Source organism: Nocardia sp. NPDC059691 (assembly GCF_042733915.1).
Lineage (GTDB): Bacteria > Actinomycetota > Actinomycetes > Mycobacteriales > Mycobacteriaceae > Nocardia > Nocardia sichangensis.
Genome location: NZ_JBHWFB010000004.1, coordinates 57,672 through 114,586 on the forward strand (window position 1 = coordinate 57,672; position 56,915 = coordinate 114,586).

Annotated in this window: 53 protein-coding genes and 2 pseudogenes (2 of these 55 cut by a window edge); 23 read left to right on the plus strand and 32 right to left on the minus strand. The window is 68.6% G+C overall.

The features are described 5' to 3' along the window. The 3 genes in view from ACFV2O_RS10560 to ACFV2O_RS10570 are tightly spaced (at most 42 nt apart) and all read left to right on the plus strand, a layout consistent with a single transcriptional unit that may run on beyond the window. A protein-coding gene (locus ACFV2O_RS10560; RefSeq protein ID WP_379251620.1) for a hydantoinase B/oxoprolinase family protein crosses the window boundary here: on the plus strand, window positions 1-1,009 show its 3' portion. It extends 911 nt beyond the left edge of the window; only the last 1,009 of its 1,920 coding nucleotides appear in the window; its start codon lies beyond the left edge, outside the window; it ends in the stop codon at window positions 1,007-1,009. 17 nt (window positions 1,010-1,026) lie between these two features. Beyond that, window positions 1,027-1,287, plus strand: a complete 261-nt coding sequence (locus tag ACFV2O_RS10565) for a hypothetical protein (protein WP_379251621.1) — start codon at window positions 1,027-1,029, stop codon at window positions 1,285-1,287. A gap of 42 nt (window positions 1,288-1,329) precedes the next feature. Further along, window positions 1,330-2,793 (plus strand): aldehyde dehydrogenase family protein, encoded by a 1,464-nt coding sequence (locus ACFV2O_RS10570; protein ID WP_379251622.1) that lies wholly within the window; start codon window positions 1,330-1,332, stop codon window positions 2,791-2,793. Window positions 2,794-2,957: 164 nt separating this feature from the next. Here the strand turns inward: ACFV2O_RS10570 and ACFV2O_RS10575 are convergent, their stop codons facing one another. From ACFV2O_RS10575 to ACFV2O_RS10630, 12 genes are all read right to left on the minus strand, one after another. Next, the gene (locus ACFV2O_RS10575; protein WP_379251623.1) at window positions 2,958-4,109 is read right to left on the minus strand and encodes a lactonase family protein; all 1,152 of its coding nucleotides are present in this window, start codon (window positions 4,107-4,109) and stop codon (window positions 2,958-2,960) included. A 135-nt stretch (window positions 4,110-4,244) separates the two neighbouring features. Further along, the gene (locus ACFV2O_RS10580) at window positions 4,245-4,673 is read right to left on the minus strand and encodes a nuclear transport factor 2 family protein (RefSeq protein WP_364436983.1); all 429 of its coding nucleotides are present in this window, start codon (window positions 4,671-4,673) and stop codon (window positions 4,245-4,247) included. Window positions 4,674-4,741: 68 nt separating this feature from the next. Beyond that, window positions 4,742-5,113: a hypothetical protein gene (locus ACFV2O_RS10585; RefSeq protein WP_364436980.1), complete on the minus strand. Its 372-nt coding sequence runs from the start codon at window positions 5,111-5,113 to the stop codon at window positions 4,742-4,744. A 111-nt stretch (window positions 5,114-5,224) separates the two neighbouring features. Then, on the minus strand, window positions 5,225-6,118 hold the full coding sequence (locus ACFV2O_RS10590) for an HpcH/HpaI aldolase/citrate lyase family protein (protein ID WP_379251624.1): 894 nt from the start codon (window positions 6,116-6,118) through the stop codon (window positions 5,225-5,227). A gap of 57 nt (window positions 6,119-6,175) precedes the next feature. Beyond that, complete coding sequence (locus ACFV2O_RS10595) at window positions 6,176-7,312, minus strand: lactonase family protein (RefSeq protein WP_379251625.1); 1,137 nt, start codon at window positions 7,310-7,312, stop codon at window positions 6,176-6,178. Window positions 7,313-7,565: 253 nt separating this feature from the next. Beyond that, on the minus strand, window positions 7,566-8,324 hold the full coding sequence (locus tag ACFV2O_RS10600) for an SDR family NAD(P)-dependent oxidoreductase (protein ID WP_379251626.1): 759 nt from the start codon (window positions 8,322-8,324) through the stop codon (window positions 7,566-7,568). Between the two features lie 51 nt (window positions 8,325-8,375). Continuing rightward, window positions 8,376-9,875, minus strand: coding sequence for an aldehyde dehydrogenase (locus tag ACFV2O_RS10605; RefSeq protein ID WP_379251627.1), 1,500 nt, complete (start codon window positions 9,873-9,875; stop codon window positions 8,376-8,378). A gap of 129 nt (window positions 9,876-10,004) precedes the next feature. After that, window positions 10,005-10,613, minus strand: a complete 609-nt coding sequence (locus ACFV2O_RS10610) for an ATP/GTP-binding protein (RefSeq protein ID WP_379251628.1) — start codon at window positions 10,611-10,613, stop codon at window positions 10,005-10,007. Continuing rightward, window positions 10,594-10,974 (minus strand): DUF742 domain-containing protein, encoded by a 381-nt coding sequence (locus ACFV2O_RS10615; protein WP_067809767.1) that lies wholly within the window; start codon window positions 10,972-10,974, stop codon window positions 10,594-10,596. Before ACFV2O_RS10615 ends, ACFV2O_RS10610 begins: the two co-directional genes overlap by 20 nt. Continuing rightward, window positions 10,971-11,399, minus strand: coding sequence for a roadblock/LC7 domain-containing protein (locus tag ACFV2O_RS10620; RefSeq protein WP_364436961.1), 429 nt, complete (start codon window positions 11,397-11,399; stop codon window positions 10,971-10,973). Before ACFV2O_RS10620 ends, ACFV2O_RS10615 begins: the two co-directional genes overlap by 4 nt. Window positions 11,400-11,413: 14 nt before the next feature. Beyond that, window positions 11,414-13,702, minus strand: a complete 2,289-nt coding sequence (locus ACFV2O_RS10625) for a nitrate- and nitrite sensing domain-containing protein (RefSeq protein WP_379251629.1) — start codon at window positions 13,700-13,702, stop codon at window positions 11,414-11,416. Window positions 13,703-13,870: 168 nt separating this feature from the next. After that, window positions 13,871-15,004: a lactonase family protein gene (locus ACFV2O_RS10630; RefSeq protein WP_379251630.1), complete on the minus strand. Its 1,134-nt coding sequence runs from the start codon at window positions 15,002-15,004 to the stop codon at window positions 13,871-13,873. Window positions 15,005-15,256: 252 nt separating this feature from the next. Between ACFV2O_RS10630 and ACFV2O_RS10635 the strand changes: the two genes are divergently transcribed. Beyond that, a complete protein-coding gene (locus tag ACFV2O_RS10635; RefSeq protein ID WP_379251631.1) occupies window positions 15,257-16,387 on the plus strand; it encodes a lactonase family protein in 1,131 nt (376 codons plus the stop codon). 69 nt (window positions 16,388-16,456) lie between these two features. Here the strand turns inward: ACFV2O_RS10635 and ACFV2O_RS10640 are convergent, their stop codons facing one another. Further along, the gene (locus ACFV2O_RS10640; protein ID WP_379251632.1) at window positions 16,457-17,170 is read right to left on the minus strand and encodes a GntR family transcriptional regulator; all 714 of its coding nucleotides are present in this window, start codon (window positions 17,168-17,170) and stop codon (window positions 16,457-16,459) included. Window positions 17,171-17,418: 248 nt separating this feature from the next. On the opposite strand from ACFV2O_RS10640, the gene ACFV2O_RS10645 reads away from it, so the two are divergent. Both ACFV2O_RS10645 and ACFV2O_RS10650 read left to right on the plus strand, forming a co-directional pair. Continuing rightward, window positions 17,419-17,619: a hypothetical protein gene (locus ACFV2O_RS10645; RefSeq protein WP_379251633.1), complete on the plus strand. Its 201-nt coding sequence runs from the start codon at window positions 17,419-17,421 to the stop codon at window positions 17,617-17,619. 29 nt (window positions 17,620-17,648) lie between these two features. Continuing rightward, window positions 17,649-17,960 carry a WhiB family transcriptional regulator gene (locus ACFV2O_RS10650; protein ID WP_244892134.1) on the plus strand — a complete coding sequence of 104 codons (312 nt, stop codon included), beginning with the start codon at window positions 17,649-17,651 and terminating at the stop codon, window positions 17,958-17,960. 547 nt (window positions 17,961-18,507) lie between these two features. Here ACFV2O_RS10650 and ACFV2O_RS10655 read toward each other — a convergent pair. From ACFV2O_RS10655 to ACFV2O_RS10670, 4 genes are all read right to left on the minus strand, one after another. After that, entirely contained in the window at window positions 18,508-19,884 is a 1,377-nt protein-coding gene (locus ACFV2O_RS10655) for an MFS transporter (protein ID WP_379251634.1), read from the minus strand. Window positions 19,885-20,457: 573 nt separating this feature from the next. Beyond that, window positions 20,458-21,117 (minus strand): aldehyde dehydrogenase family protein, encoded by a 660-nt coding sequence (locus ACFV2O_RS10660; RefSeq protein WP_379251635.1) that lies wholly within the window; start codon window positions 21,115-21,117, stop codon window positions 20,458-20,460. 31 nt (window positions 21,118-21,148) lie between these two features. Continuing rightward, a complete protein-coding gene (locus ACFV2O_RS10665) occupies window positions 21,149-21,301 on the minus strand; it encodes a hypothetical protein (protein WP_379251636.1) in 153 nt (50 codons plus the stop codon). Further along, window positions 21,298-22,140, minus strand: coding sequence for an N-acyl homoserine lactonase family protein (locus tag ACFV2O_RS10670; RefSeq protein WP_379251637.1), 843 nt, complete (start codon window positions 22,138-22,140; stop codon window positions 21,298-21,300). The genes ACFV2O_RS10665 and ACFV2O_RS10670 overlap by 4 nt, the downstream gene beginning before the upstream one ends. 464 nt (window positions 22,141-22,604) lie before the next feature. Between ACFV2O_RS10670 and ACFV2O_RS10675 the strand changes: the two genes are divergently transcribed. Further along, window positions 22,605-23,891: an MFS transporter gene (locus ACFV2O_RS10675; RefSeq protein ID WP_379251638.1), complete on the plus strand. Its 1,287-nt coding sequence runs from the start codon at window positions 22,605-22,607 to the stop codon at window positions 23,889-23,891. Between the two features lie 25 nt (window positions 23,892-23,916). Here the strand turns inward: ACFV2O_RS10675 and ACFV2O_RS10680 are convergent, their stop codons facing one another. Beyond that, on the minus strand, window positions 23,917-24,561 hold the full coding sequence (locus ACFV2O_RS10680) for a TetR/AcrR family transcriptional regulator (RefSeq protein WP_364436919.1): 645 nt from the start codon (window positions 24,559-24,561) through the stop codon (window positions 23,917-23,919). 202 nt (window positions 24,562-24,763) lie between these two features. Between ACFV2O_RS10680 and ACFV2O_RS10685 the strand changes: the two genes are divergently transcribed. The 5 genes and pseudogenes from ACFV2O_RS10685 to ACFV2O_RS10705 all read left to right on the plus strand — a co-directional run bounded on the left by ACFV2O_RS10685 (window position 24,764) and on the right by ACFV2O_RS10705 (window position 30,742). Beyond that, the gene (locus tag ACFV2O_RS10685) at window positions 24,764-26,212 is read left to right on the plus strand and encodes an aldehyde dehydrogenase family protein (RefSeq protein WP_379251639.1); all 1,449 of its coding nucleotides are present in this window, start codon (window positions 24,764-24,766) and stop codon (window positions 26,210-26,212) included. A 19-nt stretch (window positions 26,213-26,231) separates the two neighbouring features. Beyond that, window positions 26,232-27,419: pseudogene (locus ACFV2O_RS10690) on the plus strand (CaiB/BaiF CoA transferase family protein). Then, window positions 27,388-29,046, plus strand: a complete 1,659-nt coding sequence (locus ACFV2O_RS10695; RefSeq protein WP_379251640.1) for a class I adenylate-forming enzyme family protein — start codon at window positions 27,388-27,390, stop codon at window positions 29,044-29,046. Before ACFV2O_RS10690 ends, ACFV2O_RS10695 begins: the two are co-directional and overlap by 32 nt. Beyond that, window positions 29,043-30,137 carry a Zn-dependent alcohol dehydrogenase gene (locus ACFV2O_RS10700; protein WP_379251641.1) on the plus strand — a complete coding sequence of 365 codons (1,095 nt, stop codon included), beginning with the start codon at window positions 29,043-29,045 and terminating at the stop codon, window positions 30,135-30,137. The genes ACFV2O_RS10695 and ACFV2O_RS10700 overlap by 4 nt, the downstream gene beginning before the upstream one ends. Window positions 30,138-30,367: 230 nt before the next feature. Beyond that, the gene (locus tag ACFV2O_RS10705; protein ID WP_379251642.1) at window positions 30,368-30,742 is read left to right on the plus strand and encodes a helix-turn-helix domain-containing protein; all 375 of its coding nucleotides are present in this window, start codon (window positions 30,368-30,370) and stop codon (window positions 30,740-30,742) included. A gap of 46 nt (window positions 30,743-30,788) precedes the next feature. Here ACFV2O_RS10705 and ACFV2O_RS10710 read toward each other — a convergent pair whose 3' ends face one another. The 9 genes from ACFV2O_RS10710 to ACFV2O_RS10750 form a co-directional block, all read right to left on the minus strand. After that, complete coding sequence (locus ACFV2O_RS10710; RefSeq protein ID WP_379251643.1) at window positions 30,789-31,712, minus strand: alpha/beta hydrolase; 924 nt, start codon at window positions 31,710-31,712, stop codon at window positions 30,789-30,791. A gap of 451 nt (window positions 31,713-32,163) precedes the next feature. After that, window positions 32,164-32,298, minus strand: coding sequence for a hypothetical protein (locus ACFV2O_RS10715; protein WP_379251644.1), 135 nt, complete (start codon window positions 32,296-32,298; stop codon window positions 32,164-32,166). Between the two features lie 147 nt (window positions 32,299-32,445). Further along, window positions 32,446-33,351 carry an alpha/beta hydrolase gene (locus ACFV2O_RS10720; RefSeq protein ID WP_379251645.1) on the minus strand — a complete coding sequence of 302 codons (906 nt, stop codon included), beginning with the start codon at window positions 33,349-33,351 and terminating at the stop codon, window positions 32,446-32,448. A gap of 143 nt (window positions 33,352-33,494) precedes the next feature. Next, entirely contained in the window at window positions 33,495-34,997 is a 1,503-nt protein-coding gene (locus tag ACFV2O_RS10725) for a sugar ABC transporter ATP-binding protein (protein WP_379251646.1), read from the minus strand. Then, on the minus strand, window positions 34,994-36,091 hold the full coding sequence (locus ACFV2O_RS10730) for a hypothetical protein (protein ID WP_379251647.1): 1,098 nt from the start codon (window positions 36,089-36,091) through the stop codon (window positions 34,994-34,996). The genes ACFV2O_RS10725 and ACFV2O_RS10730 overlap by 4 nt, the downstream gene beginning before the upstream one ends. Further along, window positions 36,088-38,241: an SMP-30/gluconolactonase/LRE family protein gene (locus tag ACFV2O_RS10735; RefSeq protein WP_067810310.1), complete on the minus strand. Its 2,154-nt coding sequence runs from the start codon at window positions 38,239-38,241 to the stop codon at window positions 36,088-36,090. Before ACFV2O_RS10735 ends, ACFV2O_RS10730 begins: the two co-directional genes overlap by 4 nt. Next, on the minus strand, window positions 38,241-39,314 hold the full coding sequence (locus ACFV2O_RS10740; protein ID WP_379251648.1) for a sugar ABC transporter substrate-binding protein: 1,074 nt from the start codon (window positions 39,312-39,314) through the stop codon (window positions 38,241-38,243). The genes ACFV2O_RS10735 and ACFV2O_RS10740 overlap by 1 nt, the downstream gene beginning before the upstream one ends. Before the next feature lie 38 nt (window positions 39,315-39,352). After that, window positions 39,353-40,375: an ABC transporter permease gene (locus tag ACFV2O_RS10745; protein ID WP_379251649.1), complete on the minus strand. Its 1,023-nt coding sequence runs from the start codon at window positions 40,373-40,375 to the stop codon at window positions 39,353-39,355. A gap of 11 nt (window positions 40,376-40,386) precedes the next feature. Then, window positions 40,387-41,436 (minus strand): zinc-binding dehydrogenase, encoded by a 1,050-nt coding sequence (locus tag ACFV2O_RS10750; RefSeq protein WP_379251650.1) that lies wholly within the window; start codon window positions 41,434-41,436, stop codon window positions 40,387-40,389. Window positions 41,437-41,696: 260 nt separating this feature from the next. Between ACFV2O_RS10750 and ACFV2O_RS10755 the strand changes: the two genes are divergently transcribed. The 3 genes from ACFV2O_RS10755 (at window position 41,697) to ACFV2O_RS10765 (ending at window position 44,565) form a co-directional block, all read left to right on the plus strand. Next, on the plus strand, window positions 41,697-42,755 hold the full coding sequence (locus ACFV2O_RS10755; RefSeq protein WP_379251651.1) for a LuxR C-terminal-related transcriptional regulator: 1,059 nt from the start codon (window positions 41,697-41,699) through the stop codon (window positions 42,753-42,755). A gap of 104 nt (window positions 42,756-42,859) precedes the next feature. Beyond that, window positions 42,860-44,290: an MmgE/PrpD family protein gene (locus ACFV2O_RS10760; RefSeq protein WP_379251652.1), complete on the plus strand. Its 1,431-nt coding sequence runs from the start codon at window positions 42,860-42,862 to the stop codon at window positions 44,288-44,290. Window positions 44,291-44,421: 131 nt separating this feature from the next. Continuing rightward, window positions 44,422-44,565, plus strand: coding sequence for an aldehyde dehydrogenase family protein (locus ACFV2O_RS10765; RefSeq protein WP_379251653.1), 144 nt, complete (start codon window positions 44,422-44,424; stop codon window positions 44,563-44,565). A gap of 28 nt (window positions 44,566-44,593) precedes the next feature. On the opposite strand, the gene ACFV2O_RS10770 is transcribed toward ACFV2O_RS10765, so the two are convergent. Next, a complete protein-coding gene (locus ACFV2O_RS10770; RefSeq protein WP_379251654.1) occupies window positions 44,594-45,841 on the minus strand; it encodes a cytochrome P450 in 1,248 nt (415 codons plus the stop codon). A 233-nt stretch (window positions 45,842-46,074) separates the two neighbouring features. After that, window positions 46,075-46,215: a hypothetical protein gene (locus ACFV2O_RS10775; protein ID WP_379251655.1), complete on the minus strand. Its 141-nt coding sequence runs from the start codon at window positions 46,213-46,215 to the stop codon at window positions 46,075-46,077. Between the two features lie 15 nt (window positions 46,216-46,230). Between ACFV2O_RS10775 and ACFV2O_RS10780 the strand changes: the two genes are divergently transcribed. After that, the gene (locus ACFV2O_RS10780; protein ID WP_379251909.1) at window positions 46,231-46,911 is read left to right on the plus strand and encodes an IclR family transcriptional regulator C-terminal domain-containing protein; all 681 of its coding nucleotides are present in this window, start codon (window positions 46,231-46,233) and stop codon (window positions 46,909-46,911) included. A gap of 82 nt (window positions 46,912-46,993) precedes the next feature. Next, entirely contained in the window at window positions 46,994-49,672 is a 2,679-nt protein-coding gene (locus ACFV2O_RS10785) for an excinuclease ABC subunit A (RefSeq protein ID WP_379251656.1), read from the plus strand. Between the two features lie 424 nt (window positions 49,673-50,096). On the opposite strand, the gene ACFV2O_RS10790 is transcribed toward ACFV2O_RS10785, so the two are convergent. Continuing rightward, complete coding sequence (locus ACFV2O_RS10790; RefSeq protein WP_379251657.1) at window positions 50,097-51,698, minus strand: sigma-54-dependent Fis family transcriptional regulator; 1,602 nt, start codon at window positions 51,696-51,698, stop codon at window positions 50,097-50,099. A 180-nt stretch (window positions 51,699-51,878) separates the two neighbouring features. Between ACFV2O_RS10790 and ACFV2O_RS10795 the strand changes: the two genes are divergently transcribed. From ACFV2O_RS10795 to ACFV2O_RS10820, 6 genes and pseudogenes are all read left to right on the plus strand, one after another. Next, entirely contained in the window at window positions 51,879-52,763 is an 885-nt protein-coding gene (locus ACFV2O_RS10795) for a helix-turn-helix domain-containing protein (RefSeq protein ID WP_379251658.1), read from the plus strand. 61 nt (window positions 52,764-52,824) lie between these two features. Beyond that, complete coding sequence (locus ACFV2O_RS10800) at window positions 52,825-53,031, plus strand: hypothetical protein (RefSeq protein ID WP_379251659.1); 207 nt, start codon at window positions 52,825-52,827, stop codon at window positions 53,029-53,031. 101 nt (window positions 53,032-53,132) lie between these two features. Beyond that, window positions 53,133-54,341, plus strand: a complete 1,209-nt coding sequence (locus ACFV2O_RS10805; RefSeq protein WP_379251660.1) for a CoA transferase — start codon at window positions 53,133-53,135, stop codon at window positions 54,339-54,341. Between the two features lie 201 nt (window positions 54,342-54,542). Beyond that, window positions 54,543-55,024 (plus strand): annotated as a pseudogene (locus ACFV2O_RS10810) (Tn3 family transposase); the annotation flags it as partial. Further along, window positions 55,007-55,144 (plus strand): helix-turn-helix domain-containing protein, encoded by a 138-nt coding sequence (locus ACFV2O_RS10815; RefSeq protein WP_379251910.1) that lies wholly within the window; start codon window positions 55,007-55,009, stop codon window positions 55,142-55,144. The pseudogene ACFV2O_RS10810 and the gene ACFV2O_RS10815, both read left to right, overlap by 18 nt. 241 nt (window positions 55,145-55,385) lie before the next feature. Beyond that, window positions 55,386-55,871 (plus strand): hypothetical protein, encoded by a 486-nt coding sequence (locus ACFV2O_RS10820; RefSeq protein WP_379251661.1) that lies wholly within the window; start codon window positions 55,386-55,388, stop codon window positions 55,869-55,871. A gap of 115 nt (window positions 55,872-55,986) precedes the next feature. Here ACFV2O_RS10820 and ACFV2O_RS10825 read toward each other — a convergent pair whose 3' ends face one another. Continuing rightward, window positions 55,987-56,241, minus strand: a complete 255-nt coding sequence (locus ACFV2O_RS10825; protein WP_379251662.1) for a hypothetical protein — start codon at window positions 56,239-56,241, stop codon at window positions 55,987-55,989. Between the two features lie 333 nt (window positions 56,242-56,574). Further along, on the minus strand, window positions 56,575-56,915 hold the 3' portion of the coding sequence (locus ACFV2O_RS10830; RefSeq protein WP_067810327.1) for a CaiB/BaiF CoA-transferase family protein. Its footprint extends 832 nt past the window's final position; 341 of the gene's 1,173 nt are visible here — the last part of the coding sequence; its start codon lies beyond the right edge, outside the window — the gene reads right to left on this strand; it ends in the stop codon at window positions 56,575-56,577.

Genomic DNA, 56,915 nt, shown 5'->3' on the forward strand with positions numbered 1-56,915 from the left:
GGTCAAGCTGATGGTCGACCCGTCCACGCCGGTCAACAGCGGCACCTTGCGTCCGATCGAGACGATCCTGCCGTCCGGCAGCGTGGTGCAGGTCCTGCCACCGTCGAGTTGCTCCAACCACGCCGATATCGGCGCACGCGGCATCAATGTGGTGACCCAGGCGCTCAGCCGGGCCACCGACGAGGCCTTCGCCTGCGACACCGGCACCGCGGTGGTCGTCAGCCTCGGCGGCATCGACACCCGGGCCGGGCGCGAGGGAACACCGTGGGGCGCGTTCGCGCTCGCCGGCGGCGGCTGGGGCGGCACCTGGAAGGAAGACGGTGTCTCGTTCTGCGTGATCCCGATCGGCAACTGCCGCACCTCCGTGCAGGAGCATCTCGAGATCGAGAGCCCGCTGGTCGTCGTCCAGCACGAAATGGTGGTCGATACGGCAGGCGCCGGTCGGTATCGCGGTGGCGCGGGCTCGGTGTATTCGATCTACGCCGAGTCCGACACGATGGTCACCGTCACCGCCGACCGGATCCGCGTCGGGGCGCCGGGCTCGAACGGAGGCGGCGCGGGCGCTCCCGCATTCGGTTGGTACATCGAGGATTTCGATCTCGCTCGGCACGCCGATCCGCTGGATCTGCGCGGCATCGAGCCGTTGTTCGGCATGTTCGACGCCGACGGCAGGCCCGACCCGAACCACGGCGAATTCGGGCGGGGCGCGCGCTATCGGACGGGTAAGTTCTCCGGTCTGCTCCTGCGAGCCGGCGACGCCCTGCGGTTCGTCATCGGTGGTGGCGGCGGCTGGGGCGATCCGCTCGAGCGTGAGGCCGACCGGGTCGCGGCCGACGTGCGCGCGGGACTGGTGAGCACCGAATTCGCCGCCGCCGGTTACGGCGTCGTGCTCAACGACGGCGAAGTGGACGAAGCGGCCACGACGGCACTGCGCGCGCGCCTGGCGAGCGAGCGCGCCGAAGAGCGCTGGCAGGTGCCGGTCGCCACTCCCCGCACCTGGACACTCTGAAGACGAGGACCGAACCCATGTCAGTCGATCGACTCCTGTTCCCCCGCCCCGATACCGAGCGTGTCTACGTCGAACGGGTGCCCGTGGACGGCGCGTGCCCGGCCTGCGGTGTGGCGAAGCTGGCCCGCTATCCCGTCGCCAACTTCCTCTGCCCGCGCATGGTCGTGAAATGCCAGCAGTGCTTCCACCACGTGTCGGTGACCCGCCCGGAGCCCGAGGACCATTGGCCCGCCTGGCGCTCTCCCGCCAGGGACTGGCCCGCTTCCCGCGTCGGCTGAGCGCTCTCCCCCATCCGATCTCTACCCGCGAAGGATTCGCGCATGACTACTCCGATCCGTGCGGCGTCCAGCTACATCGACGGTCGCTGGACCGGCGGCGACGGCGACCCGATCGCCACGATCAACCCCGCGACCGGTCTCCAGGTGGCGCTCACTCCCGCCACCGGTCCCGTCCAGGTGGCCGCGGCGCTGTCGGCGGCTCGACGCGCGTTCGACGACGGGGCATGGAGCCGGCTCCGCCCCGCCGAACGCGGTGCTCTGCTGCACCGCCTCGCCGACCTCCTCCAGGCGAACCGGGAAGCACTGGTCCGGCTCGCCGCCACCGAGATCGGCACCCCGGTCGGCAGCGGCGCCACCCTCCACGTCGACCTGCCCGCCAAATTCTTCCGCTGGTTCGCCGACGCCGCCGTTCGCGGACCACGCGACGGCTACGAACAGCCGATGCCGCTCGACCACGATCCGATCACCACCAGCAGCCTGCTGCTGCGCCAACCCGCGGGCGTGGTCGCGGCGATCGTCGCCTACAACGTGCCGATCATGATGAGCGCCTACAAACTCGGCGCGGCACTCGCCGCAGGCTGTTCGGCAATACTGGTCACCTCGCCCAAGGCCGTGCTGCTCACCACCGCGTTCGTCGAGCTGATCGAGGAAGCCGGATTCCCGGCGGGCGCGGTCAATTTCGTGTTCGGCCCGCCCGCGGTCACCGAACAGGTCGTCACCGCAGGTGAAGTCGACATGGTCACCTTCACCGGCTCCCCCGCCGTCGGCAGCAGAATCCTCACTCTGGCCGCGCCGTCGTTGAAGAAGGTGGTCCTCGAACTCGGCGGCAAGTCACCCAACATCGTGCTGCCCGGTACCGATCTGGAACGCGCCGTTCCCGCCTCGGCGTTGCGATTCACTCGCAACAGCGGCCAGGCGTGCGGCGCGACGACGCGAAGCTTGGTGCCGCAGAGAGACTTCGACGAATATGTCGAACGTTCGGGCGCGTTCCTGCGCAGCCTCACCGTCGGTGACCCGCTCGCGCCGGACACCGTCCTGGGGCCGCTCATCACCGGCGAACACCGCGCCGACGTCGAGGGCTTCCTCGCCCGAGCCCGCGACGCGGGCGCCGACATACCGGTCGGTGGTGGCCGGCCTGCGGGCCTCGACAACGGATTCTTCCTCGAGGCGACCCTGGTGACCGGTGTGCCCAACGAAGCCGAGATCGCCCAGGAGGAACTGTTCGCACCGGTGGGTGTGATCATGCCCTACACGGACCTCGATGATGCCGTCCGCATCGCCAACGACGTCAAATACGCACTCAACGCCAATGTCTGGGGGCCGACCCCCGAGGCCATCGAGTTCGCCCGGCGACTGCGGTCGGGCACCGTCACCATCAACGGTGGCGGCGGCATGCGGGCCGACGCCCCCTGGGGCGGTCCCGGCCACAGCGGCATCGGCAGAGAAGGCGGCGAAGAAGGCTTCCGCGAGTTCTTCGAAGTCAAGCACCTGCAGTGGCCGCTGTGAACCTGCCGACCGGCGAAGTCGCCGACCTTCACCGAGCATGGGGCGGACGTGTCATCGGCAGGCAGCCAGGACGAACGTGGAAAGGCCGCCGCGCGTCTCGTCGATGACCGGACGACCACCGGCCCGCCGGGATCGATCGATCCCGGCGGGCCGGTGCGCGTCGGTCAGCGAGTAGCGGCCAGCGACAGCGTGCGGCCGTCGGCGACATAGGTGCCGGTGTAGCTGTCCACCGACTCGTCCAGGTCGAGGACGCCGTCGGGACCGATCCGGAAGCGGTGCAGGATCTCCTCACCACCGCGCAGAGGGTCGGTGCCGAGCGCCCACAACGTCGTGCCACTGGGCGAGAGCACCGTGGCCTCGGCGCACGTCCCCGGCTTGCCGGGCGCGAAATCGGCATCGGGCAGGGGAATCAGGACCCCGTCGGGCTGTACCGCGAACGAACTGATGTGTCCCGAACCCATATTCGGCACGTACAGGAACCGGCCGTCGGGGGTCATGCTGGTGACATGCGGCAGCAGACCCGTGGGGAACGGCGACCCGGCGATCTCGGTGAGGGTACCGTCCTCGGCGCGGGCGTAGCCGGAGACCGAACCACTGATCTCGTTGACCACGTAGACGTGCCTGCCGTCCGGGGACACCCGCGGGAAGATCGGGTTCAGGCCGGTGCCGACCCGCTGCCGCACCGGCGACACGGAACCGTCGGCGCCGATGTCGAACACCAGCACCTGGCGCAACAGCAGGCTGGCGACGTAGAGCTGGCGGCCGTCCGGAGAGACGGCGCCCGAGGCGACGCCGTCGGCGGCGTCACCGAACGGGACGGGCGCACCGTTCGCGACCGGCGTGCCGTCGGCGCCGATTCGCACGGCGACGACCCGCGCGTTGTGCAGCCCGACCAATACGTAACCGTCCCTGCCGTTCGGGGCCAAGGCGATGTCGACAGGCACGTCCGGCAGCGGCAGCGCCGTCCCCGGTGTGAGCTCACCGTCGGCGCCGATCGCGTACGGGATCAGACGCGGATCGCTGCCCGGAGCGGCGAACAGGAAGCGACCGTCTGGGGTGGCCGCCTGCGGCCAGTTCAGTGCGCCGGGTATCGGGCGGCCCGCAATGGGAGTCGGCTGCCCGGAGTCGGCCGCGTTGTAGCCGGCGAGCCCCGCGCTGAGGAAACCGTGAGCGTAGAGGTGATAGCCGGCGGTGTCAGCTGCGGCGGGCGGCGCTGTCGCTGTGAAGCCGGGCAGCACGATCGCGGCGAGTGCGGGAATCAGAACCCGCCTGCGCCACACTCCCCGACCACCTGTCGACGTCGAATCAAAGGTCATGTCTGGGAGGCTATGGTTTCCCGCTCTGCGCGGATGTCCAGCAATTTGCACACCGGGCAGCCCCTCCGGCAACTCGGCAGACAGCACGAACCCCTCCGGCCACGGGCCGGAGGGGTTCGGGTCTCGGCGCGGCGCTCAGGCGTCGGCTTGGGCGGGCATCAGGCCCAGCTGGGTCAGAAAGCTGACGTTGTCCCAGTACACCCGGTGCTCGGCGACCTTGCCGTCGCGCACGGTGAAGGTGTCGATGAGCGGGAAGGTGACCGTGCGGCCCGATGGCGGGACCTCGCCCTCGGCGGTCGCGAGCGGCCCGGTCTGGACACCGGTGAACACGAGTTCGGCGATGGCGGTGTCGCCGTCGGTCCAGATGTTGCGGCGCTCGATCTTCATCCCGGGGAATGCTGTGATGAAGGCGCCGATGAGGCCGCGCAGCGCTTCGATGCCGGACATGGGGCCGGACGGGAACTCGGCCGCGACATCGTCGGTGAACGGGCTCGCGGCGCGCTCGAGATCGCCGGCCTCCAGTCCCTCGTAGTGCGTCTCGACGAGGGCGAGCAGGTCGCTCATGGTGAACCTTTCGGATGGTTGTGTGCCCGGCTCCCGGGCGGTACAGCGATGGACCGGCAGAGCCGGGATCAGGGCTGGACGCCCATCTCCGGACCGATGTACTCCCGCACCCGGGCGGCCTTGCCGTCGCGGACGTCGACGATCTGCAGCAGGTGCAGCTTCATCTCCTGACCGCCGATGGTGACCTCCGTCGTGCACTCGTTGAAGAAGCCGTGCTCGGTGAAGGTGATACCGCCGGGCACGAAGGTCGGCACCGCACCGTCACCGGAGCGCTCGTACACCGCGGCGACGGCTTCGCGGACGGTGACCCACTTGTCGTCGGCGCTGTGCCAGACGAGGCAGTCGTCGTGGCTGATCTCGATGAAGAGATCGATGTCGGTGAGGGCCTTGACCCAGTTCTCGGCGAGATCCCTGGTGGCCTGGTCCGGTGTGCTGCTCATCGGTGAACGTTGCCTTTCTGTCCTGACGTATGCAGGCGTCCTGCGCCACCCATGCTGCGCGGATATCCGCCGGGCGGATGTCCAGATTTCTGGACACCCACCCGAGCCCGCTCAGCGATGGGCGGCCAGCGCATCGGCCAGGGCGATGACGCCCTCCGCCGTCTTGACGTGCGCGAGATCGATGTGCTGGCCCTCGAAGTCGACGGCCGCGCTACCGGCCGCTTCGGCCGTCCGGAAAGCCTCGATCATGCGCCGGTAGAAGTCGACGGTGTCGGGCGACGGGGAGAACACCTCGTTGGCGATCGCCACGTGGGACGGATGGATGGCGACCAGCCCGCGGTAGCCCAGCTGCCGGTTGTCGAGGCAGAACCGGCGGGCGCCGTCGAGATCCTTGATGTCCTGCCACACGCCCGCCAACGGGTGGTGCAACCCGTTGGACCGCGCGGCCAGGACGATCCGGCTGCGCAGATACAGGGTCTCGAGCCCGGCCGGGGTGAACTCGAAGCCGAGTTCACGACCCACGTCGGCATTCGGCCCGGTGGCGCCCAGCAGCGACGCAACCCGCGGACTTGCCGCGGCGATCTCCTCGCAGTGCGCCATCGAGACCGCCGTCTCGTAGGACACGATCAGCCGGACGGTGCCGACCTCGATGCCCTCGCGTTGCTCGATGTGCCCGAGCACCGCGTCCAGGCGCACGATCTCGGCGGCGGTGAACACCTTGGCCAGGAACAAGCCGGTCAGGCCCGGACGCACGATCGCTTCAAGATCGGCGCCGAGCAGCCCGCTGACCTCCGGGTTGGCTCGGACCCACAGATCCGGGCGCACCCCTTCGGCCGTGAGGCGATCGATGGTGGCGGCGACGATGCCGCGGGCCTCGGCCTTGTCGGCGGCGGGCACCGAGTCCTCGAGATCGAGGATCAGCGCGTCGGCGCCGGAGGCGACCCCCTTGTCGGCCCAGGCGGCCTTGTGGCCGGGAACGAAGAGCATCGAACGGTACGGTTTCATCGTGGTTCTCCCTTGGCAGCAGCCCTGTCGGTACGACAAAATATAATATATGAAGTATCACCCCTGCGTAGCGATGCCTGCGGACGGACCGTCCGAGAAGATAAGGCCCGTGTCCACGGACTCTCCAGCGGAGGTCAACCGTCCGTCGGCGGCCATCGCATAGGTGTGCACGCGAGACGTTCCCGCGACCGTGAGCGCGTCGACGAGGAAGACCCGCTGCGACACCGAGTCCACCAGGACACGGCCGGGCATGGCCCCCATCGGCGCCGGGTAGGGCGAGCCGGGCAGCGGTGTCAGCGCGCCGTCGCCGGCGACCGAGAAGCCCGCGATGCCACCTGCCATGGATTCGGCCAGGTACATCCGCCTGCCGTCCGAGGTGAACATCGCGCCGTGCGGCAACGGCATCAGGCCTGTGCGGAACGGTGACCCGGGAACCGGATTCAGGTGGCCGTCGGCCCCGATCGCGAAGGCCGAGATGTCGCCCTGGGCCTCGTTGCTGGTGTAGAGGAAACGGCCGTCCGGGGTGACGCCGGGAATGGTCGACATGAGACCCGCGGCTGCCGAATCCACCAGCGTCAACGCACCGTCCGGGCCGACCGCGAAACTGAACACCGTCGCCGAGAGCCAGCCGACCGCGAACAGGAACCGCCCGTCGGGGGTGATGGCGGGCATACTGAGTCCGCTCACTCCCGGAATCCGCGCCGGAGCGGCGCCGGTCGGTTCCAGGGCGCCCGATGCGGCGATGCGATAGGAGCGGATCTCGTTGGTCACGGTGCCGGTGGTGACGAACAGCGTCCGGCCGTCGGGCGACGGCAGCACTCCGACGCCCGGCCCGCCGAGGTCGAGGTGCGCGCCGGGAACCGGGCTGAGCGTGCCGTTCGCGGCGAGCGCGTATCCCTCGACGGTGCCCGAAACCGTGTTGGTCGCATACACTTTCCGCCCGTCGGAGGTGACCGACAGCGACAAGCCGCCGGTCCCGGCGGGGAACGGGGACCCGGCCACCCGCGACAGGGCGCCCGCCCGATCGAGACCGAGCACACTGATGTTCGACGAGCCCGCGCCGCCGATCACCAAGAACCTGGCACCCGCGTCGGCGCCCGAGACGGGCGTATTCAGCCAGCCCGCCGAGGCGAGGAGAAACGCGGCTGCGAGCCCGGCGGCGGCCCGGCGTGAACGACGTGTGGTCCGGAACATCTGTACTACCTCCAACCGACCGGCGAGCACCGCTGCCCCCAGCCGAATAGAACGCGCGCGGTATGCGCAGGAAAGGAAATGGGCGTGAATGCCTGGACGCCATTTCCAGATGTGACGGTAGGCAGCTCGCAGTACTTTCCCTGTCCAGAATTCTGGACAGTCGAGAAATTTCGGCTGCACCCTGTTCGCGAGCCGATCCGGACAGCAGAAAGGCCCTCCCGACCGGAATCGGGAAGGCCTTTTCGGAATTCGCTCAGTACAGCGTGTACCCGCCGTCGATCGGAATGGTCGTGCCGGTGACGAACGACGCCGCGTCCGACAGCAGCCACATGGCCGCCTCGGCGTGCTCGACCGGCTCGCTGGCACGGCGCAGGGCGTGTGTGGCCGCGACGGTGTCGGCGTAGGAAGGATTCTTCTCCAGGTACTCGAGGTACATCGGGGTCTTGGCTGTCGAGGGGCCGATGCCGTTTACCCGGATGCCCACCTCGCCGTATTCCGCGGCCGCGGCCTTGGTCAGGCCGGCCAGCGCGTGCTTGGAGGCGCTGTATTCGGCGGCCATCGGAATGTAGATGAACGAACCGACCGAAGCGGTGTTGACGATCGAACCGCCACCGGCCTCGATCATGGCCGGGATCTCGTGCTTCATGCACAGGAACGCACCGGTGACATTGATCCGGAACACCCGCTCGAATTCCTCGCGGCTGATGTCGACCAGTTTCTTGCCGTTGTTGGGCACACCGGCGTTGTTGAAGGCGCCGTCGAGCCGGCCGTACGCCGACACCGCGGCATCGACCATCGCCTTCACCTGGTCCTCGTCGGTGATGTCGACGGTCACGAACTGCGCGGCGTAGCCTTCGGCCGTCAGCTTCTCCGCCAGCGCCTCCCCCGCTTCGGTGGCGACGTCGGCGATGGTGACCTTCGCACCGTTCTCGGCGAAGAGGCGCGCGGCCGCCTCACCGATACCGCTCGCGCCGCCCGTCACAATGATCGAGCGTCCGTCGATTCCAGCCATGGATATATCTCCTGTTGTCTTGCTCGGCGATGGAAAAGTTCTGTGCGGGAATCAGTTACCGAATCCCGCGGTGTCGCTGGGCGCGCTGTCGAGCACCAGCGTCTTGGTCTCCAGGAACGACCGCAGGCCCTCGGAGCCGCCCTCCCTGCCGATACCCGACATCTTGAAACCGCCGAAGGCGATGGAGAAGTCGGTGCGCGGGCCGTTGTGCCCCACCGTGCCGGTGCGCAGGGACCGGGCCACGCGGTAGGCGCGATCGGCCTCTGTGGTGAAGACCGCGGCGTTGAGCCCGTAGGGGCTGTCGTCGGCCAGGGCCACCGCGTGGTCCTCGTTCTCGGCCGGGACGACGACCAGCACCGGGCCGAAGATCTCCTCGGTCGCGATCACCGAGGAGTTGTCGACGTTCGCGAAGACGGTGGGCTCGACGAAGAAGCCGCGGTCCAGCCCGGCGGGGCGGCCACCGCCGGTGACGAGCCGGGCGCCGCCCGCGGTTCCGGCGGCGATGTAGTCCTCCACGCGTTCGCGCTGACGGGCCGAGGCGAGTGGGCCCATCTGCACGGTTTCGTCGAACGGGTCGCCGACCTTCACCGCGGACATGGCAGCGCCGAGCGCCTCGGCGAGTTCGTCGTGCCGATGCTCGCTGACGATGACGCGGGTCAGGCTGTGACAGACCTGCCCGGCGAGATAGCTGATCCCGCCCGCGAGGACCTTGGCCGCGGTGCCGATGTCGTAGTCGTCGAGCACCAGCGCGGGCGACTTGCCACCCAGTTCGAGAGTGCAGCGGGCCATCCGGTCGGCGCAGATCGCGCCGATGGTCCGTCCGGCTGCCGTCGAACCGGTGAAGGTCACCTTGTCCACGCCCGGGTTGCGCACCAGCGACTCCGACACCCGGCGATCGGCGGTCACCACATTGAGCACCCCCGGTGGCAACCCGACCGCGTCGCAGATCTCGGCGAACAAGTAGGCCGAGGTGGGTGCCTCCTGCGGGGGCTTGAGCACTACCGTGCACCCGGCGAGCAGGGCGGGCGCGCACTTGTAGGCCATGAGCCCGGCGGGACCGTTCCACGGCACGATCGCCGCGACGACACCCACCGGTTCGCGGATCAGCAGACCCGCCCCGCCGGACATGGGGGTGTGCTCCTCACGGAAGGCGAAGGTCTCGGCCAGATCGGCGTAGGCGTTGAACGCCCCGGACAGGAACAGCGGGAGCCGGGTCTTGGCCAGCGAGTAGACGATGCCCGACTCGATCGACCACAACCGGGCGAAGTCGTCGCCACGACGGGTCAGCTCGGCGGCGATCGCACGCAGGTAGCCCGCGCGTTCGGCGGGCGAGAGCCGCGGCCACGGCCCGTTGTCGAAAGCCCGGCGGGCCGCCGCGACCGCAGCGTCGACGTCGTCGGTGCTCGCGGCGCCGACGGTGGTCACGATCTCTTCGGTACCGCAGTTGAGCACGTCGAAGGTCTGCGGTGACGACACCGGCACCCAGCGGCCGCCGATGTAGGACGCCTCCGGGTGCGCGGGCAGTACCCCGATCTCGACCGACTTCGTCATGGAAAGTTCCTCTCACACTGTGACGCAAGCTACGCCACGACAATGTGTACTATATAAAATATTCTCACGCCAGCTTCGCGAGGCCGCCCGACCCGATGAGTGGGCTGCGACGGCCCGGTTTCTCTCGCCTCAGCCGACCGGGCTCGGCCTGCCACGCCGGGCGGCGACGATGTACTCGAACAGGCACACCAGCACGTCCTTGCACGACTGCCGGTCGCGGGCGTCGCAGAACAGCACCGGCACGTGCGGCGGCAACGACAACGCAGCGCCGATCTCCGCAGGCGCGTACCGGTCGGCCCCGTCGAAGCAGTTCACCGCCACCACGAACGGGACGCGGCGGGACTCGAAATAGTCCACGGCGGCGAAACAGTCGGCCAGCCGCCGCGTGTCGACGAGGACCACCGCGCCCAGCGCACCGCGGGAGAGTTCGGGCCACAGGAACCAGAACCGGTCCTGGCCGGGCGTGCCGAACAGGTACAGGATCACCCGGGGATCGATGGTGATGCGGCCGAAGTCCAGCGCGACCGTGGTGGTGCGCTTGCCCTCGATCCCGCGCAGGTCGTCGACCGAGGTGCTCAGCTCGGTGAGCTGTTCCTCGGTGCGCAGCGGCGTGATCTCGCTGATTGCGCCGACCAGCGTGGTCTTGCCCACCCCGAAACCGCCTGCGACGAGTACCTTCACCGCCAGTTCTTGAGTATGGGCGACGGCGCCGTTGCCGTCAGAGTCTACGAATGCCATCCAGTACCGCCTGCAGAAGTTCGGGATCGGGGCCGACGTCGGCCTTCGGTGGCGACCGGAAGATCACATATCCGGCCGAGATGAGATCGCCGACGAGCACCTTCACCGTGATCAGCAACAGATTCATATGGGCCGCGATCTCGGCGATCGACAACGGCCGGTTGCGGCACAACCGGAAGATCTCGGCGTACTCGCGGTCGAGGCTGTTCACCTCGCCTTCGTAGCCCACCGAGATGACGAGCGTGAGGATGTCGAGATCGGCCACGTCTCGGCCGGCCCGGCCGCGGGTGAGCGCGAAGGGACGGACCAAGGGGCCGGGATCGTCCTCGTAGCCCCATTCCTCCTCGGGTTCGCCGTTCACAGCAGCGGCGTTCTCGACGTTCGCGGGGCGGCGGACAGCTGGTCGCGGACCTGGCCGACGATCACGTTCATCTCGTAGGCGATCAGTCCCAGATCGGCGTCGATATCGGCCAGCAACGCCAGACAGGCGCCGTGACCGGCCTCGGTGACGAGCAGGTAGCCGAGTTCGAGTTCGATGACCGTCTGATGCAGGCCGCCCTTGGCGAAACGTGTGCCCACCCCGCGCGCCAGGCTGTGCAACGCCGACGCCATTGCGGCCAAGTGCTCGACGTCCTCGCGATCGATCCCGTCCGAGCCGGCCAGTGCCAGCCCGTCCGCGGACAGCACCACCGCGCATTCCGCGCCGGAGGTGCTGTTCACCAGGTTGGTGAGCAGCCAGTCGAGGGCCCCCGCGGGCGCGTGGCGAACCATCATGTCGTCGTTCATGTGCGGACCGTTCTTCACTGGTGCGGATGGGTGGAGCGGGCGCGGCGGGTCCCGCGTTGCAGTGCGGAAATGGCCGAGCGCACCGCGTCGGGCGCCCGGCCACGGATCGGCGGCGGGGGCGCGACCTGATCGATCGCGGATTCGTCCGCGTCGACGCGTAGTTCGGGTGAGAGGTGACTGAGCCGGTCGCGCCGCGGCAGCGCGGGACGAGTGTCGGCGGCGATCGGATGACCGGCCACCGATACCGGCCGATGGCCGTTGCGACCGGTGTGCACTGCGTGTGGCTCCGCTAGTTCGGCCACTGCCCGGGCGGATTCGATCGGTTCCGGCAGCGCGACCCCGGCGATGCCGTCGGGGCGCGATACACCGAACACCCCGGGCACTCGCTGGACGGGACGCCGCGCGGCCACGGGTTCCATTGCGGCCGTAATGCTCTCGTCGCCGCGTTCGAGCATCGCCCACGGCAGCAACACGATCGCCCGCACCCCACCGTAAGCCGACTCCTGCAGTGTCACCGTGATCCGGTGCCGGTCGGCCAGCCGACTGACCACGAACAGGCCCAGGTGCCGGTGTCCGGCCAGCGCCATCTCGTGGAACTGCGGCGGCTGCTCGAGCAGGGCGTTGAACCGGGCCCGTTCCTCGAGATCGATGCCGATACCCTGATCGTCGATCTCGACGACCACGCCCTTGCCGACGGCGGCGCCGTGCACCGACACCGCGGAATCCGGCGGGGAGAAGGCGGTGGCGTTGTCGACCAGTTCAGCCAGCAGATGGATGACGTCGGCCACAGCCGTGCCGGTGACGCTCACCGCGGGCAGCCGCACCGCGTTGACCCGGGCATAGCCCTCGGTCTCCGAGACCGCACTGCGCACGATGTCCTCGAGCGCGACCGGATTGCGCCAGCGCCTGCCCGGCCTGCGGCCGCCAAGGATGAGCAGGTTCTCGGCGTTGCGACGCGCGCGGGTGGCCAGGTGGTCGAGCTGGAAGAGCAGTTCGAGATTCTCCGGATCGTCCTGGCGGGCCTCGGCGACATCGAGGATGTCGAGCTGACGACGCACCAGGGCCTGGCTGCGGAAGGCGATGTCGAGGAAGACCTTGTTGAAGCCGTCGCGGGTGCGCGCCTCCTCGGCGGCAGTGGCCATGGCGGTGCGCTGCGCCAACGAGAACGCCTCGGCCAGTTGACCGATCTCGTCGTGACCCCGGTCGGCGACCGCGGTCTCGGCCTCGACGTCGACCTGTTCGCCGTCGTGGATGCGGGCGATGATCGCGGGCAACCGCTCCCGGGCCAGGACCAGCCCGGCGGAACGCAGGGCCTGCAACCGGCGGACCAGGCGCCGGGCCAGGACCAGCGAGACACTCAGCGCGGCGAGGGTGACGACCAGCATGATCGCGGTGGCGATCCCGAGCCGCCAGAGCATGGTGTCGGCGGCAGCGGCAGTCAGATCGACGGTGACCCGGAACTGATCGCGGACCACAGCCATCATGCGCGTCGCGACCGCCTTCTCCGCGGCGGACCACTCCCCCTCCGGTGTCGACATCTCGCCGCGTTCGGCCATCTCGTTCTCCGCGACTTCGGCCACCCGCCAGTCGGGCCCGGTGGTCATGGCGCGCAGGCTCGCCCGCACTCCCGCCGGAAGCAGCGCATCCACCGCCGTCAACTGGTCACGGTAGACGCCGATCGCCTCTCCGAGAGTGCGCCGCTCGGCCGGCGCCCGCATGCCGCGCGCCAATCCGGCGGACACCAGGCCGACCACACGGGCATGACTCTCGGCCACCTGCAACAACGCCAGCGAGTTCAGTTCGGCGTCCATCGTGGTCATGTCCGAGGACTTTTTCCGGGCGCCGTCGCGGCCCGCGCCGAGCAACGCGGCGACGAGATCGCTGTAGTAGCGGTCGATGTCGCCGGTGGCGGCGCGGCCGCTGTCCACCGACTCCCGAATCGTGGTGATCTGCCCGATCAGTTCCGCCAGCGCCTGCACAGATTCCGCGCCTGCGTCCGCATCCATGTTCTTGGCGGTGGCGGCGATGCGAGTGGTCTCCTGGATGGCGCGATCGGTGTCGTCGCGTCCGGCGCGCAGCCCGGCCGCGCTCGCGGGAGACCGGTCGACGGCGGTGAGGCTGGCCAGGCGCTCGGACTGCACCGCGGTGACGAACCGCAGCAGCGGCTCGATCACCCCGCTGCGATAGTCCGCCCACTCCTTGACCTCCTGAGCGCGGATCGCGACCAGGCTCACCGCGACCACACCGGTGCCGAACAGCACCATGGACGGGATGAGCGCGATGGCCAGCACGCGGGTCCGCACACTGGCACCGAAGCGCGCACGCAGACCACGGGGGCGTTCTGGCCGGTGGTCGTCCGCGCTCGGATCCGGTGTCGCCGTTGGCACTGGCGGTTCTCCTCGGTGCAGGGCAGCTCGCAGAGCCGGTGGGGTGGATATCCGGTGGCGGGCGCGGCCCGCCCCGGTCGTGCGTTACTGGGGGGTGAGGTAGGCCGACGGACCGTCGTGGAAGATCACGCCGGTGTCGGCGGCGGGCCTACCCGTGGCAGTGATGCCGCCGTCGGCGCCGATGTCATAGGTGTGCACCCGCGCGCTGCCCTGCATGGTGAGGGTGTCGATCACATACAGCTGTCGTTCCCCCGGCCCGAGCACAACACGGCCGGGTAGGGTGCCTGCCGGAGCGGGGTAGGGCGAGCCGGGCAGCGCACGCAGCGCGCCGTCGGCGCCGATGCCGAAGCCGTCGATCTCTCCCCCACTGGAGGCGGGCAGATACATGCGTCGCGAGTCGGCGGTGATCGCGGTGCCGTGCGGGGTGCCGCCGGTCGGGTACGGCGAACCGGGCGCGGGTGAAAGCCTGCCGTCGCGGGCTATCACATAGCCGGAGACATTGTCGGTGCCTTCGTTGCTGATGTAGAGAAAGCGCCCATCCGGGGTGACGGTGGGCAACGCGGGACGTTCACCGGTGGCCAGCGGGGCACCCAGCGGGGACAGCGAGGCATCGGGCCCGATCGAGAAGGCGGCGACGGTGCCCGCGACGAAACTGCTGACGAACAGCGTGCGCGCGTCGGGAGTCAGGACCGGCAGGCTCAGCGCGCTCATCCCTTCCACCCGGGTGGGCGGCGCGCCCGTGGGTACCAGCAGTCCGTCGGCGGTGATGTCGAAGGAGCGCACCTCGTTGGCGACGCCGCCGATGGTGGCGAACAGCCGCCTGCCGTCGGGCGTGATCGTCACACCGATCACCGGTTCACCGAACGCCCTACGACTGCCCGCGATCTCGCGCAGCGATCCGTCGGCCCCCAGGTCGTAGCCGATGATCGAGCCCGACACCACGTGTCCGGTGTAGACCCGGCGACCGTCGGGGGTGATCTCGAGGGTGAGCGATCCGGTGTCACTGGCGAACGGCGCCCCCGGGACCTGGCTCAGACCACCGTCGGCCGCCACACGCAGAACGCCGATGTTCGATGATCCGGTGCCTGCGACGAGGAGGTACCTCGGCATCTCCGAGGCGGGATCCGCGTGGGCGAGAGTCGGCAGCCAGCTCAGCGCCAGGGCGGCCGAGAGCGCCAGGACGACGCGGCGCGAAGGGGTGACAGTGTCGACGAACATCTTCGGGCAGTACCTCCATGTACTTCGAGCGGACAAACATCGCTCGGAACATGCACAATATAGTATGTGTCACATCTCGGGTAGCTTCCGGACCGAATTGGACGCAGAGTATAAATGCCCTCTGAACTGCCACAATTCCCAGCGGGGTTCATCATGATCGATCACAGTTCGGAGCTGGCTGCATATTTTATGTGGGATTCTCCCTCCTGGTGTGCACTCCGGCACACCAGAGCTCGACGAGGAGATCCGCCGATGCCCAGGCCGTTCCGCGGGAACCGCGGCGCCATGACAACTCTGCTCACCGTCCTGCTGTGTGCCTCAGGCGCCGTGGGACCCGCCGCCCCCGCCTGGGCAGCCCCCGCGCGGCCGCGGTTTCTGATCACCGCGGGCACCGCGTCACTGGGGATCAGCGTGCTGCGGATCGAGCGCGACACCACGCTCACCCCGGCGCCGGGCAGTCCGTTCCCGACCGGTTTCGGCGTGCTGTCGCTGGTCGCCTCGGCCGACGGGCGCACGGTATATGTTCCGCACGCTGGCGATTTCGGCGTCTCGGGCTACCGGCTCGACGACAACGGCGCCCTGACTCCCATTCCGGGCGGGGCGGTAACCGTCGGCGGACCGCCCACTTCGGCCCGCCTCTCCCCTGACGGCACTGTCCTGTTCGTCGTCGTAGGCGGCGTGCCGGGGCATGTCGAATCGTTCACGGTCGCGCCGTCCGGCGCGCTCACCCCGACCGGCGCGTCGCGGGTCGCCGTCGAGGGGCTCAGCGCGGTGGGCATGGCCGGCGTCGATCCCAGCGGCCGATTCCTGCGCGTAGCCACCTACATCGGCGACACCGTGTCCAGCTACGCCGTCGGCGCGGGCGCCGCCCTGACCCCACTCGGCACACAGACGGTGCGGTTCGGCCCGGTCGCGCCGGGCTACACCCCCGACGGCCGGTTCCTGTATGTCAGCAACGAATTCGGTTTCGACGTGTCCGGATACGCGATCGCCAACGACGGCCGCCTCACCCCGACCCCTGGCTCCCCGTACCCGACCGGCGGTGTGCCGCACGGCGCCGTGGCGAGCGCGGACGGTAGCCGCCTGTACGTGCCCAACGCGGTGGGCTCATCGATCGCCGGTTTCGCCGTCGGCGCCGACGGCGCGTTGACCCCGCTGCCAGGCTCGCCGTACCCGGCGCCCGCGGGCACGATGCCGGGTCAGGTCGCCCTCGATCCCGACGGGCGGCACCTCTACCTAGTGGACGTGCTCACCGCCCAGATCACAACACGGGTGCACACGTACACGATCGGCCCCGACGGCGCGCTCACCCACACCGGTCGCGACCCGATCGACACCGGTGTGTTCATGTCGGACGGACCGGTCGCCGTCCTGACCCGCTGACCCCACACCGACGACGAGCGGCGGCGCGCACCAGGCCGGTGAGCGCCGCCGCTGCCGCATGCCGTCGGTCTAGGCGGTGTTCTTCTGCTCCTCCGACCACATGCCCTGCCTCTCCAGCATGGCGATGAGTTCGTCCGCGCCGGACATGATGTGGTCGCGCATGAGTGTGGAGGCCGTCTTCACGCGCCGCTTCTGCAGCGCCTCGAGAATGGCCGGATGGAAATGCAGGGTCTCGTTGGCGTGGCCCTCGATATTGCCGTAGAAGCGGTTCGGCAGCTGCTTGACGATCGAGCCGAGCAACATGGCCAGCCTGCGCGAATCGGCGGCCAGATTGATGGTGCGGTGGAATTCGTGGCCCAGTGCGACGATCCGCTCGGAGTCGTTGTCCCCGGCCATGACACGTTGCTGCTCGGCCACGACCTCGGCGAGGTGGTCGAGCTGACGCTGGGTGATGGATTTGGCCGCGCGCCCGGCCAATTCGCCCGCTAGGGTGGCCTGGGCCCAGAACAGATCGCGCACGTCCTGCCTGCTGAACGCCGCGACCATGAACCCGCGCCGTGGCACCAGCTCGACGAATCCCTCACCGCTGAGAAGCAACAGCCCTTCGCGAACCGGCGTGTTGGAGACGCCAACCGCCTCGGCGATCGGTTCGGTGCGCAGGAATTCGCCGGTGCGGACCCGACCGGAGATGATGAGTTCGCGCACGTAGGTCGCCACGTCCTCGGAAAGCTGCTGACGCTGGGAGTTCATGCGGCGAGGCAGCCCCTGCGCAGTCGATTCCATGGGGATTCGATCCTTTCCGTTCGGCCGATCTATGCATTATGCCTCACGTATTACCGAGCAGATGGCACCGGCGAACCGATGACCACACCGCACCCCGGAAGCGGCGGCGGCCGCAACGAGGCCGTTCCCGGAGCGTTCGGCGCCGCCCACGACCGCAAATGATATATTATGCTTGATGTGGCCACGAACAATGGAGTTGGTGGCCCGCCCAATCGCTCTCTCGCCGACCTCGCGAAGGGTTCGCGGACATGAACGTGCTGATCGAAATGACGGCCCTGTGCCTGACCAGACCCACGCGCGACGCCGGCGCGGAGGCCGCGGCCGCGTGGTACGCGGCCAAGGCCCGTCTGCACGACCATCTCGCCGGATCGGGCGGGCCCGACAGCGCCCTGGAACGGCAGCTCGCCGACTCCGCCCGCCGGCGAGCCCGGCAGCTGGCGGGTACCTGACACCCTGCAGAGCGCCCCAGGAGACGACAGTGCGCGAGTTCCCCCTGATCCTGCCCCCGCCGCTGGCCGAGTCCTGGGCGTGGCAGCGCCACGCCACCTGCCGCGCCTACGATGTCGACGTCTTCTACGACAACGGCAACGAACCACGCAAAGTCCTGCTGGCCAAGCAGATCTGCCAAGGCTGCCCGGTTCTGACCCATTGCCGCGACTACGCGGTCGAAGCCAACGAGCCACACGGCATCTGGGGCGGAATGACCCCACGGGAACGCAACCGCTACCGCTGGCTCAACTATCGGCCCCGCCGACCGGACCTCCCGGTCAGCGCAACGCCCGACGCCTGAACCCTGCTGTGCGGGTCACCCGCCACACCTGCCGCCGACTTTTACGGTCGCGACGCGACCCTGTTCGCGCGTTCGTCGCCGAGCTCGACGGTGACAGCGCGATCCGCGCGCTCGCCGGAGATGACGAGCCCGCTCGTGCGGTAGCGGTGGGCCGTCCCCCGGGCGCCGGCCGCCGGTTCGATGCCCGGCTGCGTCCGCTGGCCTCACCGCGAGCGGAGCTGCTGCTGTTCACCGCACCGCGCCACACCGATCGCGCTGCCGAGGCCAACCGACTGGACGCGTCGATCCTCCGGCGCTGCAAGCGATCCGGTCTGGTGCGGCTCCCGCTCGACGAACCCGCCGGACCCGATCGCCGAACTGAACCGCGCCCCGGGCGATCGTCCCGCCTTTTCCGCGGGGCACGCTGCCGCGACATCGCGGCCGGGCTCGGCGTGCGGACCCGGCCGGTGCATCCTCTGCTGTCGGGATCCACCGGCTCGGATTGCCGCACGGTTGGGCTCGTTACGGTGTCGCGATGAATCGCGATCCGTTCGGGAGCCGGAGAATATCAGCGCGCCGGTTCCGTCGCCCCGTCTCGCGGCGCGGTTCCGGCCTGCCCCGACGCCGGAACCGCCGGCTCGACCGCGGCACTCGAATCCCGGGTTCCGGCCTGCGGCACCAGCAGGACGATGACGGCGGCGAGGATTGCCGGGACCGCGAAGGCGTAGTAGTTCCACTGGCTGCTCAACGCCGAACCGAGGATCCAGCCGCCCATCATCGGCCCCAGAATGGATCCGATGCGCCCGAGCCCCATCGCCGCGCCGACGGCTGAGCCGCGGCACGTGGCCGGGAAGTAGGCGGCGATGTATCCATAGGTGAGGGAGCTGCTGCCGATGGAGCCGAGGCCTGCACCGGCCACGGCCGCCATGAGCACGGCCGTGTCGGCCTTACGGCTCAGTACCAGCAGCGAGACCGCTCCGATCAGGAAGAACGGCACCAGGATTCGCTTGGATCCGAAGCGGTCGGCAAGCAGCGAACCACCGAGCATGCCCGCCACCGCGCCGACCTGCAGCACCAGCAGGAATTGCAGCGAGGAGCCCAGCGCGTAGCCTGCCTGTCGCATCAGATGCGGCAGCCAGGTGTTGAGGCCGTAGCCGATGAGCTGGGCGCAGAAGCAGACCAAAACGAACAGCGCGAGAGCGGGCAGGTAGCGGGCGGTGAGCAGCTCCCGGAACCCCGCGGCCGGTCGCGCGGCGGGTCCGGCCGCGCGGGCGCCCAGGTCGGCCCGGGCCGCCTCCAGATCGAGGCCGTAGGCGCCGGCCAGCTCGCGAGCCTCGTCGTCGCGGCCGCGGGCAAGCAGATAGTTGACCGACTCCGGCAGCCAGAAGTACATGACCGGCAGCACGATCACGCACAGCGCGCCGACGCCGTAGAGAACGCGCCAGCCGTGGTCGGGCAGCAGCGCGATGGCGACCAGGGCGGCGACGATGCCGCCGACCGAGTAGCCGGTCAAGGTCAGGCCGTTGTAGATCTGCCTGCGGTCGCGCGGTGCGTACTCCATGGTCAGCGCGACCGCCGAGGGCACGACGCCGCCGAGCCCGATGCCGGTGATGAACCGTGCGGCGCCGAGGAATTCGGGTGAGGTGGCCAGCGCGCAGATCGCACAGCCCAGCGAGAACCACGCCACGCCGATCATCATGATCCGCCGCCGCCCGATCCGGTCGGTCAGCGGACCGGCGACCAGGAAGCCGACCATGAGGCCGAACAACGTCCAGCTGCCGATCAGGCCGGCGGTCGCGGTCGTCATCCCCCAGCCGGGCTCCTCGAGCAGACTGGGCACGGTCGCGCCGTAGACGATCAGATCGTAGCCGTCGGCCACGATGGTCAGGAAACAGAGCAACACCACGATCAGACCACTGCGTGGGTGCCGGACAGTACGGCTCATGCCGTCCTCCTCGGGGAAATGCGCGACGTGGGTCGGGACCACACCGCAACCGCGCAGCGACCGGAAACTCCTGATACCTCTCAGGCGGCCGTGCGATCCGGATCACAATAACGCACAATATATGATGCTGAGTACATTCCGGGAGAATTTGCCGCCAGGCCGGGCAGGACAGCGACGAAGGTGGCGCTCTCCCCGGGGACGCCAGCCTGCGCGTTATTTGCGCAGGTCAGGGTGTTTGCATCACAACGAGACTAAGGAACGAAGAAGACCCCAGGTGACGGGTCGTAGGTTGGCGCCCTCCCTGCCACCCACGCGAGCGGGCGCTGTCGGTACTGGGCACCGAATACGGTGCGACGGCAACACCGGGCACGCGGCGGCCCGCGCGTGCACTGGACGAACTGGACCGACGGCTGGCCGAGTTGATCCGCGAATACCTACGTCAAGTCGCGGAGCGCGCCGAACGGTAACCGCAGCCGCAACAATACTTCGCAGATCTCGCCGCGCTCGACGACACCCTGTCGATTCCGCCTGGCTTCAATCGGACGGCCTTCAAAGCGGTACAGCATGCCGTCGCTACGCTGGCAACTGACGCTTGCCGTCGCCACAGCGATGGCCATCAAGCGCAAGGAGACAGAAATGCACGGCGACTCCTGCGGTCCACCGTAATTGTTCGGCCAGCGCCGCACCAGTTGCCGCGAAGCCGGTGACAACGCTGACCACTCCGGGCGGGACCCCGGCGTCGAGCAGTATCCCTCCCAGCACGAGTGCGGAAAGCGGTGCTTCTTCCGATGGCTTCAGCACGCATGTGCACCCAGCCGCCAGAGCGGGTGCCAGTTTCGTCGACATCGCGATCAGGGGCGCGTTCCACGGCACGATCATCGCGACCACGCCGACCGGTTCTTTGTAGGTGGCGCCGTGTATTCGGCGGTCGGACGGGCCGATGTCGGTCGTGCTGCCGTAGATCTTGTCGGCCCAGCCCGCGTAATAGCGGAACTGGTTGGCGGCCTCGGTGACCATCAGCTGTGCTTGTGACACTGGCATCCCGACGTCGCGACTTTCGACAGCTGCCAGTTCGTTAGCGCGCTCAGCCATCAGATCCGCTGTCCGCCAGAGGATCATGCCGCGTTCGGCACCGGAAAGGCGGATCCAACGCTCGTCGTCGAATGCCCGCCGTGCGGCTCGTACGGCGTCGTCCACGTCCGCCGCCGCGGCCTCGGCTACCCGAGCGGTCACCTGCTCGGTGCCAGGATCAATGACCTCGAAGTCATCGTGCTCGGCAGCAGAAACCCACGCAATGGCACAGGCCCGAAGCGACGAACCGGACGTGGACCTCGCCGAAGCCGGGCTCGTCGACCTCCAGCTCGCGCAGCTCGAGCTCGGTGCTTCCCGCATCGATCACTGCTGCCAGCGTTTTCACGCCGTCACCACGTGTTCGGCGGGACCGCGCAGCGAAGCGGCGCTGGTGATCTCCGCACCGCCCGCGCGCAGCTCGGCCCAGTCGGTCGGATCGTGGCTGATCCAGACGGTTGTTCCGGGCTGGGTGGCCAGTAGTTTGATCTTCTGCAAGGAGCTGTGCTTGTTCGGCCGGTCGACATCGAACGGCATGCCGATGGTCAGGTCGACGTTGTCCCACTTGTGCGCCGCGTCGCTGGTGAGCACGAGCGTGCTGTCGTCGGGCATGCGCAGTTTCAGACCGAGCGTGCCGGGGGTGTGCCCGCGCAGCGAGAGCAGGGTGATGCTGCCGTCACCGATGAGGTCGTGGTCGTAGCCTGCGGGAACCTCGTTCCAGGCAATCTTCTGCGCCGCCGCGATGTCGTCCTCCCGGAAGAAGGCCGCGTCGAGGTTCGAGGGCGTCTTGGCGTAACGCAGTTCACCGGCGCCGATGAAGCCCTGCGCGTGCGGGAAGAGATCGAGTCCGCCGGTGTGGTCGAAGTGCATATGCGACAACACGACCCGGCGGACATCGCGGGTGGTGTAGCCGATGGCTTCGATCTGGCGGTCGAGCCGGTACTCCTCGGGGAAGTCGATCCGGAACGCCGCGGCGAGCTCGCCGTAAGCGACGGCCGGGTCACCGGCGCCCACGGTGGCCAGACCGGCGTCGAAGATCAGCAGTCCCTCGTCGTGTTCTATGAGAAACGTCGGAGCCGGGATGGTTTCCTGCACACCGCCGGACCCGAGCATCAGAATGCCGCAGTCGACAGTGAGTTGCGGTGCGTCCAGTGCCCACACGCGGCGGACGGGCTTCGGTGTTGCCATGGGGACTCCAATGTCTTGCCGAGGGTGCCCGGGCGACCCGAAGGGACCGCTAGGCATTATGTATTGTGCATTTTCGATCGCACCGATTCACCAGCATGACACCACGCTTGTGTCCTGGGTCACAGGCTGACACGCATACTATCTTCGCGCTCATCGATTTTCAACAGACGAGTTGATTTTGCCTCTACCTGCAATAACATGGACGACTAGCACGCTCTGCCGACCGGCGCAGACACTCACTGCCGAGAGCTCCACGCCGGACCCAGTCGAGAGGGTCGCCGCCAGCTTCTCGCCAAAATTGACAATATTTCGTGCACAATCTCGTAGGCTGCTGTCGGGCACAGCCTCTGGTCCGAACTCTCGTCGATCCGGCATCCCGTTCCGAACCGCCACTCCCCTCCCATGGCAGCCCCGCCGCCTTCACCTGGAGCGCGCGGCATTCTCCACAAAGCAAGGAAGACCCGATGAGTTCACACCCAACCCCCGTCACCGCCGGTCGCGACCGACGTAGCCAATTCGCGGTCGTGCTGTTCTGCGCGTTCCTGAACATGCTGGACGGATACGACGTGCTGGTGATGGGCTTCGCGATGCCCCACCTGCCGGACGGTTTCGCCTCGAAGGCGCAGAAGGGTTACCTCGTCAGCGCCGCGCTCGCAGGGATGGCGGTCGGCGCGATAGGGCTTGCCCGGTTCGCCGACATCTACGGCCGTCGACGGGTCCTGCTGGTCGGCCTCGCGGTCAACACCCTAGGGCTCGCGGCCTCGGCGCTGTCCACGAACTTCGAGTCCTTGCTGGTGACACGGTTCGCCACCGGCATTGCCATCGGCATGATCAGTGTCGTGATCGTCGTGCTCGGCCAGGAGAGCGCCCCAGAAAACCGCCGCAGCATCGCACTCGGCATCGTGATGATCGGCTATCCGGTCGGCACGATGCTGGCGGGCTTCGCCGGCGCGGGACTCATCACCTGGGTCGGTGGCGCCTGGCAGGGCATGTTCTGGGTCGGCGCCGTGCTCGGCGCGTTGTCGCTGGTAGTGACTGCCGTCTTCCTGCGTGAGTCCCCCGACTTCCTGGCTCGCCGGGCTGCCGCGCCGCGAGAGCGCGAAATCCTACTCCCGCGCGCGAATTCGCTTCTCGGGCACGCGCTGCGCACACGCACGGTGCTGCTGGCCGGAGGATATTCGATGCTGACCGCCGCCTACTACTTCGTGGGGACCTGGACACCGCAGCTGATCAAGAACGCCAGCGGTGACGCGGGCAGCGGCGCGCTGGCCGGCATCATGATCGGACTCGGTGCGGTGATCGGCGGTACGGCTTTCGGCGCGGTCGGACTGAGGTTCGCCGGCGCTCGCATAGCCGCGGTGACCTCGCTGGTGGCGGCCGTCGCGATCGCGGTGTTCGCGGTGACCCTGCGCGGGCCGCTCGCGCTGACGACGGCGACCGTGCTCGGCGCGGCGATCTACGCCGCGCTGACCGGCTACACCGCGACCTCCACAGCGGTCTACCCCGTCCTCGCACGAGCCAAGGGATACGGGGCGATGATGGGCGTCGGACGCGCCGGGGCGATTCTGTCGCCGATCGTCGCGGGGTATGCACTGAGTGTGCTGACCCCGCGCACGATGTACCTCGCGGTCATCGTCCCGTTGATCATCGCGGCGGTCACGGCGGTGGCACTGTCGCGCGTCCGCCGCGTCGGCGACGCCGCGGTGGGGGTGCCGGTGCCGGGAGCTTCCCCGGCTGCGGCGGATTCCTGAATCGCCGCCGTCCTCGCGACCTCGCTCAGGATCCGGCGGTGAACATACCGACCAGGGCCCCGGACACCTCCTCGGCGAATTCCTCGACACCGAGACCGCTACTGGCGTCGAACCATTCGCCGATGAGGGCCAACCCACCCAGGGCGAGGTTCAGGGTGATGTGCAAGCGGTCGGCGGAGATGACCTCCGGCGCGGTGGCGAGTTCGTCGACCACGGCACGAAAGATCGACGTCTGCTCTCGCCGGAGTTCGTCGCGCCGCTGCTCGAGCGCCTGGATCGGCACCTGGACCTTGAGGAAGAGCGGAACGAATTCCGGATACTCGGCCAGGGTGATGACGGCTTCTTCGCGGAACATCCGCCGGAGCCGGTCGAGCGGTGGGCCTGCCGATTCCGCGATGACCCGCAAGCGGGGAAACACTTCGGCGGCCGCGTGCTCCATGCAGCGGAGGAAGAGTTCCTCTTTGGAGGGGAAGTAGTAGTAGAGGCTGGAGCCACGCATGTCGAGGACGGCACCGATGGCCTCGAAGTTGGTTGCCTCATAGCCGCCTTCGGCGAACAGCCGCGCCGCGGTGTGCTCGATCAGCCGGACGCGTTCGGCACGTTTGCGCATGGCCCTGGTCCGGGGCTCGCCGGCACCGATGCGCTCGGTACCTACGTGCGGCGCGCTCAACAGCAAACCTCCCTGTCCGACCGGGTACGCCCACGCTGTCGAGGCGATCCCCACACTGCGGCGATTCCACCGAACCTTACACTGCGGCAGCTTGCCACCGTCCAGCATAATATATAATCTACTCCGCTATAGAATTTCTGGTTAGTTGAAGAGAGCTGTTCGCGGCTCTCCGCCGACCGTCACACCGGCAGAAGGTGGAATCGTGGAAATTTCCAGCGTGGACGTCGCGCACCCCGACGACGTGCTGATCGGAGGAACCTTGCGGCCCGCCACCGGGGATCGCTACACCATCGTGTCGCCCTCCACCGGCCTGCCGGTCACCGTCGTGCGGCACCCGTCGGTTGCTGACGGTATCGCGGCCATCGATGCCGCCGACGCGGCCCGCGAGACCTGGGCACGCACCGGCCTCGCCGAGCGGATCGCGGCGACCGCGCGCTGGTTCGATCTCCTCGACGCCCGCGCCCCGCAACTGGAGGTGGTGTGGGCAGTCGAGGCAGGAATGCCGCTGCGGCACGGCCGCGCTTTACACCGGTTCGGCACGACCGCCGCATGGCGCTCGGCAGTCGGCAATGCCGAGGCGATATTGCGCGAGGACCGCCGTTCGTCCGAACTCGGCGACGTGCTGCTACGGCGGGAACCGGTCGGGGTGGTGGTGGCGATCCTGCCCTACAACGGCCCCGTCGTCACGATCGCGTCCAAGGTCGTTCCCGCGCTGCTGGCGGGCTGTCCGGTGGTGATCAAGGCAGCGCCGGAATCCCATCTCACGATGGCCCTGGTCGCCGACTGCGCACTGCGGGCGGGCTTTCCCGCCGGTGTGGTCAACATCGTGTGCGGCCCGGTCGAGGTCGGTCAGGCCCTGACACGTGATCCTCGGGTCGATCTGGTCTCGCTCACCGGCGGGCACGTCGCCGCGCAGGACGTCCTTGCCGCGACCCACGGACGCTACGCGCGAACCCAGCTCGAACTCGGCGGCAAGTCGCCGGCGCTGATTCTCGACGACGCTCCCCTCGACCGGACACTGCGGGCCCTCGTGCCCGGCGCCACCAACGGCACCGGTCAGGTCTGCGCCTCGCTGTCGCGGATCCTCGTCTCCGAGCGCCGCCACGACGAGGTGATCGATAGTCTCCGCTCCGGCTGGGAGCGGTTGACCATCGGTGACCCGCTCGACCCGAAGACCCATCTGGGTCCGCTGATCAACGAGGCGGCGCTGCGGCGCACCGAGAATTTCGTCGCCGCGGCCGAAGCCGATGGCGCGCGACTGGTCACCGGCGGTCGCCGGCCCGACCATCTGAGCTGCGGATGGTTCCACGAACCGACCTTGTTCACCGGTGTCGGCGAACACTCCGACCTCGTGCAGCGAGAAGTGTTCGGGCCGGTCACGGCCGTGCAGGTCTACCGCGATCTCGACGATGCAGTGCGTCTGGCCAACGCGACAACCTTCGGCCTGTCGGGCGCGGTGTTCACCGCCGACACCGCCCTCGGTGTCGAGGTGGCGGGTCGCATCCGCTCCGGCGCCGTCGCGGTCAACTCCTTCGGCCCCGCGATGAGCGCGCCGTTCGGCGGCGTCGGCGCCTCCGGCTGGGGCCGCGAATCGGGACCAGAGGGAATTCTGGGATTCACCGAACTCAAGCAGATCCTCATCGGGGCGTGAACCCGTGACCCGCGAACCGATGACACCGTCCACCGATGCCGAGCCCGCAACCCGGCAGGGCCCCCTACACGGCCTCAAGATCATCGAATTGGCCGGGCTCGGCCCGGGGCCGTGGTGCGGAATGCTGCTCAGCGACCTCGGCGCCGAAGTTCTGCGGATCGACCGGCCCAGCGCCGTGGGCGCTCTGCGCACCGACCTCGGCGCGAGCAACGGACGGCAACCGGCCTTCGTCAACGATCGCGGGCGCCGCTCGGTCGCCGTGGATCTCAAACATCCCGACGGCGTGGACACCGTGCTGCGTCTGGTCGAACGGGCAGATGCGCTACTGGAGGGCAACCGGCCCGGGGTCACCGAGCGCCTCGGCGTCGGACCCGAGGACTGCCTGGCCCGCAACCCTCGCTTGGTCTATGGCCGAGCGACGGGTTGGGGACAGGACGGACCACTGAGCCGAACCGCCGGCCACGATCTGAACTACCTGTCGCTGTCCGGTCTGCTGGCGGCCATGGGTCCGGCGGGCGGCCCCCCCGGCGATCCCGCTGAATCTGCTCGGCGACTACGCCGGTGGTGGACTCATGCTGGCGATGGGTTTGCTGTCGGCGCTGTGGGAAGCGCGCGGCAGCGGCCGCGGTCAGGTGGTCGACGCCGCCATGGTCGACGGGATCGCCCTGCTGGGCGGTGTCTTCTATGGACAGCGACAAGCGGGGATGCACGGACTCGAGCGCGGAACCAACATGCTCGACGGTGGCGCCCCGTTCTACACCGTGTACGAGACCGCAGACGGCGGCTGGATGGCAGTCGGCGCGATCGAGGCCGCCTTCTTCGCCGAACTCCTCGATGTGCTCGGGCTCGAACCAGAACTCGCCGACATCCAATGGGACCGCACGCAATGGCCACGGGTGCGTACCAGGCTCGCGGCCGTATTCGGCACCCGAACCCGCATGGAATGGGAAGCCGCCTTGGCCGGACGCGAAGCATGCACCACCCCGGTCCTCGACCTGGACGAAGCCCTGCGACACGAACACGCCAGGGCACGACACAGTTTCGTCCCGGTGGACAGCCTGCCCCCGCGCCGAGATTCAGCCGGACACCCGGTGCCGTGCAGGGCCCCGCGGTCCCCGCCGGAGCGAATACCTCACGCGCACTCATCGACTGGGGCTTCGACCCACCGGACATCGATGCTCTTCGCGCCACTGGAGCGATCCTCTGACAGACAAGGAACACCGAATGAGTCACTGCCGCCTCACTCACCGGAGCACCCCATGGCGCTGAGCCTGAACTTCATCACCGACGCGATCGCCGCCCAGATGCCCGCGGTCGACCCCCACCGCCCCGCTGTCGCACTCGGCGGAGAAGCCGCACTGAGCTGGCTCGACCTGCGCGCCACCGAACTGCGCTACGCACGGGCCCTGCAGCAGGCGGGAGTGCGCAAGGGCGACCGGGTCGGACTGCTGCTGCGCAACTCCACCGACTACGTCGCGCTCTACCTGGCGATCGGGCGCGTCGGCGCGATCGCGGTACGCCTCAACTGGCGGCTCACCGCACCGGAACTGCAGTTCGCGCTCAACGACTCCGACCCCGGGGTGCTCGTGCTCGACGCCGAGTTCGCCGCCCTCGTGGCGGCCATCCGCGACGGCGTCACCGTCGGTACCTACGTCGTGCGCGGCGAGCCCGGAGCACTCGACGGAGCCACGCCACTGTCGGTCTTCGCCGCCGAGGAATCGGACGCGACCGGCTTTCCCGTCGTCTCCCCCGAAGACCCGGTGTCGCTGATGTATTCGTCGGGGACCACCGGACGCCCCAAGGGCGCCCTGTTCTCGCACGGCAACGCCCTGTGGATCGGCTCGATCCAGGCCCAGCGCTGGCGGATCGACAGCTCCACCGTGTGTCAGACCAGCGGACCGCTGTTCCACGCCGGCGGATTCGAGGTCCTGTTGCTTCCCGCCCTGATCACCCACGGCACCGCCATCGCCTTCCCGTCGGGCAGTTTCACCCTCGAGAACTTCCTCCGCGTCGGCGACCAGCACAACGCCACCGACATGTTGCTCTACCCGTTCATGCTGTTCGAACTGCTGCGCAGCGGCGAAGACATCACCCACCTGGTGCCGCAGACCCTACGGCGCATCGTCACCGGCGGTGACATCGTCATGCCCTGGGTCTACGACGAACTCGACAACCGGCTACCCGGCGTCGAACTCGTCCAGTCCTATAGCCTCACCGAAGGTGGCGCGGTGAGCACCAGCCTGGAATTCGATGTCGCCCGCGGCCACGAGAGCAGCATCGGCACGCCCCAGGCGATGACCGAGATCAAGGTCATCCGCCCCGACGGCTCACCCACCGACATCGACGAGGTCGGCGAGATCTGCGTCCGCAGCGGCGGGGTGAGCATCGGCTATTGGAACCGCCCCGAGGACAACCGCGCCACCTTCGTCGACGGCTGGTGCCACTCCGGCGACCTCGGCCGCGTCGACGCCGACGGCTTCCTCACCATCGCCGGACGAGCCAAGGACATGTACCGCAGCGGTGGGGAGAACGTCTACCCCGCCGAGATCGAGATGGTGCTCACCGGACATGCCGACATCGCCGACGCCGCGGTCATCGGGGTCGCGGACGAACGCTACGTCGAGGTCGGCGCGGCGCTGATCGTCGCCGCGCAGGGCAGCGCCATCGACGTGGCGGAGCTCCGGTCCTGGCTGGGCGAACGCCTGGCCAAATACAAAGTCCCCAAACACTTCTACTTCGTCGACGAGTTGCCCCGCAACGCCAACGGCAAGGTCCTCAAGAACGTTCTGCGCGACACCTACGGACAGACCACAACCACGGAGACGAACCCATGACACGAGCAGCACTGTTCGAACAGGCAGGCGCGCCACTACGGCTCGCCGACCTCGACATCGCCGACCCCGGTCCCGGTGAGGTCACCGTCGATGTGAAGGCGACCGGCATCTGTCATTCCGATGTCGGCGTCTTCTCCGGGAAACTCCCCGCGCCGCTACCGTTGGTACTCGGGCACGAGGGCGCGGGCGTTGTCACCGCCGTCGGCGCCGGTGTCGAAAACCTCTCGGTCGGCGACCACGTGGTGCTGTCATGGCTGGCGAGCTGCGGCACCTGCTACTACTGCCAGCGTGCCGAACAGCACCTGTGCGGTCGGCCGCGCACCATGCTCGGCGCCCACACCCTGCCCGACGGCAGCACCAGGATGAGCCTCGACGGCACACCGGTGCGCCAGTTCTGTGGACTGGGCACCTTCTCCCAGCGCACCGTCGTCCCCGCCGGGGCGGCCATCCGGATCTCCGACCGGGTACCCATCGCTTCGGCGGCACTGCTCGGCTGCGGTGTGCTCACCGGATTCGGTGCCGCGGTGAAGACCGGCGGCGTCCGGGTGGGCGACGCGGTCGCGGTCATCGGCTGCGGCGGCGTCGGACTCAACGCCGTCCAGGGCGCTCGGATCGCCGGCGCCACCACCATCATCGCCATCGATGTCCACACCGACCGGCTCGCACTGGCCGACGAACTCGGCGCCACACACACCCTCACTGCGGGACCCGATGTGGTCAAGAAGGTGCAGCAGCTCACCGAGCGCCGCGGCGCCGATGTGGTGATCGAAGTGGCGGGTCGGCAGGAAACCGTCGATCAAGCCGTCGCCATGGCCCGCCGCGGCGGCACCGCCGTCCTCGTCGGCGCCGGACCGGGCGTCGCCGTCAGCGAGGTCTTCAACAACGTCGTCATGTCCGGCAAGACCGTCAAGGGTTGCCTGTACGGCTCGGCGCACGTCAAACGCGACATCCCCGAGCTCGTCGAGCTCTATCAGCGGGGCGCGCTCTTGCTGGACCAGTTGGTCACCGAGACCTTCGACTTCGGCGACATCGGCAAAGCGGTCGAATATTGCGCAGGCGAGAACGGCGCCCGCGCAGTCGTCCTGTCCTGAGCGCCGACCGGGCTCGGGGTCCGGGACACCGAGCTCCGAGCCCGAGGAAGGAACACGCCCATGACCGCCTCCGAAACCGGGCCGAGTCATCTCCCGCCGCCCGACCGCCGGTCGACGCCTGTACCTGCCACGCCGCCCCACGATTGAGCGAGCTGGGCGCCTTCCTCAAAGCACCGCGCGGAACTGATCCCGGCCCAGGCACACCTACCCAACAGCAGACCGTGCGGCGGGTGCCCGGACTCCGCAGGGAGGAGGTCGCTCACCTGGCCCCGATCAGCACCGACTACTACACCCGGGTCGAGCAGGGCCGCCGACTCGCGTCCATATCGTTGCTGTCCACCTTGGCCGAGGTCCAGCGGCTCGACGACGACCAGCGGGCCTACCTGTTCGAACTGGCGCGCGAATACCAGTGCGAACCTGACCGCGACCGAACCGCGGAGCCGAAAACACGCTGGCAACGGCTCTTGGACCAGCTGGCCGAATCACCAGCGCTCGTCCTCGGCCCCTTCGCCGACATCGTCGCCTCCGCCGAACCGGGATCTCCCGCAGCAGCGGCCCTCCGCGTTCTTTCTGCGGACCTTCCCGGCCACCGGCTGCCGCACTGACCAAGGCGTGGACGACCACGACACACGATCGCTCACGCACGCGGTCCTACCGATGTTCGGCGTAGAAGGCCTGCAGCTTCTCCAGCGCCTGGTCGACGTATTCCTTCTTGTCGTACAGGTCGTAGTGGCTCGCGCCCGGCACGACGAAGAGGTTCTTCTTCTCCGAGCGGGCACGGTCGTAGAGTTCGAAGCCGTCGCGATAGGAACCGAACCCACCGGGCACATCGCCGACGATAATCTGCAGCGGCTGAGTCAGCAGCACCTCGGCCAGATGGAAGGCGTCGAAACCCAGCGCCGCCGACAGACCGGAGAACCGCAGTTTGTTCGGCGAGTTCGGATTCTGGCCGCGCGGCGTGGTGTAGTACTCCACCGCGTTCACGACGTCGACGTCGGTGAGCCCCGCCTGCTCACGAGCCTCCACCGAGGGCGGAATGTAGGTGGTGATCACCGGGTCACCACCACGCGCCTCCGCGGTCCGCTGCTTACCGATCGCCTCCAGTGTCGCGACCGCCGCGTTCGGCGACATGTCACCCTCACGCATGATCCGGCCGTAGTTCGCGGCCACCACGGTACCCAGCGCCTTGATCCGGTGCTCGGTCATCGTCGCGTTGGCCGCGTAGGCCCCACCCCCGCAGACACCGAGCGCACCGATCCGCTCCTCATCGACGTAGTCGAGCGTGACGAGATAGTCCACCGCACACCGGAAATCCTCGACGCGAGCGGCCGGGTCCTCCAGGTAGCGGGGTTCACCACCGCTCTCACCCTGATACGACGCGTCGAATGCCAAGGTCACGTACCCCATCTCGGCGAGGCGTTCACCGTAGATGCTGCCCGCGGTCTGTTCCTTGCAACTGCTGATCGGATGACCACATACGATCGCCGGATACTTCTTCGACGAGTCGAACCCCGGCGGGAACCGCAGATCAGCGGCCACATCGATGTCCTTGTTCTTGAAACGCACAGATTCCATCTCGAAAGCTCCTCGTCTTGTCGGCGCCACGCGTACAACTCGTGCACACTCGATCGTCGCGCCGATGCCAAGAGACAGCCAGGGACAAACTCGACCCAGGAACCGTCGCGTAGGCGCAGAGCAACCCCGACGCCCAACAGGCATGATCACGTACGGCGAAGCGGCCGTCCCGCTCGGAGCAAACGGGCGGTAAACGCAGGTAAGAAGGCAGAAAGCAGGTCAGACCCGGTCTCCGACCGCACCTGACCTACTACTCTGTGGAGCTACCGGGCCTCGGATCCCTGACCCGCTCAGGAGTTCAAACACTTATGATCACCGCCCAACCCGTCTACAGCCTGTAGTCGGCTCCGATTCTCAACTGACCACGCGAAGACCGCAGGTCACCCGCGTTCCCATCTTCGATTTGGCCCCCGCTCGGGAGCCTGGCGGGAACCGAGCAGGTCAGCGCCCATCACGCCCGGACTGTGGTGGCGGCGCCCGCCCTCGCCGGCCCGCAGCCTGCACGGCTGCCGGAGACCCTGCACACCGGACCCGACTCGCCCTCCTGGGCGATCACCACGACGTTGCTGACCGCAGTCGTGGACACCCCGGCCTCCCTGCGTTGCGACCGGCATCTCATGCTCCGAACGGAGACCGCCTGGCCGCCCGGCAGACCAGCGGCGCTGCCGCCCCGGGCAAGGCCGCGGGCCCGGTACCGCGTCAGCGATGCCGGGCCCGCGAATCGTGGCCGCGGTCAGAGCTTTTCGGTGAAGAACGGTGTCAGCGCGGCGACCGCCTGGTCGACGTATTCGGGCTTGTCGTAGAGACCCACGTGGCCGGCGCCATCGACGAGGACCAGCGCGGTGGTCTCCGGCAGTCGCTTGTGCAGGTTCTCGGCCTGCCACAGCGACCCCGCCGCGGTGCCCGCGACCAGCAGGACCGGCCGGTCGAGGAGTTCCTCGGCGCGGTCGAAGGCGTCGAAGGCGAAGATGCGCGGCACGCTCGCGGTGAACAGCATCCGGTTGTCGGAGTTGGGGTGCTGACAGCGTGGCGTGCGGTAGTAGTCGTGCGCCTCGACCAGGTCGGCGGGAGTGGTCTCGTCCACGGTCTCGGGGACGTAGGTGATCTCGGCGACCTTCCCACCGGCGGCCTCGGCGGCCCGCTGCGCGGCCACCGCGTCCAGGGTGGCGATCTGGGTCTCGACCGGCGCGCAACCGTCCCAGCCGTTGCGGAAGGTCGCGCCGATGTCGACCGGGCTGACGGCGCCGACAGCCTTGATCCGCCGGTCGGTCATGGTCGCGTTGATCGCGTACCCGCCGCCTGCGCACACACCGAACGCGCCGATCCGGTCCGCGTCCACGTAGTGCAGGGTGGACAGGTAGTCGACGGCGGCACGGATGTCGGCCACGCGGGCCGCCGGGTCCTCCAGGTGCCGGGGCAGCCCGCCGCTCTCGCCCTGGTGCGAGGCGTCGAAGGCCAGGGTGACGAAGCCCTGGGCCGCGAGTTCCTCCGCGTACAGTCCCGCGGTCTGCTCTTTGACACCGCCGCCAGGGTGCACGGCGACGATGGCCGGGTAGGTGTCGTCCTCGGAGAACTCCGCGGGCAGATGCAGGGTGCCCGCCAGGGTGACGGTGGCGTTGCGGAACTCGATGTCCTCCATGTGCTGTCCTCTGCTCGCTCGTGTCGTCTCGATGACTCCACTCTGCGACCCGGTGACCGGTACCGACAGGACGAGCCTCTTCCTGGGAAGGATCCTTCCCCCGTTCGCCGCCGCACGGGCGGGCACGGCGGCGAACGGGCCGGTCAGTGCACCGCGGCGAACATCAGCCTGGTGTCGTCGGCCTCGTCGGGGTCGAACTCGGCGACGATGCTGCCCTGTTTGGCGACCAGGATGCGGTCGGACAGCGCCCGGATCTCGGGCAGGTAGGAGGAGATGACCACCACCGCGACGCCGTCGTCGGCCAGCGCGCGGATCATGGCGTGGATCTCGGTGATGGTGCCGAGGTCGACGCCGCGGGTGGGTTCGTCGATGATGGCCACCAGCGGGGTACGGGTCAGGCTCTTGGCCAGTACCACCTTCTGCTGGTTGCCTCCGCTGAGTTCCTCGAGCTTCGCTCGCTCCGGTTGCAGCGTGCGCGCGTGGAATCGTTCGACGAATCTGCGCGCCACCGACTTGCGCTCCCCCGGCCGCACCAGCAGCGGCAGGCGCGCCGCGCTGCACAGGTGGCCGAAATAGATGTTGTCGGCGATGGAGAAGTGCCCGAAGAAGCCGGAGGCCTTGCGGTCCTCGGTGACGTAGACGATCCCGGCGCGGCGGGCGTGGCGCGGGGTGCGGAACCGCACCGGGTGCCCGGCCAGCCGGACGGTCCCGCCGCGCAGCCGCCGCCGTTTGGCCACCCCGCCGACGATCATCGCCGTCTCGCTGCGTCCCGCCCCGACGAGACCGTAGATGCCGACGATCTCCCCCGGATGCGCGGAGAAGGACATGTTGCGGACGGCGGGCAGCAGGGTGAGGTCGTCGACCTCGAGCACCGGCGCCGGGCCGGGTTCGCGCCCTGGCGGCACGCGCTGGTATTCGACGCTGCGCCCCACCATCATCCGCACCACCTCGGTGCGGTCGAAAGCGGGTTTGTCCAGGGTGCCCTGGACCTGTCCGTCGCGCAGGACGGTGATGCGATCGGCTTCCTCGAAGGCTTCGTCGAGCATGTGGGTGATGAAGACGACGCCGATGCCGCGGCGCTTGAGCCTACGCATCGAGAGGAACAGTTGGAGCCGTTCCTCGGGGGTGACCGAAGCCGTCGGCTCGTCGAGGATGACCAGAGTGGCGTTGCGGTGCACCGCGCGGGCGATCTCGACCATCTGCTTCTGCGCGATCCCCAGCGCGCCCGCGGTCATCTCCGGCCGGATGTGGAAGTTGTGGGATTCCAGTAGCTCGCGCGCCACCACATTGAGCTGGGAGAGGTTGTTGAACGGCTTCTCGTCACCGAGGAACAGGTTCTGCGCCACCGTCATGGACTCCACCAGGGAGCCCTCCTGGTAGACCATGGCAACGCCGGCCTGGGCGGACTCCTTGGGTGTGGCGAAGCGGCGTTCCCGGCCGCCGACGGTGAGGGTGCCCGCGTCGTGGCCGATCGCGCCCGAGATCACCTTCACGAGGGTGGACTTGCCCGCCCCGTTCTCGCCGAGCAGCGCGTGGATCTCGCCGGGACGCACGTCGAAGTCGACGTCGCGCAAGGCGTAGGTGCCGCTGTAGTGCTTGCTGACACCGGCCAGCCGGATGACCGGCTCGATGGTCTTCCCGGTCACGGCAGACTCCTCTCGTTCCGCGGCCCGGCGCACAGGAGGTTGCCGAAGCCGTTGGCCGCCAAGATGATTCCGTGCGGTCCCGCCGCGACACCGGTGATACCGTGGCGGTCACCGTCGGCACGCGAGTGCAGGCTCTCGGTGATCCGGCCGCGGGCGTCGAGACGGAAGGCCAGGCCGTAGGACCGGGCCGGCGCCCAGGGTTTCACCACCCCCAGGACGCGCAGCTGCCCCAGTTGCAGCGTGTCGGTGTAGGGGTTGGCACAGCGCAGGCGTGGCACGAACCATTCGTCGGGGCGGATGGTCTCCCGCATCTCGGCGAGCAGCTCGGGTTCGTCGAGCAGCAGTTCGGTGAAACGGTTGCGGGCATAGGGCGCCGCGACCCACCAGCCGTCGCCCGCGGCGCGAATGCGCCCCGGGTAGACCGGCAACCTGCTGCCGACCGGTGCACCGGGCCGGTTCAGGGCGTCGATGCGCCGCCGTTCGATACGGTGCTCGAAGCCCAAGGAGATCAGAACCTCGGTGTCCGAGACGATCTCGATGCCGCTGGGGCGGGCGAGGCCGTCGGCGGCGATTTCGGCGTGCGCGAGATCCACGCGCACGATCCGGCCGGATCGGTCGCCTGCGACCAGGGCCTGCGCCCAGTCCCGGTGCGCGGGTTCCACCGAGCCGATCGTCGCCAGCAGCGCGCCGTCGGGCAGCCGGGTCAGATCGGTGACACCGGTGGCCACCAGCGGGTCGGTGCACAGGTCGTGGGTGCCGCCGCGGCAGTCGATCCGGACCAGGCCGACGCCGTCGACCGCGACGATCAGATCGTCACCGGTGTCGAGGAGGCTGCCCGCCCGGCCACCGACGACGGCGTGCGGCGCGGCCGTACCGCCGTCGAGGGTGAAAACCGTGTTCCCACTGGAGAAGACGATCTGTCCACCGGGGCGCACGAGCACGTCGTCGGGTGCGTGATCCCCCGCGGGCAACAGCAGCTCGGCATCGTCGAGCCGCCGGTTCGGACGCAATCCGGCCTCGAAAGGGGGCACGCTGCGGTGCCGGGCCCAGCCGGGATTGATCCATTCCTTCAGGGTGGTCAAGGCACGATTCATCGGTCCGCCCCCGCCATCGGGCGGCCGGGCACGATCAGGCCGGGGACCTGCGCCGGATCGATGGAGCCGACCTCGCCCGGGTCCAGGGTGAGCCGGCCGATGCGGTTGTTGCTGACACCGCACAGATAAAGCTGCCCGGCGCGTTCCTTCACCGAAGTCACCATCGGGTGCGCCGCCAGCGTGGAATCCCAGAGCACTTGCAGGATCTCGCCCCGATCACTGAACTTCATCACGCACGAGACATTGAGCTGCGGCACCACCCAGCTGTCGAGAGGCACTTCCTTGGTCATCCTCCTGCGCACCGCCGGGTAGCGGTTGAGCAGGTCCGACATCGGCGTGCGCAGCGAGACGAAGGGCAGCCAGTAGTTGCCGTCGGAGGACCGGTTGAGGTTGTCGGGATTGCCCGGCAGGTTCTCCAGGACCGGCTCCAGCTGTCCCTGTTTCGGGCCTGCGATCCACAGCCGGTCCACCCGGCACAAGCCGGTGGAGGCGATGAGGATCGACTGCCCGTCGTGCGCGGTGCAGACGCCGTTGGGGAACACGCTGTTGGACACCACGACCTCGGCGCTGCCGTCGGGGTCGATCCGCACCACGCGGCCGTTGGGTCGCGATTCGACCAGTTCCACCAGGTATTCGGCGGCATTGGTGCGGGTGGAGAAGTCCGAGACGTAGATCGAGCCGTCCGGGGCGACGTCGAGGTCGTCGACCGCGCGCAACCCGGAGTCGTCGATCAGGGAGAACCGGCTGCGCGGCACCTTGGTGGCGACCGGTTCGGCTTCCCCGTCCGCGTCCAATCGGTAGACGCCCATACCGCCGACCGCGACCAGCAGCCGCCCGTCCCGGTCCCAGGCATGACCGAGCGGGAAACCGCCGGTGCGGGCGAAGATCTCGCCCTCGTCGGGGGCGTCGGCATGGAAACGCCAGACCCAGCCGCGGCGGTCACCGCAGTAGATTTCGCCCTCGGGTCCGACGGCGCAGTCCTCGGCGCCCTCGATCCGGCCGAGACCGATCGGGGTGGCGTCGGTCATCTTGTCGTTGATCGTCCAGACGGTGCCGGGCACGGTCACGTCGACGAGCTCGCCGAGGGCGATCCGGCCCGGGTCGATCTTCAGCTTCTCGGCGGTGCGCTGCCGGTACTTGCCCCACTGCTGGTCGAGGACCGCGAAGACCAGCAGCGCCAGCGCGAGAACCACGGTGTACCAGGAACCTTCGAGGTGCATGACGACCGTGGCCTGCTGGATGATCTGCACGACCACGATGCCGACCGTCGCCCGCAGCACCGAACCGCGACCGCCCGCGAGGCTTACCCCGCCGAGTACGACGGCGGTCAGTGCCATCAGCTCCCACCCTTGTCCGACATCGGGGTCGGTGCGCCCGACCCGGGCCGAGGTGAGCAGGGCGGCCAGCCCGGCAAGCGCGCCGGACAGCACGTAGACGAAGAAGGTGACCCGGTCGACCGGGATGCCGTTGCGGCGCGCCGATCGCCGGTCGCTGCCGACCGCGGCCACCCACCAGCCCCACCGGGACCGGGTGAGGCCGACGTGCGCCGCCAGCAGCACGCACCCGAAGAAGACCCAGGCCGTGGGTATCAGCGCGATCGAGCCCTCGCCCAGGAAGTCCCAGACGATATCGGGTTTCGGCATGCTCAGCTGGAAGCTGTAGGCGCTTTGCAGCGCCGCGGCCGCGCCGCCGAAGGCCACCAGGGTGACCAGGGTGGTGATGAAGGGTCGCATCTTCCGGTAGGCGATGAAGTATCCGTTGACCGCGCCCAGCAGCGCGCCGCACACGACGGCGGCGGGAGCCACGACAACCATCGGCCACTCCCATGCCCGCGCGGCCACCATGGCCCCGATCGCGGTGAATCCGACGATCGATCCGACCGACAGGTCGATGCCGCCCGCGACCAGAACGACGGTCAGGCCGATCGCGAGCAAGCCCTTCTCGGAGATTTCGTCCATGATGGTCGGCGCGTCCGCGAGGCCGACCGGTGTGCTCAGGACGACCAGCACGCTCAGTCCCACGGCGAGGCCCAGCGGCACCGCGCCTTCCATCCAGCGCTTCTCGAACAGGTCCGACAGCGTGCGAGCAGGTGCGAAGCGGTCGCGCCAGGAGCCGCCGGTCTGCCCGAACGCGTCGATGCCGCGTGCCATCACTGCCCCTTGTAGCAGGCGATGGTGGTGGCGTCGACGTTCCCGCGATCCACCACCGTGTGCGGAACGAAGGCCACGGTGTGTGTGCTGCCCGCGGGCACGCCGGTCTGTACCAGCTGCTGGGCGGCCACCACCGCCGCGGTGCCGACACCCTGGACGTCGTAGGAGGCCGAGGCGGTCACCTTGCCCTGGCGCAGCGCGTCACACCACAGGGTGTCGGCGGCCATGGTGTAGACCCCGAGCGAGTCGGCCGGGATCACCCCGCGCGCGACCGCGCTCTGCACCGCGTCACCTACCGCGATGGAGTTCAGGTCGTAGGTGACCAGGAAGCCGCAGACATTCGTCTTCTGCTGCTGGATGATCGATTCGGCGGCCTGCTGGGCGAGGGAGTTCTGCCACTGGCTGTGCGCGGTGGTGACCACCTCGAACCCGGCCGGGTCGGCGATGTTGTGCACGCCTTTGGACCACAGCAGCGAGGCGGCGTCGTTGCCGGGACCGTCGATGATCGCCAGTCGTTTGGGAGCGCCGCGCTTCTCGCAGTCCGAGACCGCCCGGCTGGTGATGTCCTCGGCGGCGGCGATGTTGTCCACGCCGATGTAGGCGTCGCCGAGCCGGCTCGAGATCATGTTGACCACGACCGTGTAGATGCCCGCCTTCTGGGCGTCGGCGATCTGCTTGGTGAGGACGCCGACGTCGGGGTTGTGCAGGATCAGCACGTCGGCGGCCTTGCGGTCGATGATGTCGCTGATGATGCGGGTCATCTTGTCGGTGTCGAAATTGGGGTCGTAGACCTGGAATTCGGCGCCGAGGTTGCCGAAGGCGCGCTCCATGGAGGCGCCCCAGTTCATCGTCAGGTTGTAACCCTTGTAGAGGATGGGCACGAAGGCGACCTTCTTGCCCCGCATGGACTCGTGCACCTTGGTGCTCGCGTCGAAGAGCTGAACGGTCTCGCCGAAGGTCTGGCCCGCGCCGCCCGCGGCGGGACTGTTCGCCGATCGGGCACCGGTGGAACAGCCGGCGAGGGCGATCGCCGAGGCCGTGGCGAGAGCGAGGGCGAGCATCTTGTTCTTCATCGTCGAAGACTCCTGAGAGAGAGGTGATTCGGGGATGGCTAGAGTTCGCCGCTCTTGGCGGTTTCCTCGTCGCGGGGGTGCAGCCAGGCGTCCAGGGCGACGGCCACGATGAGCACACCGCCACGGATGAGGTCCTGGACCGCGGTGGTGAGTCCGTGCAGGACGAGCAGGTTGTCGAGCACGGCGATGAACACCGAACCCGCGAGCACGCCGAGGATCGAGCCGCGCCCGCCCGCCAGGGAGATACCGCCGATGACGGTCGCGGTCAGCGCGGTGAACAACAGCGGGTCGAACGAGGTGACGGTGGTCTGCACGCTGCCCTGGATGGAAACCGTCAGGTACCCCGCCAGCAGTGCCAGCAGCGCGGAGATCATGTAGGTGCCGACTTGCAGCGGCCGCACCGGGGCGCCGGTGGCGCGGGCGGTGGCGAAATTGTCACCCATGGCCCGGGTGAGCCGTCCGGCCGAGGTATAGGTGACGAACAGCCAGGCCGCGAGGAACACCAGCGCCGCAAGGACGACGGGGCGCGGGACGCCGAACACCGCGCCGTTGCTCAGTTCGGCGATGCGGGAACCGGCGGGCAGCGCGTAGAAGTTGCTGTCGAGCAGGAAGACGTCGACCCCGCCGATCACCAGGAGCCCGGTGGCCAGCGTGACGAACAGCGCCGGCACTTCCACATAGGCGACCAGCACGCCGTTGATCAGGCCGGTGACGAGCGCGATCACCGCCGCGATCGCGATGGCCTGCGGTTCGGGCATGCCGCCGGATATCAGGGCGAGGGTGGCCTGCGCGCAGCCCAGTGCCACACCGGCGATGGACAGATCGATGCCCTTGCCCAGGATGACGATCGCCGCGCCGACGGCGAGGATGCCGAAGGCCGCCGACAGCCGCAGCAGGCTGGCGAAGTTGCCCGCGGTGAGGAACCCCGGAGTGGTCGCCGCGCCCGCCGCGCACAGCAGCACGGTGATGCCGAGGACGAAGTAGGCCTGTTCGGAGCGGCCGAGCCGGGCACGCAGTCCCGGGCGCGGCACCGCGACAGTCCGGTCGATGGTTGTCGTCATGGTCTCGGTCCTCAGAACTCGATGACGGCTTTGCCCGCCGCCTGCTGGTCGAACTCCGCGTAGGCGCGCACGGCGTCGCCGAGCGTCCAGCGGGCGGTGAACAGGCGATCGAGGTCGATGCCGTGATCGGCGACGAACCGGGCACAGTCGGCCTGGCCGGTGAGCGAGAAGGTGTAGGAGCCGAGGACGGTGAGCTGTTTACGGATGATGTCCGGGCTGACCTCGACAGTCACCTCCCCGCCCTCACCGACGAAGGCGACCCGCCCCCACTGCCCCGCCGCGCGAACCGCCGCAGCGCGGGCGACGGCGGCGCCGGAGCAGTCGAGGGCGGCGCTCACGCCGAGCCCGGCGGTCAGCTCCCGGATGACCGCCACCGGGTCGTCCGCGCTCGAATCGATGGTGTGGGCGGCGCCGAACTCACGGGCCCGGGCGACCCGGTCGGCCTGCACGTCGACGGCGATCACCCGCGCGCCCATCGCGGCACCCAGCTGCACCGCCGACAGGCCGACCGGTCCGAGACCGAACACCGCCAGGGTGTCGCAGGCGTCGACGCGCAGCCGTCGCAGCGCGCCGAAGGCGGTGCCGGTACCGCACGAAATCGCCGCGCCCGCAGTGAAACTCAGTTCGTCGGGCAGCGGGACCAGGGTGCGGACGGGCACCCTCAGAAAGTCGGCGTGGCCGCCGTGGGCGGTGGCGCCGAAGATGACCGCGCCACGCCTGCACATCTGCGTCCAGCCGGACCGGCAGTTGTCGCAGGCGCCGCAGCCGTCGTAGTGATGGATCATGACCCGGTCGCCGACCCGCACGGTGCGGGGATCGACGTTCACCCCCAGTGCCACCACCACGCCGCACGGCTCGTGTCCGCCGATGATGCCGCCGTCGTCGCCGGACAGGCCGAAGGCGGCCAACGCCTGCCCGGCGGGCGCCCGGTAGAACCGCAGATCGCTGCCACACATCCCCGAGGCCTTCATCTGCACCACCGCGTCGTCGGGGCCGGGTGTGGGGTCCGCGAATTCGGCGATCTCGAGGTTGCGATCCCCGTTGAACACAACTCCCCGCATGCCAGCTTCTCTCCTCCAGTCGGGACGGGCAGCAGCAGACTGCGTCGCTCCGTCGATCGGTCGAGGCAATATAAAATATGCAGTGTGGTGAATCACAAGAGGCGGGGCCGGAAGTAGACCGAACGGAGTACCCGCTCCGACCTGGGCATGATGCCCCGGCCGAGCAGGTGGGCCAATTGGAGCGATTCACAACGCCGATAGCGAATATTGAATATTCTGCATCAGCGGAGTAGAGGAACGGGAGCTGCGCGGTGATCGAGATGACGACTGCGAGCCGCGACCGGGCGGGCGGGGCGGATCTCGCCGCGCGCCTGGCCGCGCTGACGGCCGCCGCCGCCGAGTTGCTGGACCGGCCCATCGACGCCTCCGACGCCTCCTCCCCCGAAGCGGCCCGTCACCTGCTCGCCCGGCTCTGGGACGACACCCTCGCCCTCGTGACCGAGGCACCCCCCGGCACCGACATCGCCCCCGCGGCCGCCCTGCTGACACGCATCCGCGAGGCCGAGACCGAGCTCGCCGCGTTGCGCGGCGCCGACAGCGCCCACCACCTGCGGTCGGCCGCGAGAGCCGTGGCGGCGCTGCGTGGCGCTCGCGGCACCGACGAACTCCTGGCGCGCGCGGCGGAGGCGGTGGGCACCATGGGCTTCGACCGCGCCCTGGTCTCGACGACCGAAGGCACGACCTGGCATCTGCACACCATGTTCGTGGCTCGCGATCCGCACTGGGCCGACGAGATACTCGCCGCAGGACGCGAATCCCGCCCCACGCTGGACGGACACCTGGTCGAGACGGACATCGTCAGCAAGGCCGAGCCCGGACTCGTCTTCGATGTCCAGCACAATCCACGAGTCGTGCGGCCGCTGGTGGAGTTCACCCGGTGCAGCTCCTACGGCGTCGCCCCGATCGTGGTCGGGGACAGCGTGGCCGGGCTCGTGCACGGCGACTACTACTTCCAGCGACGCGAAGTGGATGCCACCGCGCGGGCCATGCTGGCGGTGTTCGCCGAAGGACTTGGTCACGCCTTGGCCGGGGCGGCCTTACTCGACGGTCTCACCGCCGTACGCTCGGGACTGGACCGGCTCACCCGCGCCCATACACCCCCGAACTCCGCCACCACCCGGCTGCCGGCACTCTCCGATCGGGAAGCCGAGGTGATGGACCTGCTCGCCGCGGGCCGGGCCAACCGGCAGATCGCCCGCGACCTGTCCATCACCGAGGCGACGGTCAAGACCCACATCACCCATATCCTGCGCAAACTCGGTGTCGCCAACCGCGCCGAGGCGGTGGCTCGCTGGCTGCGCGCGACATCCCTGCCATGACGGCTCGAGCGGGTGAGGCGTCCGACGTTACCATCGATAATATATAATGCGAAAACCTGGCCCTGTTCGCGGCCGGTGGCCCGTGAGTGCGAGAGGAATCCCCCATGCCCGAAACGATTGCCGAGCAGCTGGCCCGCTTCACCACCGGCGCCGACTACGACACCCTGCCGCCCGAGGCGGTCCAGGAGTCCAAGCGGCTGCTGCTGGACGCGATGGGCTGCGCGCTGGGCGCGGTCGACGAACCCAAGGGGCGCATCGGCATCGAGTACGGCAGGCTCACCGGCGGCACCGCGGGCGACGCCACCATCATCGGCACCGCCGACCGCGTCTCGATCTTCGGCGCCTCCTTCGCCAACGGTGAGCTGATCAACGCCCTCGACTTCGACGCCGTCCTGCCACCGGGGCACGTCTCCCCTTACGTGCTGCCCACCACGATGGCCATGGGCGAGAGCCGCGCCAGCTCGGGCCGCGAGGTGCTGGCCGCGGTCGCACTGTCGCACGAGATGTCCTATCGCTTCTACAAGGCGATGGATTACTTGCGCGATGTGCAGAACGATTCGATGGACCTGTCCCCCGTGATCGGCTACAGCGTCACCGTTTTCGGCGGCGCGGCCGCGGCGGGCAAGCTGGCCGGGCAGTCCACCGAGACTCTCGCCAACACCCTGGGCATCGCGGCGGCGATCGCGCCGGTGAACTCGATGCGTCCGTGGATCGAGCACGCCCCGAGCGCCACCATCAAGTATCTGCTCGCGGGCACCCTGACCCAGGCCTCGCTCACCGCGGTGCACATGGCCGGCCTCGGCCATCGCGGTGACCTGCGGATTCTCGACGACGCCGAGGTCGGCTTCCGCCGCTTCATCGGCACCCGCCGCTGGGAACCGGACAACATCACCGACGGCCTCGGCGCCGAATGGCGCTTCCTGGCCGAGCAGTCCTACAAGCCCTACCCGCACTGCCGCATCCTGCACGCCCCGCTGCACGCGCTCACCGAGATCGTCGAGACCAACGATCTGAAGCCGGAGGAGATCGACGCGATCCGCTGCTGGGGGGAGGCGGCGGTCATGCACCCGCTGTGGCAGAGCCGGATCGTGGAGAAGCCGCACGACGCGCAGTTCGACATCGCCCACGGCCTGGCCGTCGGCGCGCACCATGTCGTGCCGGGAAAGGCCTGGCACGCCCCCGAACTCGTGTTCAGCGAGTCCGTGCTCGGGTTGATGGACAAGGTCACCTTCGCCCCGCATCCGGACTACTTCGCCGAGTTGTCGGCGCATCCCTCGGCACGGCCGACCAAGGTCGAGGTCGACGCGCGCGGCACGACGTTCACCGCCGAGCGCCGCTTCCCCAAGGGCAGCCCGTCCCCGGACCCGACCACCCGGATGACCGATGACGAACTGATCGCCAAATTCCGGGTTAACGCCCAGGACGTGCTCTCGGAGTCGCGGATGGACGAGGTGGTGGAGTCGGTGTTCGCGCTCGACTCCGTCGACGACTTCGGGGCGGTCATGCGGCTGCTGGCGCCGGATACCGCCCGCTGAGACACTGCCAGCCGACCCGGGCCCGCTCGCCACGAGCGTGAGCGGGCTCGGTGGCGTCTCACGGCCACGACACCGTGCGCCCGCGGTTTTCCCGGCCGGGATTCCCGCCGGGCCGGGAACCACCTCACGAGGTGCCGAGTCGGGTCCGCGCAGGCGCCGCAGCGGTGAACTCTTTCGGTCCCGCGATGAGTGCGCCATTCGGCGGTGTCGGAGCGTCGGGCTGGGGCCGGGAATCGGGACCGAAGGGAATTCTTGGGTTGCGCCGGAGGATCTAATATGTTGCTGCGCAACGACTTCGAAGGCTCAACCGTGGCTCAGGGCTGGTGCCGGCGGGAAGACGACCGGTAATGCCGTCAGTGCGCGATGGAACGGCCCAGGGCGCCAGGTCAGTTCCTCGACCGGCACGGCGAGCCGCATATCGGGCAGGGCATCGAGCAATTGATCCACCGCGTCCTGCGCGACCAGGTAGGCCACCGACCGCGCCGGGCAGGCGTGCGGTCCGATACTCCACGCAAGATGCGCACTGTTGTCGACGTACTCGTCGGCGGTGACCGACGGATCGTTATTGCAGGCCGCCATGCTGATCACGACGGGCTGGTGCGCGGGCAGCCAGACACCGTCGATCAGGATCGGCTGCCGGGGAAAGGTCGTGCACAGGTTCGCCAGCGGCGGGTCGGTGAACAGCACCTCGTCCAGGGCGGCGTGCGTGGTCACGCTGCCACCGAGCAGGCCGCCCGCGAAGCGGTCCTCGGTCAGCAGCATCCGCACCGTATTCACGATCAGATTCTGCAGCGGTTCGATTCCCGCTCCGTAGAAGCTCATCAATTGGGCGATCATCTCCGTCCGGTCGAGGCAGGCGGAATGCCGCAGCAGCCGGGAGGTGATGTCGTTTCCCGGCTTCTTCTGCCGCAACTCGGCCAGGTCGGCCAGTGCTGCGTCGAGTGCGCCGTGGGCCTGGTCGGTATCCACGCCGTCGAACAACGCGGCCAAGGCTTCGGCGGCCCGCCGTCCGATATCGGGCGGGCAGCCGAGCAGCGTATTGACCACCTCGAAAGTGAGCGGATACGCGTACTGGCTGATGATTTCCGCTGTTCCGGTTTCGCAGAACGCGTTGATCAACGGGAACGCGATGCGTTCGACCATGCGGTGCAGCGAGAACATTTCGACCTCGCGCAGCGCCGCGACCGTAGGATTGCGGTAGCGCGCGTGGTCGGTTCCCGTGCTGCGAAATGCGTTGGGCCGCCATTCCATCAGCGGCAGCACCGGGCAGTCGCTGGGTATCCGTTTCTGCCAATAGCGCGGATCCGCCGGGAAGTGTTCGGGGTCGTTGAGGATGCGCCGGGCGATCTGGTAGCCGATCACCAGTGTGGCCGGCACACCGGGAGCTAGTTCGATCGGCACCAGCGCACCGAACCGGCGACGCATCTCTCGGTAGACCCGATGCGGGTCGGCGGCGAATTCCTCTGTGTACAGGGCGATTCGGGGACCGACACTGTCGGTCGGCGAACCGAGGGATATCGGGCCGCCGGCGGGCGGCACTGAGCTGTTCATGGACCAGACTCCGGAGTGACGAACGATGGATGCGGACCACCCGTCACGAGCGACGACGGGGGACGGTCGGCATCGTATCCGGAGACGAACCGTACGTATGGGCATTAAATATATTACACACTATATGTTATCTATTTGTCATCGCGCCGGGCGCTGGGACTGTTGCCCGCGGCCGCGGAGGCCTGAGACACCCGGGTGACGCCGAAGTGCTCCTCCAGCGCTTGGGCGTTCGCTCAGTTGATCGGCTCCGGCAGTACCGGTCCGGGCCGCACTGCTGCCGCCCCCAAAGGACTCTCCGCAGCCCCGAGCCGCGGGATCACCGTGACCACCGCCGCGGCGACGAACGCGGGAATCGCGAAGCGTAGAAATTCCATTCGACTCCGAGGCCGATCCGAGAATCCAGCAACCCACCAGCGGCCCCAGGATGGCACCCGCGCGGGCCAGACCCATCGTGGCTTCCACCGCAGACCCTCGACAGGAAACCGGGAAGTGCGTCGCGACATCCCGTAGGTCAGCGACGACATTCCCGTGGCGCGCTCTCGGCGCGCGTCGGCGAGCAGCGCCCACTGCACCCCTCCACCGCGGGGCGATGCTTCCTCGCCTACAGTGACCCGGATTTTCAGCAGAACTACCTGACACGCCACATCGACGAACCGGATATCCGAGCGCGCATCTGCAACGAACCGGCCCGAATCGCCCGCGACGGTGTCGCCTTCGCCGACCCGCGCGTCACACCGGACCTGGGGTGCATCCACGTCCCCCTCTTCCGCAACGGGATGCACGTGGCGTCGCGACGGTCGCGGGGCCGATCACGCGAATCGAGCCCGGGATCGAGGTCATCTCCGCGGGCGTCACAGCCGAGGCGCGGCGCATCACGAACCGGCTGGACGCCCTCGGGTAAACCGGCGCTTCTTGAACCGTACCGATTCCATCTGCTCCACTCCCTCGGATCTCGATATGTGGTTCGACGTCGATGTCGTCGTGCGGTGCGGCCTCGATGTACCGGGTCGGCCATTTCAGACTCACAGGAATGCCTGACGGTAACCAGGGAGGAATCGTGCCCAGGATAGAAGTGACTCGTCCTGGGTAACCGCTTCGGACTGGAGCACCCTTTCGGCACCGGATCGACCACCGTAGACGTAAGGCCAGGTGATGACACGTACCTCCGCGCGGAAGCGGGCGCCCGGCGGGGACCCGCCGATCGCCGTCCCCGCCTGCGTCCAGGTGCGCGGCGCGCGGGAGCACAATCTCGCCGACGTCGAGGTCGACATACCCCGCGACGCCCTGGTCGTATTCACCGGCGTCTCGGGCTCGGGGAAATCGTCGCTGGCCTTCGGCACGTTGTTCGCGGAATCCCAGCGCCGGTATCTGGAATCGGTGGCGCCGTACGCGCGCCGGCTCATCGACCAGGTCGGCGTCCCCGATGTTGATTCGATCGAGGGACTGCCGCCGGCGGTCGCCCTACAGCAACACCGTGGCGGTGGTAGTGCCCGATCCTCGGTCGGCAGTGTGACGACGTTGTCCAGCCTGGTCCGCATGCTGTATTCGCGGGCCGGTAACTACCCCGCGAAACAACCGATGCTCTACGCCGAGGACTTCTCGCCGAACACCGTGCAAGGCGCCTGCCCCACCTGTCACGGGATCGGCCGCGTATACGAGGTGCCCGAAAAACTGATGGTGCCCGACCCCTCGTTGACGATCCGGGACCGTGCGATCGCCTCTTGGCCCCCGGCCTGGCACGGTCAGAACCTCCGCGACATCCTGGTGTCGCTCGGATACGACGTCGACCGGCCCTGGCGAGACCTGCCCAAGAAGGACCGCGACTGGATCCTCTACACCGACGAGCACCCGACGGTGCCGGTGTACGCGGGATTCACACCGGCGCAGACGCGCCGCGCGCTGAAGCAGAAGATGGAGCCCAGCTACCAGGGAACGTTTACCGGTGCGCGCCGGTACGTCCTCGACACGTTGGCGAACACCAAGAGCGCCTCGGTGAAGAAGCGGGTATCCCGATTCATCAGCAGTGCGGTGTGCCCCACCTGCGACGGCAAACTACTCAAACCGGAAGCCCTGTCGGTGACGTTCGAAGGGCTCGACATCGCCGAATTCTCCGCACTTCCCCTGGCCCGCCTCGCCGAACTGTTGTCGCCGGTACTCGCCGAGAACTGGCGCCCGACCGAAGTCGGCTCCGACGCCGTCCTCGACCAGTCGGCCCGGCGAACCGCGGTCGAGAAACGGGTCTCGGCCGGCGGCTCCGCACACGATGCGGCTCCGGATATCCGTAGCACGCCGAATATGTCGGTCGAAAAACGCGCTGCCGCACAGCGTTTGGTCGCCGAACTGCTCGAGCGGCTGCGTCCGGTCACCGACCTGGGCCTGGGCTATCTGTCTCTGGACCGCAGCACACCGACCCTGTCGTCGGGCGAGTTGCAGCGCGTGCGGCTGGCGACGCAACTCTCTTCGCAGCTCTTCGGAGTCGTGTACGTCCTCGACGAGCCGTCGGCGGGGCTGCACCCGCGCGACCGCGACGCCCTACTCGGCATCCTGGAGGGGCTGAAGCACCGCGGCAACAGCGTATTCGTCGTCGAGCACTCGCTCGACATCATCGGCGCCGCCGACTGGCTGGTCGATCTCGGTCCCGGCGCGGGCGAGAACGGCGGCCGAATTCTGCACAGCGGACCGCCCGAAGGCTTGCGCGACGTCGGCGAATCCGCGACACGCCGCTATCTGTTCGGCCTCAAGCAGCCCACACCCCGACCGCTGCGGCAGGCGGATAAATGGTTACGCCTGAAGAAGGTGCGCCGCAACAACTTACGTGATGTGTCGGTGTCGTTTCCGCTGAAATGCCTGACCGCTGTCACCGGTGTCTCGGGTTCCGGGAAGTCGAGCCTGGTCAGTCAGGCACTCCCCGCGCTGGTCGGCGAGCATGTGGGCCATCCAGTGGTCACGGCCACCGACAACGACGGAGACGACCTGCTGCTCTCGGACGAGTCGCAGGCCGTCGACGGCACGATCGTCGGCGGAGTCGGCGACCTTCGTCGGGTGGTATGCATCGATCAGAAACCGATCGGCCGCACTCCCCGTTCGAATGTCGCCACCTACACCGGAATGTTCGACTACATCCGCCGACGTTTCGCCGGTACACCGAAGGCACGGCGCCGGCGCTACAACGCGGGCCGATTCTCGTTCAACGTCGCGTCCGGGCGATGCCCGACATGTGAAGGCGAAGGCTGGGTGATGGTCGAGTTACTGTTCCTGCCCAGCGTCTACACGCCGTGCCCGGACTGCCACGGCACCCGATACCAGGCGAGCACACTCGAAATCACCTGGCACGGCCGCAATATCGCCGAGGTTCTGGACATGAGCGTCGACGAGGCCCGCACGTTCTTCGACGGCGACACCGACATCCTGCGCTCGCTGACGGTTCTGTGCGATGTCGGGCTCGGCTATCTGCGACTGGGACAGCCGGCAACCGAACTGTCCGGCGGTGAGGCCCAACGGGTCAAGCTCGCCACCGAATTGCAGCGCGCCCATCGCGGCGACGCTCTGTATCTCCTCGACGAGCCCACCTCGGGATTACATCCGGCCGATACCGATCGGTTGATGCTGCACCTGCAGAAACTGGTGGACGCCGGCAATACCGTGGTGGTCGCCGAACTGGATATGCGCGTTGTGGTCCAGGCCGACCATGTCATCGACCTCGGGCCCGGCGCCGGCAACGAGGGCGGCCGTGTCGTCATCACCGGCAGCCCGGCCGAGGCGGCCGCCGATCCCCGCAGCGCGACCGCCCCCTATCTCGCCGCGGCTCTGCGATTCGCAACTCGGCGATGACGCGCCGGTCACCGAAAATGTGAGATGGGCGGCTTCGACCTTGGTGCCCATCTCGGCCAGTTTGCAGGCGATGGCCTGGTGTTCGTCATGTGCCGCACGCGCGCTGGAATCAGCCAGGGGCGTCGGAGACGTCAGCTGTGAAACAGTCGCCGGGGCCGCGTGTGACGCTCACCGATCGGCAAGATCTCCTCAACCGGGTGGCAGGGTTGCGGGACAACATATGGTGGAGTCGGTGTTCGCGCTCGACTCCGTCGACGACTTCGGCGCGTCATGCGGCTGCTGGCGCCGGATACCGCGCACTGAGACACTCTCAGCCGACCCGGGCCCGCTCGCCACGATCCCGAGCGGGCCCGGTGGCGTCTCGCGGCCCCGATACCGTGCGCCCGCGGTTCCCGGCCGGGTCTCCCGCGGTCCGGGAACCACCTCACGCGATGCGCAGCGCCCGCATGCGGTTGTACAGGGTCGACCGGCTCACCCCGAGTGCTCGCGCGGCCTGCAGTTTGTTGCCGCCCGCGGCCTCGATGGCCGCGACGATGATCTCCCGCTCGGCTTCCAGGAACGGCGAGCCGGGGACCTGAGCCGCCCGGTGCGACGCGGGCAGATCGGTGGGGATGATGTCCCCCGCCGAGCGCGCCGCCGCGGCGGCCTCGACCACCCGGCGCAACTCGGTGAAATTGCCCCGCCACGGTTGCCCGGCCAGGATCCGCAGGGTCTCGGAGGTGAAGCGGGTCCGGTTGTGGCCGGTGACTTCGGCGAGCATGCGCTGGGCCAGCTGCGGGATCTCGTGCCTGCGCCGGCGCAGGGGCAGCAGGTCGACCCGGTCGGTGCACAAGGCCGACAGCGCGGCGTGCACCTCGTCGAGGTGGTCGCCGGGTGTGGTGGTCAGCGCGACCTGACGCGGCGTCCGGCGCAGGGCACGAGCCAGCAACGCGGTGAGCGGCGCGGACAGCAGCTCGATGCTCTCGACCACCACCGGTGGTCCCGGAATGTCCAGCGCGGCACCGAGTTCCGTCGCCCAGGCCTGCTCGCCGACGAGGACGATCTCGGTCGCGTCCAGCACCGTCGCGGCGGGGCCCGCCACGCCGAGCGCCTCCGTGGTGCGCCCGGTGCCGGATTCGCCCACCACCAGCAGGGGCCAGTGCGCGACCCGTTCCGCGACGCCGCGACGCGCGCGGCGTTCGTCGCAGATGTCGACCAGCACTCCCTGGGTGTCCTCGATGGGAGCGCACGTCAGCACGACCTCCCTGCCCGAGGCCAGGGTGAGCCGGTGGGACTCCTCGGCGCCGGGACGAAGACTCTCCGCGCAGGCCCGCACCGCGGCGTGGTCGGCCGGTGTCAGCAGATCCAGCGCCGAGGGGGTCGCCAGTACCAGCCCCTCACCGACCACCACCACCGAACGGCCGCGGCGGCCCGCGGCCGCCCGGAACGCGCTCATCAACCGGCTCTGCACCCGGGGCGAGTCCTGCTGCAGGCGGTCCTCGATGTCGCGGACGATGCGGCGGGCCAAAGGCGCCGACAAGCGGTGATCCTCGTCGAACTCTCCACCGATGCCGAGGACGCCTTCGAGCCGGCGGGTCACCGGATGGACGATGGGGTGCCCGTAACAGGTGAAGGCGCGGAAGGCCGACAGAAAATGTTCCTCGCCGCGCACCAGCAGACTGCGCCGCGTCTCGAGCGGGGTGCCCATGGCATTGGTGCCGATCCGGTCCTCGCTCAGCCGCACCCCGGGCACGATGCCCACCGCTTCGATAGAGCGGCTCACGGCGCGCAGCGCGCCGTCGACCTCGAGGATGCAGGCAGCATGATCGGCCAGCACCAAGGCGACCCGGCTGCCCTCGATCTCACCCAGTGTGCGGCCGAGCACCGGCCGCGCCGCCCGGAGCAGACCGCTGTCGGTCGCGACCGGCCCGGGCGTCAGACGTGGAGTCGCGTCGCGCCGTAATCCGTTGAGCCGGGACCGGCGCCAGGACGACGCGATGTCCGGACGGACCCGTTCCTCGGAGGCCTGAGGCGAAACTGTGTGCACGCGATACCACCCTGTCTCGACGCCGAGACGTCCTCGTCCGGCGATCCGAGCTGTGACTGAAGCAACATATTTTATACAGTGCACTGGAGTCGGTGTCGAGAATGCGCAGATCGGCGCTACCGGGAGCCTGGGAAGGTTTTGTCCCAGGCGGCGGTGTCTCGCCGGGCATAGCGTGGTGACATGACGGAGAAGGCACCTCACCTCCGCGAGCTGGGCGGCTTCCTCAAGGCCCGCCGCGGCGAGCTCACCCCCGACGACGTCGGCCTGTCGGTGCACAGCGCCACCCCCCGCCGGGTCAGCGGCCTGCGGCGCGAGGAGGTCGCCGAGCTGGTCGCGATCAGCCACGACTACTACACCCGGATCGAGCAGGGCCGGCTCGCCCCGTCCGAGCCCGTGCTCGACGCGCTGGTGCGCGCGCTGCGCCTGAACCCCGACCAGCGGGAGTACGTCGAGAGCCTGGCCCGCCGTTCCGAACGACGTGCGCCCGCCCGGCGGCAGGCCAAGCCGGTGCGCCCGCAGCTACAGCGGCTGCTCGATCAGCTCACCGATACCCCCGCCCTGGTGTTCGGCCGGTATCTCGACATCCTGGCGTGGAACGACCTGGCCGCGGCGCTGATCACCGATTTCGGCGAGATGCCCGCGCGCAAGCGGAACTACGTGCACATGGTCTTCACCGACCCGGCCATGCGCGAGCTCTATGCGGACTGGGAATCGGTCGCGCGGACCTGTGTCGCGATCCTGCGCATGGACGCGGCCGTCAATCCGACCGATCCGCAGCTGACCGCACTGGTGGGCGAGCTGTCGATCGCCGACTCACAGTTCCGGCAGTGGTGGGCGGCACGGCACGTCGCGCGCCAGGAGTTCGGCACCAAGACCCTGCACCATCCCGCCGTCGGCGACCTCACGCTGAACTGGGACACCTTCCGCGACACCGGCGACACCGACCAGCAGCTGGTGCTGTGGTCGGCCGATCCAGGCACCACCTCGCACGAGAAGCTGCGCATCCTGGGTTCCTGGTCGGCGGCGACACCCGCGCGCGACACCACCGAACACCGCCCCGCCTGAGGCGCCTGCCGCTGTTTCCCCCACTCCGCGCCACCGTCCGCTCGTCCCGGAAGCGACCATCGTGCCCGAGCCCCACACCCAAGTCACCGAGATACTCGACTATTTCGGCCGCTGCGCGGTCTGCGACTACCCCGCCTCGGCGCACCTCTACACCCACCACTTCGCCGATGGCTCGATCCATCGCGAGGTCATCGCCACCTGCGGCCTGCCGTGCGGCTGGCGGGGACCGGTGCCGCCACACCGGATGACCGGCCGTAATGGAACATAATATATAATCTTGGGAAAATTCCTATGAAGGAGTGAGCGTTTGACACCGCAGCCAGTCACCAACGAGCCCTCCGCTCTGCCTGCCGCGCGGCAGGCAGGCGCATGAGCGGGCAGCCGCTGGCGGGCCTGCGGATCGTCGAATTCGCCAGCTTCGTCGCGGGACCCTCGGCCGGCATGACCCTGGCCCAGCTCGGCGCCCAGGTCATCCGGATCGATCCGCTGGGCGGCGGCCCGGACTACCGGCGCTGGCCGGTCACGCGTTCCACCGGCGAGAGTCTGTACTGGAACTCGCTCAACCGCGGCAAGCAGTCGGTCGCGGTCGACGTGCGCAGTCCCGAGGGCCGCGAACTCGTGCTGGCGCTGGCCACCGCGCCCGGCGCGGACGCGGGACTGGTCGTCGACAACGCGGTGGGCCGCCCGTGGTTCTCCTACGAGGCGCTGGCCGCCCGCCGCGCCGATGTCATCAAGGTGCACATCGGCGGCCAGGCCGACGGGGGCCCGGCAGTGGACTACACGGTGAACACCGAGGTCGGCGTGACCGACCTGACGGGCCCCGCCGATACCCGCACTCCGGTCAATCATGTGCTGCCCGCCTGGGACTTCCTGGCGGGGACGACCGCCACCACCGCGCTGCTGGCCGCGCTGCACCGGCGCGAGCGCACCGGTGCGGGCGCCGATCTGCGGATCGCGCTGGCCGACGTCGCCCTCGCGGGCGTGGCGAACCTGGGCTGGCTCAGCGAGGTTCGCGAACGCGGGGACCGGCCGCGGCACGGCAATTTCGTCTACGGCACCTTCGGTGCGGACTTCGTCACCGCCGACGCCGAACGGGTCATGATCGTGGCGCTCACACCGCGCCAGTGGGCCGCGCTGGGTTCCGCGACCGGGACCACGAAAGTACTTGCCGCGTTGGAGGAGTCCCTCGGTGCGGACTTCACCGACGAGGCTCAGCGCTACACCCACCGGGAGACGATCGCCGCGGTCATGCGACCGTGGTTCGGCACGCGTTCCGTCGCTGCGGCCGCCGCCGCGCTCACCGAGGCCGGGGTGCTGTGGAGCCGTTACCGGCGGATGAGTGACGTGGTCGCCGATTTCGAGGACGGCACCGGTTCCGAGGTGCTGGCCTCCGTCGACCAGCCCGGTATCGGCCCGATCATCTCCGCGCACAACCCGATTCGCGAGAACGGCGCCTACGGACCCGTGGGCATCGCCTCGGCCCTGGGCGCGGACACCGAGCACGTGTTCGCCGATGTCTTGGGCCTGGACGCGGCCGAGCTCGACCGGCTGCGCCGCGCGGGCGCCATCGGGGATTAGTCCCGCAAAACGCGAAAAGCACCGCCCCGGGTTCCGGATCCCCGGACCCGGGGCGGTGCTGTCACTGGGTGGTCCGGTAGAAACGGCGCGTAAAACAACGGATATGGCGTAACGGCCCGGTGAGAGGGAGTTTTCGCGTTCTGGGTGCGGGTGTGGGTGGTTGGTGCTTGGCTTGGCTGCCGATGATGTTGGTCGGCGCGGGTGGAGGTTGAGAGTTCGTGGCGACGGGTGTTCGCGGACGAGGAGTTGGAGCGTCTGCGGGGGTTCCCGGAGATCAGTCGCGAGGAGTTGTTCCGGTATTTCACGTTGACTCCGGCGGATCTGGCATTTGTTGACCCGGGCCGGGGTGCGCGGAGCTGGACGGGCTGCTGATCACCGATGCCTCGCTGGGGATGTCGCGGTTGCGGTGGCTGTCGAGCGGGCCGGTGGAGGCGTCGGCTAGCGCGGTGCGCGCCGAGGTGGACAAGCCGGGGTTCCTGCGTGGTCTGGACGCCGACGGTCTGGATATGTCGGTGCTGCCTGCGGAGCGGCGCCGGTTCCTGGCCACCATGGGTCGGCGTCTGACTCCCCAAGCCCTGCGGCGGCGAGATCCGCAGCGCCGTTACCCGATCCTGCTCACCGTGCTGGCGCAGTCCGCGACGGAGCGCCTCGGCCGGCCACCGGCGATGAGCGAGGAGCAGATCCGGCAGGCCCGCGCGCTGTTGACCCGGCCGGATGAGTCGGTGTCCTCGATCGCGCGGCTGCTAGGGATATCGCGGACCACGCTCTATAAGTACCTTCCGGAACTGACCGCGAAGAACTGACCGCGACCAACCGCGGCACCGCGCCGCGGATCCCGGGCCGATCCGCACCATGTCGCCGACCTGGGGTTCGCTTACCCCGGGGCTCGCGCAAACCCCTCTGGTGTCACTTATAGGACTCGTGCATAACTGCTGTGTGGCGTGGTCTAGGCTGCTGTCCGCTCGACGGATCTTTTCCACCACCTACCGACACCGAAAGGCGCACATAGTGGTTCGTGGAAGACTTTTCGCTTCGATACTCGCGTTGACCGCCGCTGTACTGGTCAATGTGGCCGGGCCGGCCAGCGCAACGACCAGCATATGGATCGGGAGAGCGTTCCCAGACGCACACGGCGACTACAGCTGGTGGGTCGTCGCCGAGATCACCTACGTCTGCGAACCCGGCCAGGCCAACGCCCTGTGGGTCAAGGTCGAGTCCGAACGGTTCAAAAGCCCGGAAGGCCAACCCGTCCGTATGAAAGACGAGGCCCTGGATCGGGTGACCTGTGACGGCGAATCTCGGCAGACGAAGGTCAGGGTGCCATTGGGCTACGACTACGGCGAGGGCCCGAATCGCGCAGATGCTCGCGACGGCGACGGCATTGAACTCATGACGTATTACTACGATGACCGTGCGGTCGAGATCACCGCCGCGTTCGCCTACCTGCCGCCTGACGCCGAGGACATGAGCCAGGTCGAGATCCATAAGGACACCACCGAGAACCGGACCCTGACTCTGACTCAGGAATAGTCCTCGGCCCGCAGCGGTCCGCACCGGACCGCTGCGCAGCGTGCGAGCTGAACGTGAAGAACCGGCCAGATACTCTGGCCGGTTCTCGTTGTGTTCGGGGGCCTCAGGCGTTGAGCTACCAGAACCAGGGTGCTTCTTCGCGCCGGAGTGCGTCGCGCGGTCGCCCGCTGTCCACCAGGATGTCGTCGACCCGGCGACTCACATCGAGGTTATCCGGTTCGGACCACATGGCGAGCGGTTCGACCGTGAACCGGCCATCGAGTGCGAACCACAGGCACACATCCATGTACGGGTGCAGGCCTCGTGCGTCCAGGAGCCGGTACGCGGCGGCGACACCGTCACCGCCGGCGCCCATGTTCACCTCCAGCACCCCCTGGTCCCCGGGGTAGCCGTAGTATCGGCGAGTCCGGCGCGAGCCTGCTCGAACTCATGGCGAAGGCGCGGCACCGCAAGGCCGAGAACCTGCGCCGCTACTTCAAACCGTCCCCCAAGCCATGCGCGAGCTGACCTCGATCCTGAGGCCGGGAGCCGACCGCCGCCGCTGACCAGCAGCTCCGCCATATCCGTTAGTTTTTCGGCGGCTACTACCGGAACCCCCACTGTGACAGTCGATGGTCACGCCACGCGATGACCTCGGTTAGGGGCGCCCGTCGTAGGCAACTTCACGGGCACTGAGCAGTGCGGCCGACCGGTCCACCACGGCTCAGTCCTCAATGAACAGGACGCCGCCTGCCACGAGGTCGTCGATCTGATCACCGGAGAGCACTTCCCCTGCCACCGATCGGGTGTCGGCGCCGACGCGCGGCGCCACGCCGGGACGGTCGGGGCGCTCGCCGTCGAACCGCCACGGCGGGCGCAGCAACGCCAGGGCGTCGGCCTGCGGCTCCACCATCCCCAACCAGCGGGTCTGCTCATGACCGACGTAACCGCTCATCGACAGCACCGGAGCGAAAGGCACATCGTGTTCGGTCAGCACCCGTTCCCAGTCGTCGAAGGTGCGACGCTCGAACTCCGCCTCGACGATCTTGACCAGTTCGAAGTAGT

Bases quoted from the DNA above. Each gene is read 5' to 3' on its own strand.
- ACFV2O_RS10565 (WP_379251621.1), top strand. From the start codon at position 1,027: ATGTCAGTCGATCGACTCCTGTTCCCCCGCCCCGATACCGAGCGTGTC.
- ACFV2O_RS10570 (WP_379251622.1), top strand. From the start codon at position 1,330: ATGACTACTCCGATCCGTGCGGCGTCCAGCTACATCGACGGTCGCTGG.
- ACFV2O_RS10575 (WP_379251623.1), bottom strand. From the start codon at position 4,109: ATGACCTTTGATTCGACGTCGACAGGTGGTCGGGGAGTGTGGCGCAGG.
- ACFV2O_RS10580 (WP_364436983.1), bottom strand. From the start codon at position 4,673: ATGAGCGACCTGCTCGCCCTCGTCGAGACGCACTACGAGGGACTGGAG.
- ACFV2O_RS10585 (WP_364436980.1), bottom strand. From the start codon at position 5,113: ATGAGCAGCACACCGGACCAGGCCACCAGGGATCTCGCCGAGAACTGG.
- ACFV2O_RS10590 (WP_379251624.1), bottom strand. From the start codon at position 6,118: ATGAAACCGTACCGTTCGATGCTCTTCGTTCCCGGCCACAAGGCCGCC.
- ACFV2O_RS10595 (WP_379251625.1), bottom strand. From the start codon at position 7,312: ATGTTCCGGACCACACGTCGTTCACGCCGGGCCGCCGCCGGGCTCGCA.
- ACFV2O_RS10600 (WP_379251626.1), bottom strand. From the start codon at position 8,324: ATGGCTGGAATCGACGGACGCTCGATCATTGTGACGGGCGGCGCGAGC.
- ACFV2O_RS10605 (WP_379251627.1), bottom strand. From the start codon at position 9,875: ATGACGAAGTCGGTCGAGATCGGGGTACTGCCCGCGCACCCGGAGGCG.
- ACFV2O_RS10610 (WP_379251628.1), bottom strand. From the start codon at position 10,613: ATGGCATTCGTAGACTCTGACGGCAACGGCGCCGTCGCCCATACTCAA.
- ACFV2O_RS10620 (WP_364436961.1), bottom strand. From the start codon at position 11,399: ATGAACGACGACATGATGGTTCGCCACGCGCCCGCGGGGGCCCTCGAC.
- ACFV2O_RS10630 (WP_379251630.1), bottom strand. From the start codon at position 15,004: ATGTTCGTCGACACTGTCACCCCTTCGCGCCGCGTCGTCCTGGCGCTC.
- ACFV2O_RS10635 (WP_379251631.1), top strand. From the start codon at position 15,257: ATGCCCAGGCCGTTCCGCGGGAACCGCGGCGCCATGACAACTCTGCTC.
- ACFV2O_RS10640 (WP_379251632.1), bottom strand. From the start codon at position 17,170: ATGGAATCGACTGCGCAGGGGCTGCCTCGCCGCATGAACTCCCAGCGT.
- ACFV2O_RS10645 (WP_379251633.1), top strand. From the start codon at position 17,419: ATGAACGTGCTGATCGAAATGACGGCCCTGTGCCTGACCAGACCCACG.
- ACFV2O_RS10655 (WP_379251634.1), bottom strand. From the start codon at position 19,884: ATGAGCCGTACTGTCCGGCACCCACGCAGTGGTCTGATCGTGGTGTTG.
- ACFV2O_RS10670 (WP_379251637.1), bottom strand. From the start codon at position 22,140: ATGGCAACACCGAAGCCCGTCCGCCGCGTGTGGGCACTGGACGCACCG.
- ACFV2O_RS10675 (WP_379251638.1), top strand. From the start codon at position 22,605: ATGAGTTCACACCCAACCCCCGTCACCGCCGGTCGCGACCGACGTAGC.
- ACFV2O_RS10695 (WP_379251640.1), top strand. From the start codon at position 27,388: ATGCTCTTCGCGCCACTGGAGCGATCCTCTGACAGACAAGGAACACCG.
- ACFV2O_RS10700 (WP_379251641.1), top strand. From the start codon at position 29,043: ATGACACGAGCAGCACTGTTCGAACAGGCAGGCGCGCCACTACGGCTC.
- ACFV2O_RS10710 (WP_379251643.1), bottom strand. From the start codon at position 31,712: ATGGAATCTGTGCGTTTCAAGAACAAGGACATCGATGTGGCCGCTGAT.
- ACFV2O_RS10720 (WP_379251645.1), bottom strand. From the start codon at position 33,351: ATGGAGGACATCGAGTTCCGCAACGCCACCGTCACCCTGGCGGGCACC.
- ACFV2O_RS10730 (WP_379251647.1), bottom strand. From the start codon at position 36,091: ATGAATCGTGCCTTGACCACCCTGAAGGAATGGATCAATCCCGGCTGG.
- ACFV2O_RS10735 (WP_067810310.1), bottom strand. From the start codon at position 38,241: ATGGCACGCGGCATCGACGCGTTCGGGCAGACCGGCGGCTCCTGGCGC.
- ACFV2O_RS10740 (WP_379251648.1), bottom strand. From the start codon at position 39,314: ATGAAGAACAAGATGCTCGCCCTCGCTCTCGCCACGGCCTCGGCGATC.
- ACFV2O_RS10745 (WP_379251649.1), bottom strand. From the start codon at position 40,375: ATGACGACAACCATCGACCGGACTGTCGCGGTGCCGCGCCCGGGACTG.
- ACFV2O_RS10750 (WP_379251650.1), bottom strand. From the start codon at position 41,436: ATGCGGGGAGTTGTGTTCAACGGGGATCGCAACCTCGAGATCGCCGAA.
- ACFV2O_RS10755 (WP_379251651.1), top strand. From the start codon at position 41,697: ATGACGACTGCGAGCCGCGACCGGGCGGGCGGGGCGGATCTCGCCGCG.
- ACFV2O_RS10760 (WP_379251652.1), top strand. From the start codon at position 42,860: ATGCCCGAAACGATTGCCGAGCAGCTGGCCCGCTTCACCACCGGCGCC.
- ACFV2O_RS10770 (WP_379251654.1), bottom strand. From the start codon at position 45,841: ATGAACAGCTCAGTGCCGCCCGCCGGCGGCCCGATATCCCTCGGTTCG.
- ACFV2O_RS10775 (WP_379251655.1), bottom strand. From the start codon at position 46,215: ATGGAATTTCTACGCTTCGCGATTCCCGCGTTCGTCGCCGCGGCGGTG.
- ACFV2O_RS10785 (WP_379251656.1), top strand. From the start codon at position 46,994: ATGACACGTACCTCCGCGCGGAAGCGGGCGCCCGGCGGGGACCCGCCG.
- ACFV2O_RS10795 (WP_379251658.1), top strand. From the start codon at position 51,879: ATGACGGAGAAGGCACCTCACCTCCGCGAGCTGGGCGGCTTCCTCAAG.
- ACFV2O_RS10805 (WP_379251660.1), top strand. From the start codon at position 53,133: ATGAGCGGGCAGCCGCTGGCGGGCCTGCGGATCGTCGAATTCGCCAGC.
- ACFV2O_RS10815 (WP_379251910.1), top strand. From the start codon at position 55,007: ATGAGCGAGGAGCAGATCCGGCAGGCCCGCGCGCTGTTGACCCGGCCG.